The sequence below is a fragment of the Thauera linaloolentis 47Lol = DSM 12138 genome, assembly GCF_000310205.1.
In the GTDB taxonomy this organism is placed as follows: Bacteria; Pseudomonadota; Gammaproteobacteria; order Burkholderiales; family Rhodocyclaceae; genus Thauera; species Thauera linaloolentis.
On record NZ_AMXE01000008.1, the window covers coordinates 1 to 55782 of the forward strand.

The 55782-nt window shown below is 67.7% G+C and carries 56 protein-coding genes, 7 tRNA genes and 1 riboswitch (1 of these 64 only partly in view); of the genes, 23 read left to right on the forward strand and 40 right to left on the reverse strand.

Translation table 11 applies throughout. The annotated features are described in order from the left end of the window. The 7 genes from C666_RS03990 to C666_RS04020 form a co-directional block, all read left to right on the forward strand. The coding region (locus tag C666_RS03990) for a transglutaminase family protein (protein WP_004334105.1) at nt 1–1615 on the forward strand (1615 nt) is incomplete at its 5' end. A gap of 7 nt (nt 1616–1622) precedes the next feature. Continuing rightward, the gene (locus C666_RS03995) at nt 1623–4295 is read left to right on the forward strand and encodes a circularly permuted type 2 ATP-grasp protein (RefSeq protein ID WP_004334107.1); all 2673 of its coding nucleotides are present in this window, start codon (nt 1623–1625) and stop codon (nt 4293–4295) included. 34 nt (nt 4296–4329) lie between these two features. Further along, nucleotides 4330–5268 (forward strand): transglutaminase family protein, encoded by a 939-nt coding sequence (locus C666_RS04000; protein WP_028791893.1) that lies wholly within the window; start codon nt 4330–4332, stop codon nt 5266–5268. A 147-nt stretch (nt 5269–5415) separates the two neighbouring features. Next, nucleotides 5416–6846: a circularly permuted type 2 ATP-grasp protein gene (locus tag C666_RS04005; RefSeq protein WP_028791894.1), complete on the forward strand. Its 1431-nt coding sequence runs from the start codon at nt 5416–5418 to the stop codon at nt 6844–6846. A 55-nt stretch (nt 6847–6901) separates the two neighbouring features. Further along, entirely contained in the window at nt 6902–7849 is a 948-nt protein-coding gene (locus C666_RS04010; protein WP_004334114.1) for an alpha-E domain-containing protein, read from the forward strand. 73 nt (nt 7850–7922) lie between these two features. Then, nucleotides 7923–8735 (forward strand): proteasome-type protease, encoded by an 813-nt coding sequence (locus C666_RS04015; RefSeq protein ID WP_004334116.1) that lies wholly within the window; start codon nt 7923–7925, stop codon nt 8733–8735. A 120-nt stretch (nt 8736–8855) separates the two neighbouring features. Further along, nucleotides 8856–9437 (forward strand): phasin family protein, encoded by a 582-nt coding sequence (locus C666_RS04020; protein ID WP_004334119.1) that lies wholly within the window; start codon nt 8856–8858, stop codon nt 9435–9437. A gap of 140 nt (nt 9438–9577) precedes the next feature. Here C666_RS04020 and C666_RS04025 read toward each other — a convergent pair. The 11 genes from C666_RS04025 to C666_RS04075 all read right to left on the reverse strand — a co-directional run bounded on the left by C666_RS04025 (nt 9578) and on the right by C666_RS04075 (nt 13128). Continuing rightward, a tRNA-Asp gene (locus tag C666_RS04025) sits at nt 9578–9654 on the reverse strand. Between the two features lie 66 nt (nt 9655–9720). Next, nucleotides 9721–9796, reverse strand: a tRNA-Glu gene (locus C666_RS04030). Between the two features lie 30 nt (nt 9797–9826). Continuing rightward, a tRNA-Ala gene (locus C666_RS04035) sits at nt 9827–9902 on the reverse strand. Nucleotides 9903–9995: 93 nt separating this feature from the next. Continuing rightward, nucleotides 9996–10072 (reverse strand) — tRNA-Asp (locus C666_RS04040). Between the two features lie 35 nt (nt 10073–10107). Continuing rightward, nucleotides 10108–10183, reverse strand: a tRNA-Gly gene (locus tag C666_RS04045). Nucleotides 10184–10200: 17 nt separating this feature from the next. Next, nucleotides 10201–10275 (reverse strand) — tRNA-Thr (locus tag C666_RS04050). A gap of 76 nt (nt 10276–10351) precedes the next feature. Beyond that, a tRNA-Lys gene (locus C666_RS04055) sits at nt 10352–10427 on the reverse strand. A gap of 96 nt (nt 10428–10523) precedes the next feature. After that, nucleotides 10524–11081, reverse strand: a complete 558-nt coding sequence (ruvC, locus tag C666_RS04060; RefSeq protein ID WP_004334121.1) for a crossover junction endodeoxyribonuclease RuvC — start codon at nt 11079–11081, stop codon at nt 10524–10526. Then, a complete protein-coding gene (locus C666_RS04065) occupies nt 11078–11395 on the reverse strand; it encodes a heavy metal-binding domain-containing protein (RefSeq protein WP_004334122.1) in 318 nt (105 codons plus the stop codon). The genes ruvC and C666_RS04065 overlap by 4 nt, the downstream gene beginning before the upstream one ends. A gap of 32 nt (nt 11396–11427) precedes the next feature. Next, nucleotides 11428–12321, reverse strand: coding sequence for a DMT family transporter (locus C666_RS04070; RefSeq protein WP_004334124.1), 894 nt, complete (start codon nt 12319–12321; stop codon nt 11428–11430). Between the two features lie 81 nt (nt 12322–12402). Then, nucleotides 12403–13128, reverse strand: a complete 726-nt coding sequence (locus C666_RS04075; protein WP_004334126.1) for a YebC/PmpR family DNA-binding transcriptional regulator — start codon at nt 13126–13128, stop codon at nt 12403–12405. 195 nt (nt 13129–13323) lie between these two features. On the opposite strand from C666_RS04075, the gene C666_RS04080 reads away from it, so the two are divergent. Together C666_RS04080 and C666_RS04085 are read left to right on the forward strand one after the other, a co-directional pair. Then, nucleotides 13324–14826, forward strand: coding sequence for a helicase HerA-like C-terminal domain-containing protein (locus C666_RS04080; RefSeq protein ID WP_004334127.1), 1503 nt, complete (start codon nt 13324–13326; stop codon nt 14824–14826). 12 nt (nt 14827–14838) lie between these two features. Further along, on the forward strand, nt 14839–15738 hold the full coding sequence (locus tag C666_RS04085; RefSeq protein WP_004334129.1) for a DMT family transporter: 900 nt from the start codon (nt 14839–14841) through the stop codon (nt 15736–15738). Nucleotides 15739–15756: 18 nt separating this feature from the next. On the opposite strand, the gene metF is transcribed toward C666_RS04085, so the two are convergent. The 5 genes from metF to ahcY form a co-directional block, all read right to left on the reverse strand. Next, nucleotides 15757–16593: a methylenetetrahydrofolate reductase [NAD(P)H] gene (metF, locus tag C666_RS04090; protein WP_004334131.1), complete on the reverse strand. Its 837-nt coding sequence runs from the start codon at nt 16591–16593 to the stop codon at nt 15757–15759. After that, the gene (locus tag C666_RS04095; protein WP_028791895.1) at nt 16590–17450 is read right to left on the reverse strand and encodes a TlyA family RNA methyltransferase; all 861 of its coding nucleotides are present in this window, start codon (nt 17448–17450) and stop codon (nt 16590–16592) included. Before C666_RS04095 ends, metF begins: the two co-directional genes overlap by 4 nt. 9 nt (nt 17451–17459) lie before the next feature. Further along, nucleotides 17460–17876, reverse strand: coding sequence for a PIN domain-containing protein (locus tag C666_RS20325; RefSeq protein ID WP_004334135.1), 417 nt, complete (start codon nt 17874–17876; stop codon nt 17460–17462). Next, nucleotides 17873–18229, reverse strand: coding sequence for a FitA-like ribbon-helix-helix domain-containing protein (locus C666_RS20330; protein WP_004334137.1), 357 nt, complete (start codon nt 18227–18229; stop codon nt 17873–17875). Before C666_RS20330 ends, C666_RS20325 begins: the two co-directional genes overlap by 4 nt. A gap of 109 nt (nt 18230–18338) precedes the next feature. Beyond that, on the reverse strand, nt 18339–19748 hold the full coding sequence (ahcY, locus tag C666_RS04110; protein WP_004334139.1) for an adenosylhomocysteinase: 1410 nt from the start codon (nt 19746–19748) through the stop codon (nt 18339–18341). A 99-nt stretch (nt 19749–19847) separates the two neighbouring features. Then, a riboswitch (S-adenosyl-L-homocysteine riboswitch) is annotated at nt 19848–19948 on the reverse strand. Between the two features lie 237 nt (nt 19949–20185). Between ahcY and C666_RS04115 the strand changes: the two genes are divergently transcribed. Then, on the forward strand, nt 20186–21820 hold the full coding sequence (locus C666_RS04115; RefSeq protein WP_004334141.1) for a methyl-accepting chemotaxis protein: 1635 nt from the start codon (nt 20186–20188) through the stop codon (nt 21818–21820). Between the two features lie 91 nt (nt 21821–21911). Here the strand turns inward: C666_RS04115 and metK are convergent, their stop codons facing one another. Then, nucleotides 21912–23075 carry a methionine adenosyltransferase gene (metK, locus tag C666_RS04120; protein WP_004334143.1) on the reverse strand — a complete coding sequence of 388 codons (1164 nt, stop codon included), beginning with the start codon at nt 23073–23075 and terminating at the stop codon, nt 21912–21914. Between the two features lie 310 nt (nt 23076–23385). On the opposite strand from metK, the gene C666_RS04125 reads away from it, so the two are divergent. The 6 genes from C666_RS04125 (at nt 23386) to C666_RS04150 (ending at nt 28414) form a co-directional block, all read left to right on the forward strand. Further along, on the forward strand, nt 23386–24237 hold the full coding sequence (locus C666_RS04125; RefSeq protein WP_004334145.1) for a lysophospholipid acyltransferase family protein: 852 nt from the start codon (nt 23386–23388) through the stop codon (nt 24235–24237). Then, nucleotides 24234–25106, forward strand: a complete 873-nt coding sequence (locus C666_RS04130; protein WP_004334148.1) for a lysophospholipid acyltransferase family protein — start codon at nt 24234–24236, stop codon at nt 25104–25106. Before C666_RS04125 ends, C666_RS04130 begins: the two co-directional genes overlap by 4 nt. 83 nt (nt 25107–25189) lie before the next feature. After that, nucleotides 25190–26023: a diaminopimelate epimerase gene (gene dapF / locus C666_RS04135; RefSeq protein WP_004334150.1), complete on the forward strand. Its 834-nt coding sequence runs from the start codon at nt 25190–25192 to the stop codon at nt 26021–26023. An 89-nt stretch (nt 26024–26112) separates the two neighbouring features. Beyond that, nucleotides 26113–26751 (forward strand): DUF484 family protein, encoded by a 639-nt coding sequence (locus tag C666_RS04140; protein WP_004334151.1) that lies wholly within the window; start codon nt 26113–26115, stop codon nt 26749–26751. A gap of 1 nt (nt 26752) precedes the next feature. Further along, complete coding sequence (gene xerC / locus C666_RS04145) at nt 26753–27694, forward strand: tyrosine recombinase XerC (protein ID WP_051019869.1); 942 nt, start codon at nt 26753–26755, stop codon at nt 27692–27694. A 171-nt stretch (nt 27695–27865) separates the two neighbouring features. Further along, the gene (locus C666_RS04150; RefSeq protein ID WP_028791896.1) at nt 27866–28414 is read left to right on the forward strand and encodes a helix-turn-helix domain-containing protein; all 549 of its coding nucleotides are present in this window, start codon (nt 27866–27868) and stop codon (nt 28412–28414) included. A 14-nt stretch (nt 28415–28428) separates the two neighbouring features. Here C666_RS04150 and C666_RS04155 read toward each other — a convergent pair whose 3' ends face one another. The 4 genes from C666_RS04155 to C666_RS04170 form a co-directional block, all read right to left on the reverse strand. Beyond that, a complete protein-coding gene (locus C666_RS04155; protein ID WP_004334158.1) occupies nt 28429–28803 on the reverse strand; it encodes a hypothetical protein in 375 nt (124 codons plus the stop codon). Between the two features lie 12 nt (nt 28804–28815). Then, a complete protein-coding gene (gene ruvB, locus C666_RS04160; RefSeq protein ID WP_004334159.1) occupies nt 28816–29871 on the reverse strand; it encodes a Holliday junction branch migration DNA helicase RuvB in 1056 nt (351 codons plus the stop codon). A gap of 9 nt (nt 29872–29880) precedes the next feature. Further along, a complete protein-coding gene (gene ruvA, locus C666_RS04165; protein WP_004334161.1) occupies nt 29881–30480 on the reverse strand; it encodes a Holliday junction branch migration protein RuvA in 600 nt (199 codons plus the stop codon). Between the two features lie 175 nt (nt 30481–30655). Continuing rightward, the gene (locus tag C666_RS04170; protein ID WP_004334162.1) at nt 30656–32197 is read right to left on the reverse strand and encodes a GGDEF domain-containing protein; all 1542 of its coding nucleotides are present in this window, start codon (nt 32195–32197) and stop codon (nt 30656–30658) included. A gap of 279 nt (nt 32198–32476) precedes the next feature. On the opposite strand from C666_RS04170, the gene C666_RS04175 reads away from it, so the two are divergent. The 5 genes from C666_RS04175 (at nt 32477) to C666_RS04195 (ending at nt 37143) form a co-directional block, all read left to right on the forward strand. After that, a complete protein-coding gene (locus C666_RS04175; RefSeq protein WP_004334164.1) occupies nt 32477–33637 on the forward strand; it encodes an ABC transporter substrate-binding protein in 1161 nt (386 codons plus the stop codon). A gap of 85 nt (nt 33638–33722) precedes the next feature. Next, a complete protein-coding gene (locus C666_RS04180; protein ID WP_004334166.1) occupies nt 33723–34643 on the forward strand; it encodes a branched-chain amino acid ABC transporter permease in 921 nt (306 codons plus the stop codon). An 84-nt stretch (nt 34644–34727) separates the two neighbouring features. After that, on the forward strand, nt 34728–35684 hold the full coding sequence (locus tag C666_RS04185; protein WP_004334168.1) for a branched-chain amino acid ABC transporter permease: 957 nt from the start codon (nt 34728–34730) through the stop codon (nt 35682–35684). Beyond that, on the forward strand, nt 35681–36430 hold the full coding sequence (locus C666_RS04190) for an ABC transporter ATP-binding protein (RefSeq protein ID WP_004334170.1): 750 nt from the start codon (nt 35681–35683) through the stop codon (nt 36428–36430). Before C666_RS04185 ends, C666_RS04190 begins: the two co-directional genes overlap by 4 nt. Then, nucleotides 36427–37143, forward strand: coding sequence for an ABC transporter ATP-binding protein (locus tag C666_RS04195; protein ID WP_004334171.1), 717 nt, complete (start codon nt 36427–36429; stop codon nt 37141–37143). The genes C666_RS04190 and C666_RS04195 overlap by 4 nt, the downstream gene beginning before the upstream one ends. Nucleotides 37144–37323: 180 nt before the next feature. Here C666_RS04195 and C666_RS04200 read toward each other — a convergent pair whose 3' ends face one another. The 12 genes from C666_RS04200 to C666_RS04255 form a co-directional block, all read right to left on the reverse strand. Further along, entirely contained in the window at nt 37324–38280 is a 957-nt protein-coding gene (locus C666_RS04200; protein ID WP_004334173.1) for a prenyltransferase, read from the reverse strand. Between the two features lie 79 nt (nt 38281–38359). Continuing rightward, nucleotides 38360–39814 carry a ribonuclease G gene (rng, locus tag C666_RS04205; RefSeq protein WP_004334175.1) on the reverse strand — a complete coding sequence of 485 codons (1455 nt, stop codon included), beginning with the start codon at nt 39812–39814 and terminating at the stop codon, nt 38360–38362. Nucleotides 39815–39943: 129 nt separating this feature from the next. Next, nucleotides 39944–40555 (reverse strand): Maf family protein, encoded by a 612-nt coding sequence (locus C666_RS04210; RefSeq protein ID WP_004334177.1) that lies wholly within the window; start codon nt 40553–40555, stop codon nt 39944–39946. Between the two features lie 20 nt (nt 40556–40575). Next, a complete protein-coding gene (gene rlmH, locus C666_RS04215) occupies nt 40576–41046 on the reverse strand; it encodes a 23S rRNA (pseudouridine(1915)-N(3))-methyltransferase RlmH (RefSeq protein ID WP_004334179.1) in 471 nt (156 codons plus the stop codon). 1 nt (nt 41047) lies between these two features. Continuing rightward, a complete protein-coding gene (rsfS, locus tag C666_RS04220; RefSeq protein WP_004334181.1) occupies nt 41048–41410 on the reverse strand; it encodes a ribosome silencing factor in 363 nt (120 codons plus the stop codon). A gap of 92 nt (nt 41411–41502) precedes the next feature. Next, complete coding sequence (gene nadD, locus C666_RS04225; RefSeq protein WP_004334184.1) at nt 41503–42189, reverse strand: nicotinate-nucleotide adenylyltransferase; 687 nt, start codon at nt 42187–42189, stop codon at nt 41503–41505. Then, nucleotides 42179–42994, reverse strand: coding sequence for a BPSS1780 family membrane protein (locus tag C666_RS04230; RefSeq protein ID WP_004334186.1), 816 nt, complete (start codon nt 42992–42994; stop codon nt 42179–42181). The genes nadD and C666_RS04230 overlap by 11 nt, the downstream gene beginning before the upstream one ends. 12 nt (nt 42995–43006) lie before the next feature. Then, complete coding sequence (locus C666_RS04235) at nt 43007–43786, reverse strand: BPSS1780 family membrane protein (RefSeq protein ID WP_004334188.1); 780 nt, start codon at nt 43784–43786, stop codon at nt 43007–43009. After that, entirely contained in the window at nt 43783–44739 is a 957-nt protein-coding gene (locus C666_RS04240) for a homoserine kinase (RefSeq protein WP_004334190.1), read from the reverse strand. Before C666_RS04240 ends, C666_RS04235 begins: the two co-directional genes overlap by 4 nt. A gap of 32 nt (nt 44740–44771) precedes the next feature. After that, nucleotides 44772–45353 (reverse strand): DNA-deoxyinosine glycosylase, encoded by a 582-nt coding sequence (locus C666_RS04245; protein ID WP_004334191.1) that lies wholly within the window; start codon nt 45351–45353, stop codon nt 44772–44774. After that, entirely contained in the window at nt 45350–45670 is a 321-nt protein-coding gene (locus tag C666_RS04250; protein WP_004334193.1) for a DUF2782 domain-containing protein, read from the reverse strand. Before C666_RS04250 ends, C666_RS04245 begins: the two co-directional genes overlap by 4 nt. Nucleotides 45671–45739: 69 nt before the next feature. After that, on the reverse strand, nt 45740–46465 hold the full coding sequence (locus C666_RS04255) for an LOG family protein (protein ID WP_004334194.1): 726 nt from the start codon (nt 46463–46465) through the stop codon (nt 45740–45742). A gap of 50 nt (nt 46466–46515) precedes the next feature. Between C666_RS04255 and polA the strand changes: the two genes are divergently transcribed. Both polA and rfaE2 read left to right on the forward strand, forming a co-directional pair. Then, nucleotides 46516–49266, forward strand: coding sequence for a DNA polymerase I (gene polA, locus C666_RS04260; protein WP_004334196.1), 2751 nt, complete (start codon nt 46516–46518; stop codon nt 49264–49266). A gap of 242 nt (nt 49267–49508) precedes the next feature. Beyond that, entirely contained in the window at nt 49509–50564 is a 1056-nt protein-coding gene (gene rfaE2, locus C666_RS21275; protein WP_004334197.1) for a D-glycero-beta-D-manno-heptose 1-phosphate adenylyltransferase, read from the forward strand. Between the two features lie 53 nt (nt 50565–50617). Here rfaE2 and C666_RS04270 read toward each other — a convergent pair whose 3' ends face one another. The 7 genes from C666_RS04270 to C666_RS04300 form a co-directional block, all read right to left on the reverse strand. After that, nucleotides 50618–51181 (reverse strand): Uma2 family endonuclease, encoded by a 564-nt coding sequence (locus tag C666_RS04270; protein WP_004334200.1) that lies wholly within the window; start codon nt 51179–51181, stop codon nt 50618–50620. Nucleotides 51182–51271: 90 nt separating this feature from the next. Next, the gene (rfbC, locus tag C666_RS04275) at nt 51272–51823 is read right to left on the reverse strand and encodes a dTDP-4-dehydrorhamnose 3,5-epimerase (protein WP_004334202.1); all 552 of its coding nucleotides are present in this window, start codon (nt 51821–51823) and stop codon (nt 51272–51274) included. After that, nucleotides 51820–52701 (reverse strand): glucose-1-phosphate thymidylyltransferase RfbA, encoded by an 882-nt coding sequence (rfbA, locus tag C666_RS04280; RefSeq protein WP_004334204.1) that lies wholly within the window; start codon nt 52699–52701, stop codon nt 51820–51822. Before rfbA ends, rfbC begins: the two co-directional genes overlap by 4 nt. A 52-nt stretch (nt 52702–52753) precedes the next feature. Then, nucleotides 52754–53101 (reverse strand): H-NS histone family protein, encoded by a 348-nt coding sequence (locus C666_RS04285; RefSeq protein ID WP_004334206.1) that lies wholly within the window; start codon nt 53099–53101, stop codon nt 52754–52756. Nucleotides 53102–53108: 7 nt separating this feature from the next. Beyond that, nucleotides 53109–53927, reverse strand: a complete 819-nt coding sequence (locus C666_RS04290) for a LabA-like NYN domain-containing protein (protein WP_004334207.1) — start codon at nt 53925–53927, stop codon at nt 53109–53111. A 24-nt stretch (nt 53928–53951) separates the two neighbouring features. Continuing rightward, nucleotides 53952–55133 carry an O-antigen ligase family protein gene (locus C666_RS04295; RefSeq protein ID WP_004334209.1) on the reverse strand — a complete coding sequence of 394 codons (1182 nt, stop codon included), beginning with the start codon at nt 55131–55133 and terminating at the stop codon, nt 53952–53954. A gap of 20 nt (nt 55134–55153) precedes the next feature. Then, on the reverse strand, nt 55154–55782 hold the end of the coding sequence (locus tag C666_RS04300) for an undecaprenyl-phosphate glucose phosphotransferase (RefSeq protein WP_004334211.1). The gene runs 757 nt beyond the window's last position; 629 of the gene's 1386 nt are visible here — the last part of the coding sequence; its start codon lies beyond the right edge, outside the window; it ends in the stop codon at nt 55154–55156.

Consider the following 55782-nt stretch of genomic DNA (forward strand, 5'->3'; position numbering starts at 1 on the left):
CGCTGCGCTGCCATTGCCCGGCGCGGACAGCGCGGCGCTGGCCAGCCGCGACGAGCGCAGCGGCCCCGCGCGCGTGCCGGGGCGCTTAGAGTCGGCCGGTTGGATCACCCGCAGCGCGATGTGCGCCGAGCCGCGCGGCGGTCTGCTGCACCTCTTCATGCCGCCCACCGCGGCGCTGGAGGATTATCTCGAGATCGTCGCCGCGGTCGAGGCCACGGCCGAGGAGTTCGCGCTGCCGGTCGTGCTCGAAGGCTACGAGCCGCCGTCCGACCCGCGCCTGTCGCACTTCCGCATCACCCCCGACCCCGGCGTGGTCGAGGTCAACATCCACCCGGCCGGCTCCTGGGACGAACTGGTCGAGCGCACCACGACGCTCTACGACGAGGCCCGCCAGTCGCGCCTGTCGACCGAGAAGTTCATGCTCGACGGCCGCCACACCGGCACCGGCGGCGGCAACCACTTCGTCCTCGGCGGCGCCACGCCGGGGGATTCGCCCTTCCTGCGCCGGCCCGACCTGCTGCGCAGCCTGGTGAGCTACTGGCACAACCATCCCAGCCTGTCCTACCTGTTCTCCGGCCTGTTCATCGGCCCCACTTCGCAGGCGCCGCGCGTCGACGAGGCGCGCCACGACTCGGTGCATGAGCTGGAAGTCGCCTTCCAGCAGTTCCCTGACCCCGGCGTGCAGGTGCCGCCCTGGCTGATCGACCGCCTGCTGCGCAACCTGCTGATCGACGCCACCGGCAACACCCATCGCGCCGAGTTCTGCATCGACAAGCTCTACAGCCCGGACGGCCCCACCGGCCGCCTCGGCCTGCTGGAACTGCGTGCGTTCGAGATGCCGCCGCATGCGCGCATGAGCCTGGCGCAGCAACTGCTGCTGCGCGCGCTGATCGCCCGCTTCTGGCGGCGGCCCTACGCGCCGGATCGCCTGCGGCGCTGGGGTACCGAGCTGCACGACCGCTTCCTGCTGCCGCACTGGGTGGCGGAGGACTTCCGCGACGTCATCGACGAACTGCGCGAATCCGGCTACCCGGTCGAATTCGGCTGGTTCGCGCCGCATTTCGAGTTCCGCTTCCCGAAGTACGGCGAGTTCGCCGCGCGCGGCGTGCAGGTCGAACTGCGCATGGCGCTCGAACCGTGGAACGTGATGGGCGAGGAGGGTGGCGCCGGCGGCACGGTGCGCTACGTCGATTCCTCGGTGGAGCGCCTGCAGGTCAAGGTCAGCGGCCTCAACGACGACCGCCACGTGCTGAGCTGCAACGGCCGCGCCGTGCCCCTGCAGCCGACCGGCGTGGCGGGCGAGTTCGTCGCCGGCGTGCGCTACCGCGCATGGCAGCCGCCGTCCTGCCTGCACCCGACGATCGGCGTGCATGCGCCGCTCGCCTTCGATCTCGTCGATGGCTGGATGCAGCGCTCGATGGGCGGCTGCGTGTATCACGTCGCCCATCCGGGCGGGCGCAACTACGAAGCCTACCCGGTCAATCCGTACGAGGCCGAAGGGCGGCGCCTGGCGCGCTTCGCCGCCACCGGCCATACGCCGGGCCGCATCGCGCCCGTGCCGGCCGAGCGCAATGCCGACTTCCCCTTCACCCTCGACCTGCGCCGCCAGGGCTGAATCGGCCATGCAGGTCCAGCCGCAACATCCGCCCGAGCTGCTCGCCCGCTATGCCGCGCGGCCGGACCGCTACGACGAACTGTGCCAGCGCATCGGCAGCGTCGTGGTGGTGCGGCCGCACTGGCGAGATTTCTTCCAGCGCCTGGCCGCCATGCCGCCGGCCGAGACGGCGGCGCGGCGGGCGACCTTGCGCCGCCAGGTGCACGAGAACGGCATCACCTACAACGTGTATGCCGATCCGCGCGGCTTCGAGCGGCCGTGGGACCTCGACCTGCTGCCCTATATCCTGCCGGCGGCGGAATGGGCGCAGATCGAGGTCGCCGTCATCCAGCGCGCGACGCTGTTCAACCTCATCCTTGCCGACCTCTACGGCGAGCAGGCCCTGCTGCAGCGCGGCCTGATCCCGCCCGCGCTGATTTACGGTCACAGCGGCTTCCTGCGGCCGCTGGTGGGCGTGAAGCAGCCGCGCGACCTGTTCCTGCACCTGTATGCGGTGGATCTGGCGCGCTCTCCCGACGGTCGCTGGTGGGTGGTGGCCGACCGTACGCAGGCGCCGTCCGGCGCCGGCTACGCGCTGGAGAACCGCGGCGTGGTCGCGCGCGCACTGCCCGAGCTGTACCGCGCGGCCGGTGCGCAGCCGCTGGTGCCTTTCTTCGAGGGCTTCCGCGACAGCCTCGCCGCGCTGGCGCCGTCCGGCGCGGCGGACGATGGCGAAGGGAACGGCGAAGGCGCGGCGCCGCTGATCGTGGTGCTGACCCCCGGGCCGTACAACGAGACCTACTTCGAGCACGCCTTCCTCGCCCGCGAGTTGGGCTTCCCGCTGGTCGAGGGGCAGGACCTGACCGTGCGCGACGAGAGGGTTTTCCTGCGCACGCTCGACGGCCTGCGCCGGGTGCACGTCATCCTGCGCCGGGTGGACGACATCTGGTGCGACCCGCTGGAGCTGCGCGACGATTCGGCGCTGGGCGTGGCCGGGCTGGTGGCGGCGGTGCGCGCGGGCGGGGTCACGGTTGCGAACGCGCTCGGCAGCGGCATCCTCGAAACCGGGGCGCTGCTGGGCTACCTGCCGCGCCTGGCCGAGCACCTGCTGGGGCAGAAGCTGAAGATGCCGTCGGTGGCGACCTGGTGGTGCGGCGAGAAGGCAGCCTGTGCCTATGCGCTGGCGCACCTGCGCGAACTGGTGGTCAAGCCCGCCTACCCGGCCATGCGCGGCGGCCCCGTGTTCTGCCGCGACCTGCCGGCGGCCGAGCTCGCTGCGCTGGCCGCGCGCATCGCCGAACGGCCTTTCGAGTTCGTCGCGCAGGAAATGGTCAACATCTCGCAGGCGCCGGTGCTGGCCGACGACGCCGATGCGCGGCGCGGGCTGGTGGCGCGCAACATCGGCCTGCGCGTGTTCGTCGCCGCGTCGCCCGACGGGTTCCGCGTGATGCCGGGCGGCCTCGTCCGCGTCGCGCCCGAGAGCGACATGCGCGTGGTGTCGATGCAGCAGGGCGGCGGCAGCAAGGATGCATGGGTGCTGAGCGACACCGCGTCCGTGGCGCGCCGGCCGGTGCCGGCGGTGCCGGGCCAGATCGCGCCGCGCGAGCGCAGCATGCCGGTGCCCGGCCTGGCGAGCCGGGTGGCCGAGAACTTCTTCTGGCTCGGCCGCTACAGCGAGCGCGCCGACAGCGCGGCGCGCCTGGGGCGGGAGACCCTGCGCCGGCTCGGCGGCCTGGCGGAACTGGAGCATCCGGCGGCCGAGGCGCCGGACGATGCGGACGGGCCGTGGGCGACGCCGACGCTGGCGGCGCTGGCCAGCCTGTGCCAGCGCTGTGGCCTGCGCCTGTCCCCGCCGGAGGACGAGGCGGACGAGGCCGTGCCGGACGCATCGCCGCCGCCCGCCGGACGTCCGCCGGGCACCGAGTGCGGCATCGAACTGCTGGCCGGCGCCTTGTTCGACGCGCGCCACAGCGGCAGCGTGGTGGCCAACCTGCGCGGGGTGCTGCGCCTGGCGTCGCAACTGCGCGACCGCCTGTCGCCCGACAGCTGGCGCATCTACAACCGGCTGGCGGAGTTCGCCGCGCCCGTGCCCGCCGCGCCTGGCCTGGGCGAGGCGATGCAGCGGCTGGATGAGTCGCTGCTGTCGCTGGTGACCTTGTCGGGCTTCGTCATCGAGAGCATGCCGCGCGATGCTGGCTGGCGCTTCCTGTCGATCGGCCGGCGCATCGAACGCCTGCAGTTCCTGACCTCGGCGCTGTCCGCCCTGCTGCCGGTGCCCGAGCCGGGCGCGCTGGAGGCGCTGCTGGCGGTCACCGACGGCGAGGTCCGCTACCGCAGCCGCAACACGCGCGGGCTCGCGCCGCGGCCGGTCGCCGAACTGGTGATGTTCGATTCCGACAATCCGCGCGCATTGCGCTACCAGATCGAGTCGCTGGTCGGGCACGTCGCCCGCCTGCCGGATGGCAGGGCGCTGGGCGAACCCTTGCAGGCTCTGCTGGCCGAACTGGATGCCGAGCGCCACTGCGCCTGCCTCGACGACCTGTCGCTCGACCCTGCGCAGCCGGCCGCGCGCGAGGCGCGCGAAGCCGTCGGGTCCTTGCTGGGGCGCATCTGGGGGGCGGGCAACGCCCTGGCCGACGCGGTCTCGCACCGCTACTTCACCCACCTGGATGCGCGCAGCCATGCAACCGCCTCGCGCTGACGATTCCTGCGTGCCGGGCGATGGCGCCGCGCCGATGCAGTTCTACGAGATCACCCACGACACCACCTACCGCTATGCCAGCCCGGTCCTGCTGTCGCAGCAGATCGCCCACCTGAGCCCGCGCGCGATGCCGCGCCAGCGCCTGTGCGGGCATCGCCTCACGATCGCGCCGCAGCCGTCCACGCGCAGCGAGCGGCTGGATTTCTTCGGCAACCCGACGACCCGCTTCGGCCTCTACATGCCGCACGAGCTGCTTTGCGTGCAGGCAGTGAGCCATGTCGGCGTGCACGCCCGGGACTGGCCCGAAGCCGCGCGCAGCCTGCCGTGGGAAGCCGCGCGCGACCATCTGCGCGATGCGCTGTCGGGCCACGCGCCGCTGCAGGCCGACGCGCGGGACGCCGGGCAGTACCGCTTCGCCTCGCCCTTCGTCGCGCTCGGCGCCGAAACGGCGATCTATGCCGCGTATGCGGCGCGCTGCTTCAGGCCGTGGCGCCCCTTGCTGGAGGCGGTGCAGGCCTTGTCGGCGCTGATCCACGCCGAGTTCCGCTTCGACCCGGCGGCGACCAGCGTCGCCACGCCGGTGGCCGAGGTCTTCGCCGAGCGCCACGGGGTGTGCCAGGACTTCTCCCACATGATGATCGCCTGCCTGCGAGCGCTGGGCCTGGCGGCGCGCTATGTGTCCGGCTACCTGCTCACCGAGCCGCCGCCCGGGCAGCCGCGGCTGGTTGGTGCCGATGCGTCCCATGCCTGGGTCGCGGTGTGGTGCCCGGGCATGGGCTGGGTCGAGTTCGACCCCACCAACGACGTGCAGCCGGGCCTGGGCCACATCACACTGGCCTGGGGGCGCGATTACGGCGACGTGTGCCCGCTGCGCGGGGTGATCCTGGGCGGAGCCAGCCATGCCGTGGACGTCGCGGTGACGGTAATGCCGGTGGAGGAGGGGAGATGCGGCGACTTGCACGCACCACGATGATGCATCGGATGCCAAGCTGGTGCGCACCAGCGCGGTGCACACGCGGCGATCATGCGCACGCGCCGCATTCCGTGTGGTCCGGTAAGTTGGCACGCTTTCTGCTGAGATGGCTTGGAAGGGAGTCCAACCATGATCGCAGACAGCAAAATGACCGCCGCGAAACCCTATGACGAAATGCACGCCGCCGACGGCTCGGTCCGGGCGCACTATCTCGGCTACGCCGAATGGCTGGCGGGAATACCGCGCGAGCGCATCGAACGCAAGCGCAGCGAGGCCGACGTCGCCTTTCACCGCGTCGGCATCACCTTCAACGTGTATGGCGCCGAGGGGGGCAAGGAGCGCCTGATTCCATTCGATCTGCTGCCGCGCATCATCCCGGGCGACGAATGGACGGCGCTGGAGGCCGGCCTGCGCCAGCGCGTGAAGGCGCTCAACGCCTTTCTCGCCGACATCTACCACGGCCAGGAGATCCTGCGCGCGGGCCGCATCCCCGCCGACCAGGTGCTGAACAACGCCCAGTTCCGCACCGAGATGAAGGGCGTGGACGTGCCCGGCGGGCTGTACGCGATGATCGCCGGCATCGACCTGGTGCGGGCGGCGGGCGCGGACGGCAAGGGCGAGTACTACGTGCTGGAGGACAACCTGCGCGTGCCCTCGGGGGTCAGCTACCTGATCGAGAACCGCAAGATGATGATGCGGCTGTTCCCCGACCTGTTCTCGCGCTACCGCGTGCAGCCGGTGGAGCACTACCCCGACCTGCTGCTGGAAACCCTGCGCGCCGTGGCGCCGGCCGGCGTGCTCGACCCCACCGCCGTGCTGCTGACGCCGGGTGCCTACAACAGCGCGTATTTCGAGCACAGCTTCCTCGCCCAGCAGATGGGCGTCGAGCTGGTCGAAGGGCAGGATCTGTTCGTCGACGACGACACGGTCTGGATGCGCACCACGCAGGGGCCGCGGCGGGTCGATGTCATTTATCGCCGGCTCGACGACGATTTCCTCGATCCGCAGGTGTTCCGCCCCGATTCCATGCTCGGCGTGCCCGGACTGATGTCGGCCTACCGCGCGGGCCGGGTGACGCTGGCCAACGCCGTCGGCACCGGCGTCGCCGACGACAAGTCGATCTACCCCTACGTGCCGGAGATGGTGCGCTTCTACCTGGGCGAGGCGCCCATCCTCAACAACGTGCCCACCTACATGCTGCGCGAGAAGGACGACCTGGCCTACGTGCTCGACCACCTGCCCGAGCTGGTGGTGAAGGAAGTTCATGGCGCAGGCGGCTACGGCATGCTCGTCGGGCCGGCCGCGACCCGCGCCGAGATCGAGCATTTCCGCCAGCTCATCGTCGCTGCGCCGGAAAAGTACATCGCCCAGCCGACGCTGTCGCTGTCGACCTGTCCGACTTTCGTCGAGGCCGGCATCGCGCCGCGCCACATCGACCTGCGCCCCTTCGTGCTGTCGGGCGGCAAGGAAATCCGCATGGTGCCCGGCGGCCTCACCCGGGTGGCGATGCAGGCCGGCTCGCTGGTGGTGAACTCATCGCAGGGCGGGGGCACCAAGGACACCTGGGTCGTCGGCTGAGCCCGGGCCGAATCCTGTATCCGCATCCGTATCCGATCACGCTGGGAGAACGACCATGCTGAGCCGCACCGCCGACCACCTCTACTGGATGGCGCGCTACACCGAGCGCGCGGAAAACACCGTGCGCATGCTCGACGTTTCGTACCGCATGTCGCTGCTGCCGCGCAACAACGGCAACGGCGACGATGGCTGGGGCGCGATCCTCGCGATCAGCGAACTGACCGAGGCATTCGCCCGCAGCGGCCGGCCGCTGAGCGCGCGCGACGTCATCGATTTCGTCGTGCTCGACCGCGGCAACCCGTCGAGCGTGTGGAACTGCCTGCGCGCGGCGCGCGAGAACGCGCACGCGGTGCGCGGCACGCTGACCGCGGAGATGTGGGAAACCACCAACGCCACCTGGCTCGAGATCCGCGACATGACGCCCGAGAAGCTGCAGGCGACCGACCTGGGCGAATTCTTCGAATGGGTCAAGTTCCGCTCCCACCTGCTGCGTGGCGTCACCTTCGGCACCATGCTGCACGACGACGCCTTCCAGTTCGTGCGCCTGGGGACCTTCCTGGAGCGCGCCGACAACACCGCGCGCCTGCTCGACGTGAAGTACCACAGCTTGTTGCCGCAGCACGAAAGCCCGACCGGCACCACCGACTACTACCAGTGGGGCGCGCTGCTGCGCTCGGTGTCGGCGTTCGAGACCTACCGCCATGTGTATCGCGACGTCATCACCCCCTACAAGGTGGCCGAGCTGCTGATCCTCAACGACGCCATGCCGCGCTCGTTGCACGCCTGCGTCGACGAGGTCAACGACATCCTCGGCCAGATCGCCAACCTGCACTCGGCCGAGGCCGCGCGCCAGGCCGGCGAACTGCACGCCGCACTGCACTACGGCCGCATGGACGACATCTTCGAGACCGGCCTGCACCCTTGGCTCGAACGCTTCCTGGAGCGCATCAACCGCTTGGGGGACCGCATCGGCGACAACTTTCTCGTTCCGGTTGCCGCCTGAACGATTCGTGGCGCCGCCCCCGGCCGGGGTGTCGGAGCGCGGCGCCGAGCAATGACCCGACAGGACCGCCTGCATGACCTATTGCGTTGCGATGTGCCTCGACGAGGGGCTTGTCTGTCTGTCCGACTCCCGCACCAACGCGGGCGTCGACCACATCAACACCTTCCGCAAGATGACCGTCTTCGAGCGCGCCGGCGACCGCGTGCTGGTACTGATGGGCGCTGGCAACCTCGCCATCACCCAGGCGGTCATCAACATCCTGCGCGAGCATGCCGCGGTGCAGGACCGCCAGAGTCTGTGGAACGCGCCGACGATGTTCGAGTGCGCGCGCCTGGTGGGCGACACCATCCGCCGCGTGCACCAGCGCGACGCCGAGGCGCTGCAGCAGTTCGGCGTCGACTTCAACGCGTCCTTCATCCTGTGCGGGCAGATCGCCGACGAGCCGCCGCGGCTGTTCAACATCTATGCCGCCGGCAACTTCATCGAGGCTTCGTGCGACACGCCCTATTTCCAGATCGGAGAATCCAAGTACGGCAAGCCCATCCTCGACCGCGTCGTCCATTGCCGAACCTCGCTCGACGAGGCCGCCAAATGCGCGCTGATCTCGATGGACTCCACGATCCGCTCGAACCTGTCGGTTGGCTTGCCGCTCGACCTGCTGATCTACAAGCGCGACAGCCTGAAGGTGGGGCGCCACGTCAGCATCGATGGCGACAACCCCTATTTCGACATGATCCACAACCAGTGGGGTGCCAGCCTGCGGCGCGTTTTCGCCGAGCTGCCCGATCCTGACTGGACGACCTGGTCGAACGAGGCCGCGCCGCGCCCGTGCCTGCAGGGCGTGGGTGAGCCGGGGGTGTGCGAGCGCGCCGGCAGCGGCGCCTAGCAAGGCATCTTCAATCCTTGCGGGCGGGTGTAACAAAATGCTTGCCTAAATTTATGTTGCAGTGCAACATAAATGCACACCACAGAACTTCTCCGGTGTCACCAGACCAAGGAGCACACCATGACCGCGTCACCCGAAAAAATCCTCGCCACGTTCAAGACCACTGCCGAGGCGCGCGTCAACGACGTGTCTGCCGCCAGTGACAGCCTGTTGTCGACCGTCGAGCACCTCACCGCGTTGAACCTGAACACCACGCGTTCGATTCTCGACGACACGATCGCGTTGAGCCAGGCCGCGCTTGCCGTGCGCGATCCCAGGGCCCTGGCCGCGCTGCAGCTCGGCACCATCACCCCGGCGCTGCAGAAGGGTTTTGCCTATGCCAAGGCATTCACCAGCGTCGCCAGCCAGAGCCAGGCCGAACTGCTGAAGCTGGCCGAGGCGGGCATGTCGCAATGGCTGCAGAGCGTCATCGTGGCGCTCGAGGGCCTCAACCGCAATGTGCCGGTGGGCTCCGACCTCGCCGTCCGGGCGCTGAAGACCGCGGTGGTCAATGCATCGTCGGCCTACGAAGGTGCGACCCAACTGGTCAAGCAGGTGTCCGAAGCCGCACAGGCCAACGTGGATCAGGCCGCCGCAGCCACGGTCGATGCGGTCAGCAAGGGCACGACAGCCACGGCCACGCTGCTGAAGAGCGCCGCCTGACCGATTTCCGCATTTGATTGACCGCTTTGCCGGATGGGAGGAGCCGGCCGGCAGTGCCGGCTTTCTCGCCGGCAGTGCAAAGCGGCAATGCAAAAACGGAACGCCAACCCCGAAGGATTGGCGTTCCGTTTTTTGATGCTTGGCGGAGTGGACGGGACTCGAACCCGCGACCCCCGGCGTGACAGGCCGGTATTCTAACCGACTGAACTACCACTCCGCACTGAACTGCACCGGCAATCTGCCGGCCTGCTTTCCAGCCCGAAAGGGCTGAAACGCCTTGAATTGGCGTCCCCACGGGGATTCGAACCCCGGTTATCGCCGTGAAAGGGCGGTGTCCTAGGCCTCTAGACGATGGGGACTGCGGTACTGCAACCACTTTTACTTCGACTTGGTGGAGGTAAGCGGGATCGAACCGCTGACCTCTTGCATGCCATGCAAGCGCTCTCCCAGCTGAGCTATACCCCCACAACGAGCCGTGCATTGTAGCAAACCACTAACGCTTTTTACAAGATCTTCGGCCTTTGAAAATCTTGCTCAAGCATGGCTCGAACTTGAAGCTGGCGGAGTGGACGGGGCTCGAACCCGCGACCCCCGGCGTGACAGGCCGGTATTCTAACCAACTGAACTACCACTCCGAACTTGCGCGCCTAGTGGAGCGCAAGGATGAAACTGGAGCGGGAAACGAGTCTCGAACTCGCGACCTCAACCTTGGCAAGGTTGCGCTCTACCAACTGAGCTATTCCCGCGTAAACCCTGGACTGCCTGGTGCCCATGGGCAGGATTGAACTGCCGGCCTCTCCCTTACCAAGGGAGTGCTCTACCACTGAGCTACATGGGCAGATCCTGCCTGCTCCCGATCGATCAACTTTCGGGAGCGAAAAGGCCGACCCTTTCGAATCGGCCTTTCATCTATCTGGTGGGGGCACTAGGACTCGAACCTAGGACCAATTGATTAAGAGTCAACTGCTCTACCAACTGAGCTATACCCCCGGTGCCTTGCGGCGGATCGGCGTTTCCGTCGATCAAGAGCCGCGAATTATAGAGAGGCTTGCCATCCGGCGCAATATCCGCGCGGATATTTTTTGATCAGGCCAGGATGCGGCCCGCGCGCCGCCGCGTACCGGCGCCCGCCAGCCCGCCGAGCCCCTGCGCGCCGTGCGCATGGCAGATGGCGCAGGCGAGTGCGTCGGCGGCGTCCGGGCCGGGGCTGGCATCGAGCGCCAGCAGGCGCTGCACCATGTGCTGCACCTGTTCCTTGGCCGCCTTGCCGTAGCCGACCACCGACTGCTTGACCTGCAGCGCGGTGTACTCGGCCACCGGCAGTTCGCAGGAGACGGCGCCGCAGATCACCGCGCCGCGCGCCTGGCCCAGCAGCAGCGTCGATTGCGGGTTGACGTTGACGAAGACCTTCTCGACCGCGACCACGTCGGGCCGGTAGGTGGCGATGACTTCGCGCACGCCGTCGAGCAGGGTCTTGAGGCGGCCGGGCAGTTCGCCGTCCTGGGTCTTGATGCAGCCGCTGGCGACGTAGCGCAACTGGCTGCCGAGCTGGTCCACCAGGCCGAAACCGGTGATGCGCAGCCCCGGGTCCAGCCCCAGGATGCGGGTGGCGACGCTGCGCGAGGCGGAGGGTGCGGCGCTCAAGTCTGCACGGCGGTGCCGCTGACGCACACCATCAGCATGCCGTTGTCCGCGCCGAGCACTTCGTAGTCCACGTCGATACCGATGATCGCGTTGGCGCCGAGCTTCTTCGCTTCGGCCTGCATCTCGTCCATCGCGATGCGGCGGGCGTCGGACAGCGTGCGTTCGTAGGCGCCGGCACGGCCGCCGACGACGTTGCGGATCGACGCGAACATGTCCTTGAAGATGTTCGCGCCGATGATGGCTTCGCCGTTGACGACCCCCAGATACTGGCGCACCGGGCGGTTCTCGAGCGTGGAAGTGGTGGTCATCAGCATGGTCCGTTCTCCGCTGTGGGGGAAGCCGCATTCTAGCCCTTGCGCGCCAGCCATACGCCAGCCACGGCCACGCCCATGCCGGCGAGCGCGATGCCGGTCAGCGTCTCGCCGAACATCGCCCAGGCGATCAGCGCGGTGGTCGGCGGCGTGAGGTAAAACAGGCTGGCGACGTTGACCGCGCTGCCGCTGCGGATGAGCAGATTGAGCAGGCTGATCGCGCCCAGCGACAGCACCAGCACCAGCCACAGCAGGGCGAAGATGAATTCGCCGCTCCAGTCGATGGCCATCGTTTCGGTCTGGCTGGCGATCAGTGCGGTGACGGCCAGCGTGGGCAGGAATTGCACCACCGAGCCGGTGCGCAGGTCGAAGCGCGGGCAAAAGCGCTTCTGGTACAGGGTGCCGGCGGTGATGCCGACCAGCGCCGCCAGCGCCGGCGCCAGCATGTGCAGCAGGGCGCCGGACGCGACGCCGTCCATCGTTGCCTTGCTGCCGACGACCAGGCCGACGCCGGCAAAGCCCATCGCCAGCCCCAGCCATTGCCGCGGCGAGACGCGTTCGCCCAGCAGCAGGCCGGCGCAGGCCGCAGTCAGCAGCGGCTGCATGCCCACCACCAGCGCCGACACACCGGCGGGCAGGCCGCGATCGATGGACATGAACACGCCGCCCAGGTACAGCGCGTGCACCAGCAGGCCGGTGACGCCGATGTGGAAGGCCTCACGCGGGCTGGCGGGCCAGGGCGCGCGCATCGCCAGCGCCAGTGCCGTCATCAGCGTGATCACGAGCACGTAGCGGGCGAGCAGGAAGGTCAGGGGCTCGGCATAGGGCAGGCCGAACTTGGCGCCGATGAAGCCGGTGCTCCACAACAGCACGAACAGCAGCGGGGTCAGGCGCTGGGCCCAGGAAGCAGGAGAGGCGGGATGCGGCATGATCGGGTGGCGGGGCCGGCGGAAAAAAGAAAGCGGCGCCGGGCGCCGCTCTCGGATTCTTGCGGATCGATCGGCGACAGCTTACTCGCCGATTTCCGCCGAAGTGTAGACCTCCTGCACGTCGTCCAGGCTTTCCAGCGCGTCGAGCAGCTTCTGCATGCGCACGGCTTCGTCGCCGGCCAGTTCGATGGCGTTTTCCGGCTTCATCGTCACTTCGCCGAATTCGGCGGTGAAGCCGGCCTTTTCCAGCGCTTCCTTCACCGTGGTGAATTCCCACGGGCCGGTGACGACCTCGATCGAGCCGTCCTCGTTGGTGACGACGTCCTCGGCGCCGGCTTCGAGCGCGGCTTCCATCAGCGCATCCTCGTCGGTGCCGGGGGCGAACAGCAACTGGCCGCAGTGCTTGAACTGGAAGGCCACGCAGCCGTCGGTGCCCATGTTGCCGCCGTACTTGGAGAAGGCGTGGCGCACGTCGGCGACGGTGCGGGTCTTGTTGTCGGTCAGGCAGTCGACGATGATCGCCGAGCCGCCGATGCCGTAGCCCTCGTAGCGCGTTTCCTCGTAGGTGACGCCTTCGAGTTCGCCGGTGCCCTTCTTGATCGCGTTGTCGATCTTGTCCTTGGGCATGTTGACGCCCTTGGCCTTGTCCACCGCCAGGCGCAGGCGCGGGTTGAAGCCGGGGTCGCCCCCGCCCATCTTGGCGGCGACGGTGATTTCCTTTGCCAGCTTGGAGAATGCGGCGCCGCGCTTTTCGTCCTGGCGCCCCTTGCGGTGCTGAATATTGGCCCACTTCGAATGACCAGCCATATGACCCTCGATACTGCCGTAAGCGATTGAAAGTTGCGCAGTATACAACCCGGGGGCGGCAGGCCGCACGCGGCATCGTGCCGTTCGTCCCGCGGTGCGTGCGGCCACGTCGCGGGGGGCAGCGTGCGCCTGATAAACTCGGGGGCGATGCGGGCAGCCCCCGCGACGACCACGTGACCATTCCGGAGTGATGCGATGACCGAAGCGCTGCTGATTGCCAAGACCGCCGACAAGGAGGTTCTCCTGCTGCCGCGCCTGGCCAACCGCCACGGGCTCATCACCGGCGCCACCGGCACCGGCAAGACGGTGACCTTGCAGAAGCTGGCGGAGTCCTTCGCCGCCATCGGCGTGCCGGTCTTCATGGCCGACGTCAAGGGCGACCTCTCCGGCATCGGCGCGGCGGGGACGAAATCCGACAAGCTGATGCAGCGCCTGGCCGCGATCGGCATCACCGAATATGCGCCGCGCGCCAATACCGCGGTGTTCTGGGACGTGTTCGGCGAACAGGGCCACCCGGTGCGCGCCACCATCTCCGACATGGGGCCGCTGCTGATTTCCCGCCTGCTCAATCTCAACGACACCCAGACCGGCGTGCTGACGCTGGTGTTCAAGGTCGCCGACGACAACGGCCTGCTGCTGCTCGACCTGAAAGACCTGCGCGCGATGGTGCAGTACGTGGGCGAGAACGCGAAGACCTTCACCACCGAATACGGCAACATCTCCACCGCCTCCATCGGCGCCATCCAGCGCAACCTGCTGGCGCTGGAAGAGCAGGGCGGCGATGTGTTCTTCGGCGAGCCGATGCTCGACATCGCCGACCTGATGCAGACCGATGCCGACGGCCGCGGCGTCATCAACGTGCTCGCCGCCGACCGCCTGTACCACTCGCCCAAGCTGTATTCCACCTTCCTGCTGTGGATGCTGTCCGAACTGTTCGAGCAGTTGCCGGAAGTGGGCGACCTCGACAAGCCGAAGATGGTGTTCTTCTTCGACGAAGCCCACCTGCTGTTCAACGACGCGCCCAAGGCGCTGATCGAGAAGATCGAGCAGGTCGTGCGCCTGATCCGCTCCAAGGGCGTAGGGGTGTATTTCGTCACCCAGAACCCGCTCGACGTGCCCGAGACCGTGCTCGGCCAGCTCGGCAACCGCGTGCAGCACGCGCTGCGCGCCTTCACCCCGCGCGACCAGAAGGCGGTCAAGACCGCCGCCGACACCATGCGCCCCAACCCGGCCTTCGACGCCGCGGCGGCGATCACCGAGCTGGGCGTGGGCGAGGCGCTGGCGTCCTTCCTCGACGACAAGGGGCGGCCGCAGGTGACCGAACGCTGCTTCGTCATCGCGCCGGATTCGCGCCTCGGGCCGCTGAGCACGGCGGAGCGCCAGGCGGCGGTCACCGGTTCGGTCATCTACGGCCATTACGAGAAGGCGGTCGACCGCGAATCGGCCTACGAAATCCTGCGCGCCCAGGCCGACAGCAAGGCCGCCGCCTCGGCGCAGGCGAAACCGGGCGCAGCCGGCGGTGGTGATAGTGGCAGTGCGCTCAACGACATTCTGTTCGGCTCCACCGGCCCGCGCGGCGGCCAGCGCGACGGCCTGGTGCAGATCGCGGCGAAGACGGTGACGCGCACCATCGGCAGCAACCTGGGCCGCCAGATCGTGCGCGGCCTGCTCGGCTCCTTGCTCGGCGGCAAACGCTGAGGAGCGCCATCGGTGATCTTGCGCGGTAGTAGCGCCGGGCTCGGCTTCGCGGTGCTGGGCGCGGTGGGTTTTTCGTTCAAGGCGATCCTGGTCAAGCTCGCCTACCGCCATGGCGTCGATGCCGAAACCCTGCTGGCACTGCGCATGGCGTTTTCGCTGCCCTTCTTCCTGGTCATGGGCGTGCTCGCCAGCCGCAGCGCGGCTTCGCCGCTGAGCGGCGGCGACTGGGGCTGGATGGCGGGGCTGGGCTTCTTCGGCTACTACCTCGCCAGTTATCTCGACTTTCTCGGCCTGGACTACATCAGCGCGGCGCTCGAACGGCTGATCCTGTTCAGCTACCCGACCATCGTCATCGTGCTGTCGGCGCTCTTCCTCGGCAAGCGCATCACTGCGCGTACCGTGTGGGCCCTGGCGCTGTGCTATCTGGGCATCGGTTTCGCCGTCGGGCACGACCTGCGGATATCGGGCGAGTTCGGCGACGTTGTGCTCGGCAGCGTGCTCGTGTTCGCCAGCGCGGTGAGCTATGCGCTGTACCTGATGGGCAACGGCCAGGTGGTCGGCCGCCTGGGTTCGGCGCGCGTCACTGCCTTTGCCAGCACTTTCGCCTGTGTGTTCAGCCTGGTGCAGTTCTTCGCGCTGCGGCCGGCGGAGGCGCTGTTCGCGCAGCCCTGGCAGGTGTACGGCCTGTCGCTGGCGATGGCGGTGTTCAGCACCGTGGCGCCGGTGTGGCTGGTGTCGGAGGCGATCCGCCGCCTGGGGGCGGGGCCGGTGTCGCTGACCGGCACGCTGGGGCCGGCGATCACGATCCTGCTCGGCTGGCTGATGCTGGACGAGGCAATCGGCCTCGCCCAGCTGGCCGGTACGGTGATGGTGGTGGCGGGCGTGTTGGTGATGGCGCGCCAGCGCGGCTGAGGCGTGCTGCGGCCGGGGTCAGCGCGCGAGTCCCAGCCGTTTGCAGATCTCGGTGGTCGGGCCGGCCATGTTCATGCTGTAGAAATGCAGGCCGGGCGCGCCCGCGGCGATCAGCTTCTCGCACAGGTGGGTGACGACGTCGAGGCCGAAGGCACGGATCGAGTCGGTATCGTCGCCGTAGCTCTCGAAGGTCTTGCGCATCCAGCGCGGGAGCTCGGCGCCGCAGGCGTCCGAGAAGCGCGCCAGCTTGCTGAAGCTGCCGATCGGCATGATGCCGGGCACGATGGGGATGTCGATGCCCATCCCGCGTACCGTGTCGACGAAATACAAGTAGGCGTCGAGGTTGTAGAAGTACTGCGTGATCGCCGAATTGGCGCCGGCTTCGGCCTTGCGCTTGAAGGCGAGCAGATCGTCCTGCGGGCTGCGCGCCTGCGGGTGCCATTCCGGGTAGGCGGCGACTTCGATCTGGAAGCGGTCGCCGGTTTCCGCGCGGATGAACGCCACCAGTTCGTTGGCATAGCGGAATTCGCCAGGGTCGACCACGCCCGAGGGCAGGTCGCCGCGCAGCGCGACGACGCGGCGGATGCCGGCGCCGATGTATTCCTGCAGGATTTCGCGGATGTTGTCGCGGGTGGAGCCGACGCAGGACAGGTGGGGCGCGGCCTCGAAGCCGGCGGCGGCGATTTCCTTCACCGTGGCGAAGGTGCGCTCGCGCGTCGAACCGCCGGCGCCATAGGTGACGGAGAAGAAGGCCGGCTTCAGCGCCGCCAGCTTGTCGCGCGTGGCGCGCAGCTTCTCTGCGCCCTCGGCCGTGGTGGGTGGGAAAAATTCGATCGAGATTTCGGTGCTGTTCATGGCGTGTCGGGGTGGATGCCGCCGCCCGGTGTGCGGATGGCGTGGAAGAAGAATTCGCGGTTGCCGTCGCCGCCGGTGATCGGCGAGTCGAACCAGTCGAGAAGGGTGAGCCCGGCCGCGTGCGCGGCGGCGCGTAGTTTTGTCTCGACCTCGGCGTACAAGGCGGTATCGCGCACGATGCCGCCCTTGCCGAGGCCTTGCGGGCCGACCTCGAACTGCGGCTTGACCAGCGCCAGCACGTGGCCGTCCGCGGACAGCAAGGCGGGCCACTGCGGCAGCAGCAGCGTCAGTGAGATGAAGCTGGCGTCACACACCAGCAGGTCGAAGCCGCGTGGCGGAAAATGCTCGCCCAGATCGGCAGCGCCGAGCTGGCGGGCATTTATGCCTTCGAGCGTGACGCAGCGCGGCTCCTTGCACAGGCGCGGATGCAACTGGCCGTGGCCGACCTCCACCCCCACCATGCGGTGCGCGCCGGCCTGCAGCAGGCAGTCGGTGAAGCCGCCGGTGGACTGGCCGATGTCGAGGCAGACCGCGCCGCGCACGTCGAGCCCGCTATGTGCGAGCGCACCTTCGAGCTTGAGCGCGCCGCGCGACACGAAGCGGTCGCTGTCGTCCGGCGCCACCTGCAGCCGCGCGGAAGCGGGCAGTTCCTGCGCGGGTTTGGCCACCGGTCGGCCGTCCCAGCTCACCCGCCCGGCTTCGATCAGCGCCCGCGCCGCGGTGCGCGATGGGGCCAGCCCTTGCGTCACCAGCAACTGGTCGGCGCGTGGTTGGCCGTGGCGCGTGGCTGGTGCCCTGGTGGCTCCGGCTGCCTCGCGTGACTGCCCTTGGCGGGCATGGAAGGAGTTCATGGACAAGGTGTTGGCTCAACCGAGAAAAGGGTTGAACACCATCACGCCGTCGTAGTTCTGACCATGCTTGAGGTCTTCACTGATGACGGTGTGGGCGCCCAGGCGGCCGGCGGCGCACAGGATGGCCGCATCCCAATGGCTGAGGTGCCAGCGCTCGCGCAAGGCCAGTGCCTCCAGCACCAGTTCCCGGTCCATGGGCTGCACCGGGCGGTGGCCCGCGAACTGCTCCACCAGGCGGCGCGGCGCATCCGCCGGAAGGCCGTGGCGGGGCTGCCGGGCGTTGGCGTAGAACTCCATCAGCACCTGGGTGGATAGGCCCCAGTCGGTGCTTGCCACCCAATCCCGCGCCAGCGCCCGCCGGCCGGCGTGGTCGGCGGCGAGCGAGGTCGCGTAGATCAGGATGTTGGTATCCAGGAAGTAGTTCGGATTCATCGGCGGTAGGCGGCGTGCCGTTCCTGCACGAGGTGATCGATTTCGCGCGTCAGGCCTCGATCGTTGGCCTGCTCGCGGCTCAGCAGAGGCGCATCGCCCCAATGCGTGCCAGCGACGATGCGATCGAGTTCGGCGAGCAAGTCGTCCGATTCTTCCGCGCGCGCAGGCGCTATCTGCAGGTTTGCACTCGGTTCCGGCGACATTGCTCCGAGCGGGCTGTCCTGAGTCGCCAGCAAGGTTTCCAGCGTGTGCATCAGCTCGCCCTGGATGGAGCGATGGTTGCGCGCGGCCAGCGCCCGCAAGCGTGCGGCAAGCTCGTCGGGCACTTGCTTGATCGTCAAGGTCACGGGCATGAGTTGGCCTCCAATGGTTCCAATATGGTTCCATTTATAGCCCCATTATGGCTGGCGAGGGTGCCGGTATCAAGCTGCCCCGCGGGCATTGCCGCAGGGCAGTCCTGGATCAATAGCGGTAGTGCTCGGGCTTGTACGGCCCTTCCACCGGTACGCCGATGTAGTCGGCCTGGGCCTGGCTCAGCACGGTCAGCTTGGCGCCGATCTTCTTCAGGTGCAGGCGGGCGACCATTTCGTCGAGCTGCTTGGGCAGCACGTAGACGCCGACCGGGTATTCGCCGGTCTTGGTGAACAGCTCGATCTGCGCCAGCGTCTGGTTGGCGAAGGAGTTGCTCATGACGAAGCTGGGGTGGCCGGTGGCGCAGCCCAGGTTCACCAGGCGGCCTTCGGCCAGCAGGATGATGCGCTTGCCGTCCGGGAAGATGATGTGGTCGACCTGCGGCTTGATGTTCTCCCACTCGTACTGGCGCAGGCTGGCGACTTCGATCTCGGAGTCGAAGTGGCCGATGTTGCACACGATGGCGTTGTTCTTCATCGCCGCCATGTGGTCGTGGGCGATCACGCCGACGTTGCCGGTGGTGGTGACGAAGATGTCGCCGAGCGCGGCGGCTTCATCCATGGTGACCACGCGGAAGCCTTCCATCGCCGCCTGCAGCGCGCAGATCGGGTCGATCTCGGTGACCCACACGGTGGCGCCGAGGCCGCGCAGGGACTGCGCGCAGCCCTTGCCCACGTCGCCGTAGCCCAGCACCACGCCGATCTTGCCGGCGATCATCACGTCGGTGGCGCGCTTGATGCCGTCGACCAGCGATTCGCGGCAACCATAGAGGTTGTCGAACTTGGACTTGGTGACCGAGTCGTTGACGTTGATGGCCGGGAACTTGAGTTCGCCCCGGGCGTGCATCTGGTACAGGCGGTGCACGCCGGTGGTGGTTTCCTCGGTGACGCCCTTGATCTGTGCCAGGCGGGTGGAATACCAGGCCGGGTCGGTCTTCAGCTTGGCCTTGATGGAGGCGAACAGCACCTCGGCCTCTTCGCTGTCCGGTTTGTCGAGCACCGACAGATCTTTTTCCGCACGTGCGCCCAGGTGCAGCAGCAGCGTGGCGTCGCCGCCGTCGTCGAGGATCATGTTGCTGTAGCCGCCGTCGCTCCACTCGAAGATGCGGTGGGTGTAGTTCCAGTAGTCCTCCAGCGACTCGCCCTTGACGGCGAACACCGGCACGCCGGAAGCGGCGATGGCGGCGGCGGCGTGGTCCTGGGTGGAGAAAATGTTGCACGAGGCCCAGCGCACCTCGGCGCCGAGCGCGGTCAGCGTCTCGATCAGCACCGCGGTCTGGATGGTCATGTGCAGCGAGCCGGTGATACGCGCGCCCTTGAGCGGCTGCCTGGCCGCGTACTCCTCGCGGATGGCCATCAGGCCGGGCATTTCGGTTTCGGCGATGCGGATTTCCTTGCGGCCCCAGTCGGCGAGCGACAGGTCGGCGACCACGCAATCCTTGGTGTCAGCCACAGCGTTCATGTGATGCTCCGTGCTATGGCCGGGGGGAAGGGGGAAGAACAGTCGGCTCACCCGGCATCCCGAACCCGGCAAGGTTGAGGAAAGAAACGCAAGAGGCGTTTCGGGCGAGCGCCGTTCGAACCGCGGCGGCTTGCCCGCGGGTTTCCGAGCCTGGGGGCCTGGGCTGAATTGCCCGGCGCCTCGCAGCGCTCCTCGGAAGAACTGCAATTATAGCTGGGGATTCGTGGGTTTGCGGCTAGATGTGCGGCAGAGAAGGCAGCTGGGGGCGGGCATTGCATGAAAGGCGCGGAGAGATGTATCGGGCGTGACGCCGTGCCTACAGGTTTTCATCGGATTGCCGATATCTTCGATAAGAATGTGCTTATTTATTTTCCTTATCCATCCTGGGGCGCTGCCGTGGTGGCGGGCCGCCCCGGACCAAGTGCAAGAGAGCGAACATGGCGCTGAAAACACTGTCCGTCCGGTCGCAGCTGGTGTTGCTCGCGGTGGCAACCTGCAGCTTGCTCGTGCTCGCCCTGGGCGGGGCGCTGTGGCAGATGCAGGCGGGAGGCGAGCGCCTGTCCGGCTTCATCGATACCGAACTTGCCGTCGAGCGGGACGTCATGCGCGCCTATGCGAACGGCCTCCAGATGGGGCAGGCGCTGCGCAATATCCTGCTCGACCCGGCCAACCCGAAGGCCTATGAGAATTTCGACGGGGCGAAGAAACTGTTCGACGAGGCGCTCGCCCAGGTCGTGGGGCGGGCACGAGTGCTCGAAGGCGGCGCCGAGGCCGCGGACAGGATGCAGGAGATCGTCCGGCGCTGGGGGCCACTGCAGGCGCGGGTGATCGAGAACGTGCGGGCGGGCGATTCGGCGGCTGCACGGGGGGTGTTGGTGCAGGGTGAAACGCCGGCCTGGCGAGAGATCCGCGCCGAACTGCTGAAGCAGATCGCCCATCTCGAGCAAGTGACGAGCAGCATGCGCACGGAATCGGCGCAGGCGCTGGAGCGTGGCCGCCTGATGGTGGCGGTGCTGGGCGGGATCGCGCTGTTGGTGTGCGTGCTGACATCGGTGTCCGTGACCCGTAGCCTGCTCGGGCGTTTGGGCGGCGAGCCGGCCTATGCGGCGGCGGTCGCGCGTCGTATTGCCGATGGCGACCTGCAGCAGCCGGTCGTGGTCGAGGGGGGCGATGCGCGCAGCCTGCTCGTCGCGATGCGGGACATGCAGGCGGGGCTGGAGGCGATCATACGCGGCATCCGCGCCGATGCCGGCCGGCTCGTGAGCGCGGCGGAGGCGCTGCGCAGCAATGAGGAAAAGGTTGCCGCGGCATCGCTGGCGCAGACCGACGCGGCACAGGCGATTGCCGCGTCGGTCGAGCAACTGAGCACCAGCATTTCCGTGGTGGCCGAGCATGCCGGGGATGCCGATCGCCTCAGCGGCGACTCGGAGGGGCAGGTCAGGGCCAGCGTCGCGGTCATCAATCAGGCGGTGGCGACGATCGGCCAGGTCGCGCAGCGCATGAGCGCCTCCGCTGCGGTCGTGGCGGACCTGGGCGTCAGCGCGGACAGCATCTCCAGCATCGCGCAGGTCATCGAGGGGGTTGCGGAGCAGACCAACCTGCTGGCGCTGAATGCCGCGATCGAGGCGGCGCGGGCCGGCGAGCAGGGGCGGGGCTTTGCCGTGGTTGCCGACGAAGTGCGCAAGCTCGCCGAGCGCACCCGCCAGTCGACGCACGAGATCAACGCGATGATCGAGCGTGTGCAGGTCAATGCGCGCCAGGCGGTGGAAACGATGGAGGACGGCCGCAGGTTGGCCGGGCAGGGCGCTGAAAGCGCCGAGCAGGCGCGCGTCGCGGTCGCCGCGCTGGAGGGAGGCGCCACGCAGGTGCGCGAAGTCGTCGGCTCGATCGACACGGCCTTGGCCGAGCAGCGCCAGGCCAGTACCGAGATTGCCCGCAGCGTCGAGCACATCGCGCGCATGAGCGAGGAAAGCCATGGCGCGACGCGGGATTCGCTGCAGTGCGCTGGGGAACTGACGCAGCTTGCCGACGCGCTCGAGCAGGCGGTACGCCGCTTCCGCGTATCGGCCTGAAGACCGCGCTGGAGGCTCGGCCGGCGCAGAAAAAAGCGCCCCCGGCCGTTATGGCGGGGGGCGCGTGTCGTGCCCGGGGTGGGCCGCTGGATCAGAGCCCGGCGTCGGCCCTCAGCGCCGCGGCCTTGTCGGTCCGCTCCCAGCTGAATTCCGGTTCGTCGCGGCCGAAGTGGCCGTAGGCGGCGGTCTTGGAGTAGATCGGACGCAGCAGGTCGAGCGTCTGGATGATGGCTTTCGGACGCAGGTCGAAGTGTTTTCCGACCAGTGCCACGATCTTCTCGTCGGCGACCTTGCCGGTGCCGAAGGTGTTGACCATCAGCGACACCGGGCGGGCCACGCCGATGGCGTAGGCGACCTGAACTTCGCAGCGGTCGGCGAGGCCTGCGGCGACGATGTTCTTCGCCACGTAGCGGCCGGCGTAGGCCGCCGAGCGGTCGACCTTGGAGGGGTCCTTGCCCGAGAAAGCGCCGCCGCCGTGGTGAGCCGCGCCGCCGTAGGTGTCGACGATGATCTTGCGCCCCGTCAGGCCGCAGTCGCCGTGCGGGCCGCCGACCACGAAGCGGCCGGTGGGGTTGACCAGGTAGCGCACCTTGCCCTGGATCAGTTCCTTGGGCAGTACCGGCTTGACGATGTGCTCGACCACTGCTTCGTGGATCTGGGACTGCGTGACGTCCGGGTCATGCTGGGTGGAGACGACCACGGTGTCGATCGCGACCGGCTTGCCATCGACGTACTTCACCGTGATCTGGCTCTTGGCGTCCGGCCGCAGCCACGGCAGCCGCCCGTCCTTGCGCACTTCGGCCTGGCGCTGCATGATGCGGTGCGCATAGTGAATCGGCAGCGGCATCAGGCTGGGAGTCTCGCTCGTGGCGTAACCGAACATGATGCCCTGGTCGCCGGCGCCCTGGTCGAGCGGGTCGTCGTTGGCGTTGTTGACGCCCTGGGCGATGTCGGGCGACTGGCGGTTGATCGCCGCCAGCACGGCGCAGCTCTTGTAGTCGAAGCCGATGTCGGAGTTGTCGTAGCCGATGCGGCGGATGACGTCCTGCGCGATCTCGCGGTAGTTGGGGTGGGCGGTGGTGGTGATTTCGCCCGAGATCACCACCAGGCCGGTCGAGACAAGGGTTTCGCAGGCGACGCGCGCCTTCGGGTCTTCGGCCAGGATGGCGTCGAGCACGCTGTCGGATACCTGGTCCGCGACCTTGTCCGGATGGCCTTCGGAAACGGACTCGGACGTAAACAGAAATTCAGCCATGTTGTTTGCTCCAGAAACAAAAAATCCCCGATCAGCCAATGACTTGCGTCTGCGGCCAGCTCCGGGGATCTTGTCGGGCAGCCGACGCTTTAGCAGTATTTCTGCGCGCTTCGGCAGATGCGCGCACCCGCCCTGCAAGTTGTCGATTTAACTCGGCGGAGTGGCTGGATTATAGACCGGGATCGCCGGGTGTGTAAGCATTCGAGGCTGGGCGCAACGTGATCGATTGCGCAAGCCTTGGCGCGGGGCGGCTTCGCCGCTGCGTTTTCTTCCTCTGTTTCTGCACACCTGTCCTGGGTCCGATTCCGACGTGCTGGTCGATCTTTCGTTTCGTCTCCTGTCTCGCCTGCCGTTGTCCTGGTTGCACCGCCTGGGCGGCTGGGCCGGCTGGCTGGTCTATCACGCCTCGCCCTCGTATGCGCGGCGCCTGCGCGCCAACCTGTTCAATGCGCTCGGCCGCGAGGATGACGCGGTGCTGCGTGCCGCGATCGCCGAAGCCGGCCGCCAGGCACTGGAGCTGCCGTGGATCTGGCTGCGTCCGGCCGATGAAGTGGTGGCCAGCGCGGTACGCACCGAGGGCTGGGAACTGGTCGAGCAGGCGCGCGCGGAAGGTGCCGGCATCCTGTTCATCACGCCGCACCTGGGCTGTTTCGAGATCACCGCGCAGTGCATCGCGGCAAGGATACCGATCACCGTGCTCTACCGCCCGCCGCGCAAATCCGCGCTGCAGCCGCTGATGGAGGCGGGCAGGGCGCGCGGCCAGATGCGCACCGCGCCGGCCGACCTGTCGGGCGTGCGCAAGCTGGTGAAGACGCTGCGCGGCCACGAGGCGGTGGGCATGCTGCCCGACCAGGTGCCGGGCGAGGGCGAAGGCGTGTGGACACCCTTTTTCGGCAAGCCCGCGTGGACGATGACGCTGGCGGCGCGGCTGGCCGCGGTAAAGGGCGTGCGCGTGATCTACACCTGGGCCGAGCGCCTGCCGCGCGGCGAGGGCTACCTGTTCCGCCTGCAGGCGCCGACCGAGGCGCTGAGCGGCGAGCTGGAGACGGATGTGGCGATCATCAACCGCGAGGTGGAGCGCATCATCCTGCAATGCCCGCAGCAATACCTGTGGGGCTACAACCGCTACAAGCAGCCGCGGGGCGGGGAGGCGGGCCAATGAGCCGTCTTGCCATCGGTTTGTTCTGGCTGTTGCACTGGCTGCCGCTGACGGTGCTGTCGCGCATCGGCGAGGCGTTCGGCCTGCTGCTCTACGTGTTCGTGGTGCCGCGGCGCAAGGTGGTGCTGATCAACCTGCGGCTGTGCTTTCCCGAACTGTCCGAAGCCGAACGCCGCGCACTGGCGCGGCGCCACTTTGCCGCCAATGGGCGCAGCGTGCTCGAACGCGGCCTGGCGTGGTGGGCCGGCCCCGCGCGCCTGCGCCGGCTGGTGCGCATCGAAGGGCTCGACCGCCTGCAGGCGCTGAAGGCGGCGGGCACGCCGGTGATCCTGCTCACGCCGCATTTCGTCGGCCTCGACATGGCTGGCACGCGCTTGTCGATGGAAGGCGATTTCGTCAGCGTCTACGCGCCGCAGAAGAACAAGGTCTTCGACCGCTGGCTGCACCATGGCCGCAGCCGCTTCAACGATCAGTTGCTGCTCGCGCGCACCGACGGCGTGCGCGCCACCGTGAAGGCGATGAAGTCCGGCCGCCCGCTGTACTACCTGCCCGACCTCGACTATGGCCGCAAGGAATCCATCTTCGTGCCCTTCTTCGGCGTGCAGACCGCCACCATCACCGGCCTGCCGCGGCTGGCGCGGCTGGCGGGCGCGGCCGTGATGCCCAGCGTGGTGCGCATGCTGCCTGGCGGCGGGGGCTACGTGCTGGAACTCGGCGAGCCCTGGGCGGGTTATCCATCGGACGACGTCGAGGCCGATACCCGGCGCATGAATGCCTGGCTCGAAGGCGTGGTGCGCACCATGCCCGAGCAGTATTACTGGGTGCATCGCCGCTTCAAGACCCGCCCCGAGGGCGAGCCGCGTATCTATTGATGTCCCGCTGTGGACGCTGGTCGGAGGGTGAAGGACAATCGCGGCTCGCGGACGGCGTGCGTCCGTCCTGCCATGGAATTGCGATGAAACTGCGCTTCACCAAGATGCACGGCCTCGGCAACGACTTCGTCGTCATCGACGCGACCCGTGCGCCGGTCGAACTCACGCCCGCGCGCGTCGAGGCGATCGCCGACCGCCATTTCGGCGTTGGCTGCGACCAGTTGCTGGTGGTCGAGCCGGCGACGCAGGCGGGGGTCGATTTCCGCTATCGCATCTTCAATGCCGATGGCGGCGAAGTGGAGCAGTGCGGCAATGGCGCACGCTGCTTCGTCCGCTTCGTGCACGACAAAGGCCTGAGCGAAAAGCGCGAGCTCCGCGTCGAGACGTGCTCGGGCATCATCGCCCCGCGCCTGCGCGACGATGGCCTGGTGACCGTAGACATGGGCGTGCCCGAACTGGCGCCGGCCAGGATCCCCTTCGTCTCCGATTCCGATGCCGTCGTGCAACCCCTGCAGGTGGGCGGGGACACGCTGGCGATCACCGCGGTGTCGATGGGCAACCCGCATGCGGTGCAGGTCGTGGCCGACGTCGATGCCGCGCCGGTGGCCGGGCAGGGGGCGCTGATCGAGCGCCATGCGCGCTTTCCGGCGCGGGTCAATGCCGGCTTCATGCAAGTGGTGGATTCGCACCATGTGCGTCTGCGCGTGTTCGAACGCGGCGCGGGCGAGACACTGGCCTGCGGCACGGGCGCCTGCGCCGCGGTGGTCGCCGGCATCCTGCGCGGGCTGGTGGAGTCGCCGGTACGGGTCGACACCCGTGGCGGCGAACTCGAGATCGCCTGGGCCGGGCCGGGGGCGCCGGTGCTGATGACCGGACCCGCAGTGACCGTTTTCGAGGGCGAGGTGGAGCTTGATTGACGGCGCGGCCGACGGCCCGCCGGCATCCTGGTTGCCGCCCGCCGAACCGTTGATGCCGGGCGGCCTTGGCGCCCGGCCGGAGTGATGACATGAATGCCGACGACGTCGCCCGCTATCTGCGCGACAACCCCGATTTCCTCGTGCAGCACGGCGAGTTATTCACCCGGCTCACCGTGCCGCACCCGCAGCACGGCGGCCAGGCCATCTCGCTCGCCGAGCGCCAGCTCCATGCGCTGCGCGACAAGATCCGCCAGCTCGAGTTGAAGCTTGCCGAGCTGATCCGCTTCGGCGAAGAGAACGACGACATCAGCACCAAGGTGCATCGCCTCGCCGCCGCGCTGATCGAGGCCGGCGGCGCGGATGCCGTCCGTCGTGTGCTGGTCGGCAGTCTGCAGGAAGACTTCTCGGTGCCGCACGTCGCGCTCGAAACCTGGGGGCTGCCGGGCGATGCCTCGCATCTCGGCGAGGCGCTCCGCCGCCAGCTCGATGCGCTGCGCAATCCTTATTGCGGCGCGCCCGAGAACATCGAACTGCTGGCCTGCTTCGGCGAGGTGGCGCCGCACGTGCGCTCCGTCGCGCTGATTCCGCTGCGGCGCCAGGGCGCTGCTTTCGGCGTGCTGGCGCTGGGCAGTGCCGAGGCCGAACGCTTCTATGCCGATATGGGGACGCTCTACCTCGGGCGCATCGGCGAACTGGCGGCGGCGGCGCTGTCCACCTCCCGCGCTTGAGATGAATGCGGCTCGGGGCGTGAAGCCGGCGGCTGTGCCCGACCCCGAGGCGGCAGCGGTCCCCTTGCCGCCCGAGGCCGAAGCCTGGCTGGGCTGGCTCGCCAGCCAGCGCCGCGCCGCAGGGCTGACCCTGCAGGCTTACCGCCGCGACCTCCAGGCCCTGCTGCGCCTCGCCGACGGCCGAGGGCTCGCGACGCTGGCGCCGCACGACATCCGCCGCTTTGTCGGGCGCCTGCACGGGGAAGGCTTGTCCGGGCGCTCGATCGCGCGCCACCTCAGCGCCTGGCGGGGGTTCTACCGCTGGCTGGTGCGCCACCAGGGCCTGGCGGCCAATCCGGTGGATGGCATCCGGGCGCCGAAGTCGGCCGTCACGCTGCCACGCGCGCTGTCGCCCGACCAGGCGCAGGCCCTGCTCGAGGGCGAGGCCGAAGGGCTGCTCGAAATGCGCGATCTGGCGATGTTCGAGCTGTTTTATTCGTCGGGCCTGCGCCTTGCCGAGCTGGCCGCGCTCGATGTCGGTGGCGGCCTCGATCTGGCCGAGGCGATGGTGACGGTGACCGGCAAGCGCCAGCGCCAGCGCAGCGTACCGGTGGGCGGCAAGGCGCTGGATGCCCTGCGTGCATGGCTGGCGGCGCGGGAGCAGATGGCGCCGGCGGATGAACGCGCCGTTTTCGTGTCGCGCACGGGCACGCGCCTGTCGCCGGCCGGAATCCGCAGCCGGCTCGCGCTCCGCGCCAGGCAGATCGGCCTTGGCGTCCATGTCCACCCGCACATGCTGCGGCACAGCTTTGCCAGCCATCTGCTGCAATCGAGCGGCGATCTGCGCGCCGTTCAGGAATTGCTCGGGCATGCCAGCATCCGCAGTACGCAGGTCTATACACACCTCGATTTCCAGCACCTTTCGCAGGTCTACGACAAGACCCACCCGCGCGCGCGCAAGTGAATGTCAATTGCCGCGATTTTGCCCACATTGGGCATTTTTGCGTATGTTGCCGGTAAAGCGCTGAGTTATGCTCCGCGTGTTGTATGACGTTCATGGATATTCAATTCATGAATATTCACTATAAGAATAGTGCACGGCCAACCCGGAGAGGATGGCCGGCTCCGGGAAGTCATGTCAAATAAAGCCAGCCCCAAGGCGGTATCCAGCAGGGAGGGTGCAGTCGAGGGTGGGAAGCGGACTTCGGCGTCTTCCCATTGCGCAACGCGCGCGGTCGCGCTGCTGCTCGTCCGTCACCAGATCCGCAATTTGCGCCGCTGGTTCGAAGAGTTCGATCGCGACATCCTGTTGCCGATCCTGCTTGGCGAAATCGCGCTGCACAACATCGGTGTATTCGAGAACGGCAATACGCCGGCCGCCGTCGCGGACATGCCGTCCGGCCGGACGCCTATCTCGGCCGACATGTCGATGCCCGAAACCTGTAGCCTTCGTCCATGCAACGCCTATTCCATCGCGGCAGCCACCGATCTGCCGCGCGAAACCGTAAGGCGCAAGATCGCCCGCCTGGTCGAGCTGGGGTGGGTGACACGCCGTGACAACGGCCATCTGTTCGTCACCGAGGCCGCGATCGAGCATTTCGGCTCGGTGCTGAGTTCGCGCGAGCTGACCGAATTGATCGACGCCGCCGACCGCGCCCGCAAGCTGATGCCCGAATACGGCTGAATCCGGGCACGTGCTCAGGGGGCTGGAGAGGCCTGGGGGAGCGCGGCGGCCGATGGTGGCGCGCGATATTCCGGATTCGCACCCGGCTCGGCCTGCCACAGGGCGCCGCCGAGCAGCGCCAGCGCCAGCAGCAGGATGGCGGAATAGCGGCGCTGGCCGGCCGTGTCGGGCAGCCTGCGCTCCGCGCTGTAATACATCGCCCGCAGGTACTGCCCGCCCGCCGCGGCGAGTGCCAGCAGGCCGGCGCCCAGCAGGCGTGAGGATGCCGCGTCGAACTGCAGGCCGATGGCGGGATCGCGGCCGGGCATGAAGAAGGCCGGCGCCTGTGTCAGCAGAAACAGCCCGCCGAGCACGCACAGCATGAACATCACCGTCTGCAGCGAGCGCATCCGGGGCCGTGCTCAGGTGCCGAAGAGGCCGCCGCCCGCGCGCGGCGGCGCCAGTCCGAAGTGCTGCCAGATCGAGTGTGTCGCCATGCGCCCGCGCGGCGTGCGCTGCAGATACCCCTGCTGGATCAGGTAGGGCTCGATGACGTCCTCGATGGTGTCGGTGGATTCGCCGATCGCCGCCGCGATGTTGTCGAGGCCGACCGGGCCGCCGCCGAACTTCTCCAGCATCGCCGACAGCAGCTTGCGGTCCATCAGGTCGAGGCCGAGGGTGTCGACGTCGAGCATGCGCAGCGCGGCGTCGGCCACAGCGGCGGTGATCCGGCCGCCTGCCTTCACCTCGGCATAGTCGCGCACGCGGCGCAGCAGGCGGTTGGCGATGCGCGGCGTGCCGCGCGCGCGGCGGGCGATTTCCAGTGCGCCCTGGTCGTCGATCTCGACGTTGAGCAGGCGCGCCGAACGGCTGACGATGAAGCCGAGTTCTTCCGGCGTGTAGAACTCCAGCCGCGACACGATGCCGAAGCGGTCGCGCAGCGGGTTGGTGAGCATGCCGGCGCGGGTGGTGGCGCCGACCAGGGTGAAGGGCGGCAGGTCGAGCTTGACCGAGCGCGCCGCCGGGCCCTCGCCGATCATGATGTCGATCTGGAAGTCTTCCAGCGCCGGGTAGAGGATTTCCTCGACCACGGGCGACAGGCGATGGATTTCGTCGATGAACAGCACGTCGTGCGGTTCGAGGTTGGTCAGCAGCGCGGCCAGGTCGCCGGCGCGTTCCAGCACCGGGCCGGACGTCTGGCGCAGGTTGACGCCCATCTCGGCGGCGACGATGTGGGCCAGCGTGGTCTTGCCCAGGCCGGGCGGGCCGAACAGCAGTACGTGGTCCAGCGCCTCGCTGCGGCGGCGCGCGGCCTGGATGAAGATTTCGAGCTGCTCGCGGATCTTGGCCTGGCCGACGTATTCGGCCAGGCGCTTGGGGCGCAGCGCGCGTTCGATCGCGTCTTCCTGGCGGTCGGCGGGTTGGGCGGAGATCAGGCGCTCGGGGCTTCCGGCGCGCAGCTTGTCTGTCTCGATCATGGCGGCAGTTTAGCCCCTGGACAGCAGTTTCAGTGCCTGGCGGATGCCCTCGGACACGCTGGCGCCTTCGTCCAGGCCCTTCATCGCGCCCAGCGCCTCGCGCTCGTTGTAGCCCAGCGCCAGCAGCGCGTTGAGGATGTCGCTGCGGGTGTCGGGCACCGCGCCGGGCGCGGCGGCGAGGCGGGTGCCGGCCATGCTCGGCAGCGCCTTGCCGAGCTTGTCGCGCAGTTCCAGCAGCAGGCGCTCGGCGGTCTTCTTGCCGATGCCGGGAATCTTCACCAGCCGGCCGGCCTCCTGCAGCGCGACTGCCTGCGCGAGGTCGTTGACCGACAGCCCCGACAGCACCGCCAGTGCCATGCGCGCGCCGACGCCCGATACCTTCAGCAACTGGCGGAAGGCGGCGCGTTCCTCGTCGGTGGCGAAGCCGAACAGGAAGTGGCCGTCCTCGCGCACCACGTGGTGCGTGTAGAGGCTGAGCTGGGCGCCGGTGGCCGGCAGGCCGTAGAAGGTGCTCATCGGCACGTCGACCTCGTAGCCGACGCCATGCACGTCGACGAGGATCTGGGGCGGGTTCTTTTCGAGCAGGGTGCCGGTGAGGCGTCCGATCATGATCGTGGTTCCAGACTGGGCGGAAGGAAGCAGGTGAGGACGCGCAAGTCTAGCAGCGGCGCCCGCGGATTCCCGGTTTCATGGGTGGAAATCCATACAGTCCGGCGTGAGGGGTGTGAAAACCGTGGTTGGTCCCCTCTCCCGCCATTTGAAAAGCGCTTGAACCGGACGCTTCCTACCCAGCCTGTTGTGCCCGCCGCGCCTGCTTGTCGGCATACATCAGGCGATCGGCATCCTTGAGCGCGGTTTGCGGCGACGTGACGGATGGATCGAGGGTGACGATGCCAAAGCTCGCACCTAGATAGTCGAAGCTGCATTCGTCAAAGGCATAGGTGCCGGTCAGCAGCGGCGCCAGTCGGTCGCGCATCGCATCGACCGCCGCATCCGGGTCATCGGCCTGGGGCTCGGCCACCAGCCCGATCACGACGAATTCGTCGCCGCCCAGGCGGCCCAGCATGTCGCCCGCCCGCAGGCCGGCCGACATGCGACGGCCCGCCTCGATCAGGAATTCGTCGCCGACCTCATGGCCGTAGGTGTCGTTGATCGCCTTGAATCCATCCAGGTCGATGAACGCCACCAGCACCCACTGCCGAGTCCGCTTCGCCAGAGCGAACAGCCGGCTCAGTTCCGTCAGCACCGCGCGTCGATTCGGCAGACCGGTCAATGCGTCATGGTTGGCCGCATGCCGTTCATCCTGGCGGCGCCGCATCATCTGCCCGGCCGCGTGGCCGGAGAGCAGGATCACGACCAGACCGACCGCTGCCGCCAGCAGCGCCATGCCAAGGTGCTGCTTGCGCATCGGCTGCAGATGGTCGAGCGCAGCCAGCGTGAGCAACTGGTATTGCGTATTGGACAGCGGCTGGCGTTGCAGCAAATGGGGCTGGCCGTCGATGAGCCAAGGACCGGCCCCATCCGGATCCGCCAGCACGCGGATATCCATGGGTTCGCCCGGACCCTCGTCTCCGTCCGAAGGCCATACGGCGCCTGGCGGCAAAAGTGCCGCCACGTTGCGCAGCATGAAGGGTGGGGACGAGGAGGTGGTCACGCGCCCCTGGCGGTTCACGATCAGCGTGATGTGCCGGCCCGTCAGGTAGCGCGCCATTTCCGGCGCGTCGAACTTCACCGTGACGGAACCCTGGGGCACGCCGTCGGCGTCTTCGATGCGGCTGGCGACGAAGTAGGAGGGCGTTCTGTTCAGACGGGCGATACCGAACGAATGGCCGTTGCCGCTTCGCAATGCGTCGATGAGGTAGGGCCTGCCCGAGTAGATCATGCCCACGATGCTGTCGGGCTCGGCCCAGTTGCTGGCCGTCACGGTGTCGTCCGACAGATTGTTCATGTAGATGCGGGCGTAGCTCAGATCGCCGGACAGCGCGTTCATGAAATCGCCTACCGTGCGTACCAGTGGATCGCGGGTGAACCGTGCGGCGCGCTGCTGGCGCGTCAGCCCGGCAGCGTCGGGCGGGTCGGTGCGATACCGGGTGGCGAGCTGGATCACCTGGCCCTGGCGCGCCACCATGTTGGCGACGCTGAGCATCTCGGTGAACAGCCGGTCCACGACACGCGCGGTGGTTTCGGCCTCGTATTCGGCGTGGGCCGCCAGATCGCTCAGCTCCGCGGCGACGATCCGCTGCGATGTCCACCACCCCAGGCCAGCCACCAGGCCCAGCCAGACCACGACCGCGCCCAGTGTCACCGTAGGCGCGATCGGCGGCATCTGCCATCTCTTGAGCGTTCGATCATGATCGTGTTTCCGGGCGGAGTGCGTGGGATGCGCAAGTCTAGCAGCGCGCCTGCCGAAGCCCGCCTTCATGGGTGAAGACTCATGCAGCCTGGTGTGTAATGTCTGGCATCCTCGCGGGGTTTTCTTCTGCCGGCCACTGCGCTCGGGCTAGAATCTGGCCCGTTCGCGCGATTGCGCCCCGCTTGCACCGGCTTTTTCCGCGCAGGCTTGGCGCCGTGCCCGCCCTGTCGAAAAAATCGAGGAGACTCCCGCATGCCGCAGATGAAGTTTCTGGCCGCCGCCCTGGCGCTGTGTGCCGCCGCCGCCGGCCACGCCGCCGACATCAAGGTCGGCATCGCGCTGGACATTTCCGGCCCGTTCTCGGCGCTGGGCGCAGAGGCGCGCGACGGTTTCGAACTGGCGATCGAGAAGCTGGGCGGCAAACTCGGCGGCCAGCCGGCGGAGTTCCTGCGCACCGACTTCGGCGGCAGCCCCGAGCAGGCGAACCAGCTTGTCGCCCGCTACCTGCAGCGCGACAAGATCGACTTCTTCACCGGCCCGATCGGCTCGAACGCCGCGCTTGCGGTCGGCCCCGCCCTGTTCGCCGCCAAGGTGCCCTATCTGTCGAGCAATCCCGGTCCCAGCGCGTATGCCGGCGACAAGTGCAATCCGTACTTCTTCGCCCAGTACCAGAACGACACCTACGACGAGGCCGCCGGCAAGGTCGCCAACGAAAAGGGCTACGAGAACGTGGTGCTGATCGCGCCCAACTACCCGGCGGGCAAGGACCACCTCAACGGCTTCAAGCGCCTGTACGAGGGCGCGGTCAAGGATGAGATCTACACCCGCCTCGGCCAGATCGACTATGCCGCCGAGATCGCGCAGATCCGCGCCGCCAAGCCGGATGCGGTGTTCTTCTTCCTGCCCGGCGCGATGGGCATCAACTTCGTCAAGCAGTTCGTCGGCGGCGGCCTGAAGGACGTGCCGCTGATCGCGCCGGGCTTCTCGGCCGACGAGGACGTGATCCAGGCCGTGGGCGAGCCGATGATCGGCCTGCTCAACACCGCGCACTGGACGCACGACCTGCCGGGCGAGGCCAATGCCGCGTTCGTCGCCGCCTTCCGCAAGAAATACGACGGCCGCTATCCCTCGGTGTATGCGGCGATGGCCTACGACACGCTGATGGCGATGGATGCCGCGGTGCGCGACGCCGGCGGCAAGGCCGATGACCGCGAGGCGCTGCTGAAGGCGCTGAAGAAGCCGAGCTTCAAGTCGGTGCGCGGCGACTTCGCCTATGGCGCCAACAACTACCCGGTGCAGAACTACTACCTGCGCGAAGTCGGCAAGGACGCCGACGGCCGGCTGACCAACAAGCTGGTCGGCACCACGCTGGAGAAGCACCAGGACGCCTACGTCGGCGCCTGCAAAATGTAAATTTCGCCTTCCCGCCTTCGGACCTGCGCGCAGGGGGCCTGCGGCACCGCCCCGGCGTGCCGCGGCACGTACTTCCTCATCACCGATGGATGCCATCTTCGTTTTCGAGCAGTTGCTCAATGGCTTGGGCTACGGCCTGATGCTGTTCCTGATCGCCGCCGGTCTGACGCTGGTGTTCGGCATCATGGACACGATGAACCTCGCCCACGGTTCGCTGTACATGGTCGGCGCCTATGTCGCTGCGCGCGTGCACGAGGCCAGCGGCATGTTCGCGCTCGCGGTGCTGGCCGCGGTGTGCGTCACCGTGGCGGTCGCGGCGCTGCTCGAAGTGCTGGTCGTGCGCCGCCTGTACCGGCGCGATCATCTCGTCCAGGTGCTGGCGACCTTCGGCATCATTCTGATCGCCGACGACGCGGTGAAGGCGATCTGGGGTGTCGCGCCGCTGATGGCGACGACGCCCGCCGCGCTCGCCGGGCCGGTGCAGCTTGTCGACGGCCTGCCCTATCCGTCGTATCGCCTGCTGCTGATCGGCGCCGGCCTGCTGGTCGCGCTCGGGCTCTACCTGCTGGTCAACAGGACGCGCATCGGCATGCTGGTGCGCGCCGGCGCTTCGAACCGCCAGATGGCGGAATTCATGGGCGTGCGCGTCGGCGGCGTGTTCGCCTTCGTGTTCGCGCTCGGTGCCGCGCTGGCGGCCCTGGCCGGTGCGCTGATGGCGCCGATCAGTTCGGTGCAGATCGGCATGGGCGAGGCGATCCTGATCCCGGCGCTGGTGGTGATCGTCATCGGCGGCATCGGCTCGATCCGCGGCGCCTTCGTCGCCGCGCTGCTGGTGGGTCTGGTCGACACCGCCGGGCGCGCCTTCCTGCCGCCGGCGCTGCGCGCGGTGCTGCCGCCGTCGGTGGCGGCGGATCTCGGTCCGGCGCTGGCCGGCATCGCCATGTACGTGCTGATGGCGGCCGTGCTGACGCTGAAACCCGCGGGCCTGTTCCCCGCCCGCGCCTGAGACGAGCCCGTGAGCCATCCTGTTTCCGATCCGCCGCGCCTCTCCGTCTCTGCGGCCGGCGGGCGTCCACGGCAGCCCCTTGCCGTGCGCTTCCCGGGCTTCGCGCGCCGCCTGCCCTGGCTGGTACTGGCTTCGCTGGCCTTGTTTCCGCTGCTGGCGCCGGCGCTGGGGCTGGAGTACTACGTCGGCTTCGTGCGCCGTTTGCTGATCGTCGCCATCGCCGCCAGCAGCCTCAACTTCATTCTCGGCTATGGCGGCATGGCCGCGCTCGGCCATGCCGGCTTCATCGGCGTCGGCGCCTACGCCGTCGTCGCACTGGTCGAGGCGGGCTTTTCTTCGGCCTGGCTGGCCTGGGGCGCGGCGCTGGCCGTCGCCGGCGTGTTTGCCGCGCTCATCGGCGCGGTGTCGCTGCGCACGCGCGGGGTGTATTTCATCATGATCACATTGGCTTTCGCGCAGATGCTGTATTACCTGGCGGTGTCGCTGCGCACCTATGGCGGCGATGACGGCTATGGGCTGTACACCCCGCTGCGACTGGGCGCCTGGCTGGACGGCGCGCATCCGGACGTCTTCTACTGGGTCGTGCTGGCGATCGCGGCGCTGGTGTTCGCCGGCTTCAGCCGCGTCGCCCATTCGCGCTACGGCCATGCGCTGCGCGGCATCCGCGACAACGAGACGCGCATGGTCGCGCTCGGCTATCCGGTGTATCGGCTCAAGCTCGCCGGCTTCGTCGCGGCCGGCGCGGTCGCCGGCCTGGCGGGCGGGCTGCTGGCCAGCCACAACGCCTTCGTCAGTCCGTCGATGATGCACTGGACGCAATCCGCGCTGCTGCTGGTGATGGTGATGCTCGGCGGTCTGGGCCGGCGTTGGGGGGCGCCGCTGGGCGTGGCGCTGTGGCTGACGCTGGAAGAGGTGCTGAAGATGCACACCGACTACTGGCACTGGCCGCTCGGCATGTTGCTGCTGCTCGTGGTCTTCCATGCGCCGCAGGGCCTGGCCGCCTTGTTCGAGCGCCGGGGCGGACAGGAGGGTGTCCGATGAGCCTGTTCATGGCCGTGGGCCTGGTCAAGCGCTTCGGCGGCCTGCTTGCCACCGACCATGTGGACCTGGCGGTGGAGCAGGGTGAAATCCATGCCCTGATCGGCCCCAACGGCGCCGGCAAATCGACGCTGGTCAATCTGATCTCCGGCCTGCTGCCGGCCGATGCCGGCCGCATCGTGCTCGACGGCGTCGATCTGACGGGGTTGGCACCGCACCAGCGCGTGCGCCACGGTCTGGCGCGCTGCTTCCAGATCACCAGCGTGTTCCGCAACGATCCGGTGCGCGACAATCTGCTGCTCGCGGTGCAGGCGCAGGCCGGTTCCAGCTTCCACTGCCTGCGGCGGCGCGAGGCCGAGACGGCGCTGATGGATGCGGCGCTGGCGCTGGCGGACAAGACCGGGCTGGCCGAGGTGCTCGACCGCCCCGCCGGCGTGCTGCCGCACGGCATGCAGAAGCGGCTCGACCTCGCGCTGGCGCTGGCGGCGCGTCCCAGGCTGCTGCTGCTCGACGAACCGATGGCCGGCATGGGGCCGGAGGATTCGCTGCAGATGATCGAGCTGATCGGCCGGCTGCGCAGCGAAACCGCGATCCTGTTGATCGAGCACGACATGGACGCGGTGTTCCGGCTCGCCGACCGCATCTCTGTGCTGGTCTATGGGCGGGTGCTGACCTCGGGGGATGCCGCGCACGTCAAAGGGCATGCCGAAGTGCAGTCGGTCTATCTGGGCACCGAGGCACACGCATGAATGCCGTGCCGCTGCTGCGCTGCCGCGGCCTGGAGGCCGGCTACGGCGCCAGCCGGGTGCTGTTCGGGCTCGACTTCGACATCCGGCCGGGCGAGGTGGTGGCGCTGCTCGGCCGCAACGGCATGGGCAAGAGCACCACGATCAAGACCCTGGTCGGCGGCCTGAGGCCGCAGTACGGCGAAATCCTGTTCGATGGCCGGCCCATCCATGCCGCGCGCGCCGACCACATCGCCCGCCTCGGTGTGGCGATCGTGCCCGAGGGCCGGCAGTGTTTTCCGAACCTGACGGTGCGGGAACACCTGGTCGCCTTCGCCGCCCGGCGCAACGGCGCGGCCGAACCGTGGACGCTGGCACGACTGTATGGCTTGTTTCCCCGTCTGGCCGAGCGCGCCGGCCACATGGGCAACCAGCTTTCGGGTGGCGAGCAGCAGATGCTGGCAATCGCGCGGGCGCTGTCGACCAACCCGCGGCTGTTGATCCTCGACGAGGCCACCGAAGGGCTGGCGCCGGTGATCCGCGACGAGATCTGGCGCTGCCTGGCCTTGTTGAAGGCCCAGGGCCAGACCACGCTGGTGGTCGACAAGTACGTGGAAAAGCTGCTGCCGCTGGCCGACCGCGCCCTGATCCTGGAGCGCGGACGCATCGCATGGCAAGGCAGTTCCGCCGCGCTGGATGCGCGGCGGGAGCTGTGGAGCCGCTACCTGGGGGTGTGAGCGGCGCCCCACTCCGTTGGCACCCGGCAACCCCATGGGGGCTTCTCCGGGGCTTCTTGCGGCACCCCGTAGGAGCGAGCGGCTTCAGCCGCGAATGGTGCGTTCGGCGCGCAGACCGTTTCGCGCGCCTGCGGGGACGGATTTCCGGTCCGGGTTGAAGGCGAGGCCATCGGTCGCGGTTCAACTGAATGCCAGCGCGCCAGCCAGGATCAGTCCGTGCAGGTTGGCGGCAAGGATGGTGCGCTTGATGGCCGGGCCGAGTTCGGTGGGGGCGGCGGCGTGCTCCAGCAGCTCGCGCCCGGCCGAGAAGGACAGCACCAGCGTCATTGCCGCGGCGGCGGTCTTTTGCGGCAGCGTGCCGTTGCCGCTCATGCCCACCAGCCAGCCGTAGGCGACGATGGCGATCAGCAGATAGCCCCACTTGGCCACCTGCGGGCCGAGCTTCACCACCAGCGTGTTCTTGCCCGCCGCGGCGTCACCGGCGTGGTCGGGAAACTGGTTGATGAACAGCAGGTTGGCGACGAGCAGCGCATACGACAGGCCGGCGATGGCGGGCAATGCAGCGAAGCTGCCGCGCTGCACGTAGTCGCTGCCGACCACCACCAGCAGCCAGCCGGCGGCGATCGCCAGTTCGCCCAGGCCGCGGCTCATCAGCTTGAGCGGCGGCGCGGAGTAGGCCCAGCCGGCGAACAGCCCGCCGGCGCCGATCAGCAGCAGGCCCGGCCCCGCCTGCCAGGCCAGCCACAGCCCGGCCGGGATCACCGCCGCCAGCAGGGCATGGCCGAAACGTCCTGCCTGGGCGGCGGTCAGCACGCCGTTCTGGATGAAGCGGCTACCGCCGGTGAAGGGGTGCAGGCGCTCGGTGTTGGCCGCGTCCGCGCCGCTCAGCGCGTCGTGGTAGTCGTTGACGACGTTGACGCCGGCATGGGCGACGAGGGCGAACAGGACGGTGATGACGGCCGTTGCCGCATCGATGCCGGCGCCGCTGCGCCAGGCGCTGGCCAGCCCGATCAGGCAGGCCACCAGCGTCACCGACAGGAAGGCGGGCCGGGTCGCGGCGAAGTAGCGCGCGAAGGCGCCGGCGAAGCGGCCGGGATGCGGCTCGGCCGGGTGTGGGCGGGGCGTCGGCCGGCTCACCGGGCTGCCCTCCGGCCGCTGGCGCGAGCACCTGCGCGGAGGAGGAGGGTGCCGCCTTCGGGCGGCCGGGCGACGGTGCTCACAGCAGCACGATGTCGTACTGTTCCTGCGTGTAGCTGGATTCGGCGTGCAGCGAGATCTTCTTGCCGATGAAGTCCGACAGCATTGCCAGCGACTGGCTTTCCTCGTCCAGGAACAGGTCGATCACGTCCGGCGCGGCGAGCACGCGGAACTCCCTGGCATTGAACTGGCGCGCCTCGCGCAGCAGTTCGCGCAGGATCTCGTAGGCCACGGTACGCGCGGTCTTGACCTCGCCGCGGCCGCCGCAGGTGGGGCAGGACTCGCACAGCAGGTGGGCGAGGGATTCGCGCGTGCGTTTGCGCGTCATTTCCACCAGGCCGAGCGCGGTGAAGCCGTTGATGCTCATCTTGGTGTGGTCGCGCGACAGCGCCTTGCGGAACTCGTCGAGCACCATTTCGCGGTGCTCGGTGTTCTCCATGTCGATGAAATCGATGATGATGATGCCGCCCAGGTTGCGCAGCCGCAGCTGGCGGGCGATGGCCTGGGTGGCTTCGAGATTGGTCTTGAAGATGGTGTCGTCGAAGTTGCGCGCGCCGACGAAGCCGCCGGTGTTCACATCCACCGTGGTCATCGCCTCGGTCTGGTCGATGATCAGGTAGCCGCCCGACTTCAGGTCCACGCGGCGGGCGAGCGCCTTCTGGATTTCTTCCTCGACGTTGTAGAGCTCGAACAGCGGGCGTTCGCCGGCATAGTGTTCGAGCAGCGGCAGCACCTTGGGCGTGTATTCCTCGGCGAAGGCGGTGAGCTTCTGGAAGTTCTCCCGCGAGTCGACGCGGATGCGCGTGGTTTCCTCGTTGGCGAGGTCGCGCAGCGCGCGCTGGCCCAGGCCGAGGTCTTCGTGCAGCAACTGGGGCGGGAACAGACCGGCGGTGCTGTTGCCGATCTCGCCCCACAGCTTGCGCAGGTAGGCGATGTCGGCGCCGAGCTCGGCGTCGGAGGCTGATTCGGCCATCGTGCGCACGATGAAGCCGCCGGGCTCGTCGGCGGGCACCAACGCGCTCAGCCGGTCGCGCAGGGCGATGCGCTCGGCTTCGTCCTCGATGCGCTGCGAAATGCCGATGTGCTTTTCCTGCGGCAGGTAGACCAGCAGGCGGCCAGCCAGGCTGATCTGCGTCGACAGCCGCGCGCCCTTGGTGCCGATCGGATCCTTCAGCACCTGCACCATCAGGCTCTGGCCTTCGGCCAGGATGCGTTCGATGGGGCGTGCGGGCTCGCCGTTCTGGCGGTCGCTCCAGATGTCGGCGACGTGGAGGAAGGCGGTGCGCTCCAGGCCGATGTCGATGAAGGCCGACTGCATGCCGGGCAGCACGCGCACGACCTTGCCCAGATACACGTTGCCGACGATGCCGCGGCTGGCGGTGCGTTCGACGTGGAGCTCCTGCACCACGCCCTGCTCGATGATCGCGACCCGCGTTTCCTGCGGAGTGAAGTTGATGAGGAATTCGATGCTCATGAAAGCCTGCGTCAATGGGAAATGCGCAAGGACGGCCCGCCTTTCCTGCCGGGGCTGCCCTTGCGTATTGCTCATCCATCAGGGCTCGATCATCGGCAAGCCCGTATTTCCTACGGTGAATTGCGCGGGTTACAGAGGATAGCCGAAGGCCCCGAGCAGTTGCGCGGTTTCGAACAGCGGCAGGCCCATGATCCCCGAGTGGCTGCCGTGGATCTCCTCGATGAAGATCGCGGCCTTGCCCTGGATGCCGTAGGCGCCGGCCTTGTCCATCGGTTCGCCGGTGGCGACGTAATGGCGGATTTCGAGGTCGGAGAGCACGCGGAACTTCACCGTGTTCACCGACAGCTTGCTGCGCGTGCGTTCGCCGTCGCTGACCGCCAGCGCGGTCAGCACGCGGTGGCTGCGGCCGGACAGGCGGCGCAGGATGGTGTGGGCATCGGCCGTATCGACCGGCTTGCCGATGATCTCGCCATCCAGCTCCAGCGTCGTGTCGGCCGCCAGCACCGGGTGGCGCAGCATCTTGCGCCACTGGATGCGGCGCATGCCGGCCTGGGCCTTGGTCAGCGCGAGGCGTTCGACGTAGCGTTCGACGCCTTCGCCGGAGAGCGGGGTTTCATCGACGTCGGCGTCGTCGCCGCGCTCGCCGCTGCGGAAGGTCAGGACGTCGAACTGCACGCCGATCTGGCGCAGCAGTTCGCGCCGGCGCGGGCTCTTGGAGGCAAGGTAGATGCGGGAAGTCATCGGCGGCAGAAAAGGCAGGCTTATTCGCGGTGGTAGGGGTGGTTGCGCAGCACGGTCCATGCGCGGTACAGCGCCTCGGCCAGCAGCGGGCGCACCAGGGCGTGCGGCAGGGTCAGGCTGGAGAGCCGGATCGACTCGTGGGCCGTGGCCTTGAAGGCCGGCGCCAGCCCGTCCGGGCCGCCGACGACCAGCGCCACGTCCTGGCCTTCGCCCTGCCAGGCTTCAAGCTTGCGCGACAGCGCCAGGGTGCTCAGGTCGGCGCCGCGCTCGTCGAGGATGACGCGGCGGCAGCGTGGCGGCAGCGCGGCTTCGATGCGTGCGGCCTCGGCCGTCATCATCGCTTCCACCGTTTTGCCGCTGGCGCGCGGCTCGGCTTTGACCTCGACCAGTTGCAGCGGCAGTTCGCGCGGCATGCGCCGGGCGAATTCGTCGAAGCCGGCCTCGACCCAGGACGGCATGCGGTGGCCCACGGCGACGACGAAGAGTCTCAACTCACTTGCCTGCTGTGGCGTGCGCCGGCTTGCGCGAGGCGGGCGCGGTGTTCCACAGCTCCTCCAGGCGGTAGTGGGCGCGGATGGCGGGCTGCATGATGTGGACCACGATGCTGCCGAGGTCGACCAGTACCCATTCGCCGCCGTCCTCGCCTTCGATGCTGAGGACGTCGGCGCCGGCTTCGCGTGCCTTGTCATGCACGTTGCGGGCGAGGGCGCGGGTCTGGCGGCTGGATTCCGCGCTGGCGACGACGATGCGGTCGAACAGCGGCGTATTGCGTGAGGTGTCGATGACTTCGATGTCGCGCGCCTTGATGTCTTCGAGGGCGGAAACGACGAGCTGCTGCAGGGCGGGAGTATCCATCAAAGGGCGGTCTGTCCAGGTGGGTGGCGGCGCGGCGGCGGCCGGAAAGGGGAAAACGAAAGGGGAAAACAAAAGGGCTTCATGTCCGCACGTCAGCGGTAAAGCCCATGCGCCCCAATATAGTCGAGAACCGAATCGGGCAGCAAATAGCGCGCGCTGTGGCCGTGGCCGATGAGGTCGCGGATCAGCGACGCCGAAATGGCCAGCGGCGTCATGTCGAAAGGAATGACGCGGCCCGCGGGGGCGGCGCGCAGGTCCGCGGGGTCGGACGTATGGCGGTCCTGGCACAGCGCGGCGAGTTCCGGCGACAGCGTGGCGGGCCAGCGGCGGGCGTGGGGCGCATAGCCGGGGCGGTTGGCGATGGCGATGTGGGTGAGCGCGAACAGTTCCTGCCAGCGGTGCCACCCCGGCAGGCCCTCGAAGGCATCTGCGCCGAGGATCAGCACCAGCGGGCGTCGCGGGCCGAGTTCCGCGCGCAGGCGTTCGAGTGTCGGCACGGTATAGCTCTTCTGCCGGGCGCGCACTTCGCCGTCGTCGATTTCGAGCCCCGGGTTGCCGGCCGTGGCGAGGTGGGCCATGGCCAGGCGGTCGTCGGCGGTGCTGCCGGGTTCGCCACGATGCGGCGGCCGGCCCGCGGGGATGAGGCGCACGCATTCCAGCGCCAGGGTTTCGCGTGCTTCTTCCGCCAGGCGCAGATGGCCGAGGTGGATCGGGTCGAAGGTGCCGCCGAGCAGGCCGATGGGGCGGAGCGGAGCGGCGTCCGCGCGTTCAGCGGCCATTGCCGAGGTCCGCCGGCGGGTTGGCGGGCGGATGCCCTGCCCGTGCGCTACCGTCCCCGGGCAGTCCGAAGACGTCGCGTGTATTTGCGTAGAAGCTGGCGAACAGCACCGGTACCAGCACCAGCGGCAGCGGGAAGGAGGTGAGCGTGGCCAGCATGGGCGAGACCATGCCCAGCACGCCGATGATCAGGCCGGGCAGGAAGGCGCCGAACAGCAGCACGCCGATCGAATAGGCGAGGAAGGGGCGCCAGTTGCGCAGGCAGGCGTAGAAGCTGAAGAACATCGCCTTTGCCGCGGGAAGCTTCCACCACGCGGCCAGCATCGGCGCGAACCAGTAGGCCATCATCAGCGGCGTGGACAGCAGCATGGCCACCAGCAGCGTGAAGCCGAGGTTGGAATCGGCCATGACGGCTTCGTCGATTTCGCCGCCGCGCATGATTTCCGCCAGCGTGCCGTCGTCCACCATCGACACCAGCAGCAGCACGACGATGGAGCCGGCCAGGTAGAGGCCGCCGATGGCGAGCAGCGCGGGCAGGTTGGTGCGAAAGCCGGAGAACAGTACGTCCGGCCCCGTCTTGCGTCCGGCCTCGACCGCGCGGCAGGCGTTGAGCACGCCGACCGACAGCGCCGGCATGATCAAGGAGGCGGCGATCTGGCCGATGAACGGAAACAGGCTGACGAGCAGCAGCGTGAGCAGGTAGCCGAAGGCGGCGAAGGTGATCAGCGCGGGGCTCCTGCGCCACAGTTGCAGGCCTTCGCGCAGCCAGTTCCAGCCGCGTGACGAGGGAAGCGTTCTTGCTTGCATGAGGGTGGATCTTCAGTTCGGGTTGGCGCCGTCGGCTGGTTCAGGCAGCACGGGCAGCAGGGGGGCGAAGGTTTCCTTCCAGGCCGCGTACAGCGCGCCGGCGATCACCGGCAACAGTGCCAGCATGCCCAGTCCGGCGGGAATCAGCGCCACCCATGCGAGCACGTAGAGCAGCGCGGCGAGCACGATGAAGGCGAGCAGGTTGTGGAAGCAGGCGCGGGCCGACAGCATCATCGCGTCGAGCGGCGCGACGTCGTGCAGCATCACCAGCGCGGGGGCGAACCACAGCGCCATCATCAGCAGCGCCCACAGCACGGTGAATACCAGCACGCCGAACATCATGCCGCCCGCGGCCATGCCCGCGCCCGGGACGCTGCCGACGACCATGCCGGCCAGCACCGCGCTGCTGCCGATCGCGGCGGCGATCAGGGCCGCCAGCAGGGCGCCCAGCAAGTGGAAGGTGCCCACCAGCAGCAGGTTGCCGGCATGGCGGCGGATGCCGTCGAAGAGGTGGCCGACGTGCAGCGCTTCGCCGCGGTCGAGCACCTGGGCGCCGGACAGCATGCCCGCGATCAGCAGCGGCAGCGCGATTGGCGCCGCGGCCCAGCCGAGGATGGGCAGCATGCCCAGCGCGGCGAGGATGATGAAGAAGATGAAGGCCTGCAGCGCCCAGATGACGGGGGCCTTCATGAACAGCCGCCAGCCGTCGGCGAGCCATTGCAGGGCATGGCCGGGGGCGACGTCGCCGGGGGCGGGCGGAGGGGGATGGCGGGGGCGGCGGGATATGTTCATCGTGGCAGGGGCGGCACGCCCGCGGCCCGCAGGCGCAGGATGTCGCGGTATTCGTCCGGGTCTTTCACCAGCACCATCTCGCCGCTGCGGGGGCGGTGAAAATCGGCCGCGCGCGATAGCCAGAAGCGCAGCGCGGCGGCGCGCAGCATGGCCGGCCAGGCGGCGTGTTCGTCGGCGCCGAAGGGACGCTCGGCATGATAGGCGTCGAGCAGGGCGCGGGTGCGCGCCGGGTCGAGCTGGCCGTCGGCTTGCGTACACCAGTCGTTGACGGTGACGGCGACGTCGAACAGCAGGGCGTCGAAGCCGGCGAAGTAGAAATCGATGACGCCGCCGATGTGCGGCGTGCCGTCCTCGTCCCGGTCCCACAGCACGTTGTCGCGGAAGAGGTCGGCGTGGATCGCGCCCGCGGGCAGGGCGGTGGCGTCCACCGTGGCCTGGAAGGCGAGTTCGGCGTCGAGCAGGGCCTGCTCGCCTGCCGGCAGGAAGGGGCGCACGGCCTGCGCGGTGGCGTCGCGCCAGCCCGCGCCGCGCGGGTTTTCCTGGCGGCGGCCGTAGGACTGGCCGGCCAGGTGCAGGCCGGCGAGCATGGCGCCGACTTTCTCGCAGTGCGTGATGCCGGGCTGCATCTCGGACCCCCCCGACAGGCGCACGACCAGCGCGGCGGGGCGGTCCTGCAGCGTGCCGAGGTATTCGTTGTCGCGGTTAGCGATCGGGCCGGGCACCGGCAGGCCGTGGCGCGACAGGTGCGCCATCAGGTGCAGGTAGTAGGGCAGCTCGGCGCGCGGCATGTCTTCGAACAGCGTCAGCACGTAGCGGCCGAGCGTGGTGGTGACGAAGAAGTTGCTGTTCTGCACGCCGGCCGAAATGCCCTTCAGCTCCACCAGCCGGCCGATGGCGTAGCCTTTCAGCCAGTCGGCGAGGACGGGTTCGGGAACGGGGGTGAAGACGGACATGCGGGGGCTCCAGAGCTTGCTGCGCGGGCGCTTCAGGCTGCCTGCGCGGCAGCGGAGGGAAGGGTGAGGGGCGTGGAGGCGCCGCTGGCCGAAGCGGCGGCCTGGCGCACTGCCTGCCAGGCGGCAAGCTTGGCCTCGGGGCCAAGCGCGGCATGCGCCGGGCTGGTCGAGGGCAGGCGGGTGAACTGCAGCCCGGACGGCAGCGCGACACGGTTCAGCACGTGGCGGCGGAAAGACGTTTCGGCGGTGGTGCCGTTGAAGAACACATGGCCGATCGCCGGGCTTTCGCGGAACAGGCGGGCGAAGTCGTTTGCCTCGATGCTGGCGGGGGTGATGGCGCTGTCGAGGCTGCCGCTGCGTTCGCAGGCGGCGATGACGTCCCACAGCGCGACGCCGGCCGCATTCAGCCGCGCCAGGCGTTCGGCGTAGGGCAGGGCGGGGCCGGCGCCGAACAGCGCGCCCATGATCGGCCAGAAGGCGTTGCGCGGATGGGCGTAATACTGCGCGGCGGCGAGCGAGGCCGCGCCCGGCATGCTGCCGAGCACCAGCACCCGCGCGTCGGTGCGGGCCGCCGGCGCGAAGCTGAACAGGCGGGGCGCCGCGGCCGTGCTCACCAGGACTTGATCACCCACATCGGCACCGCCAGGCTGGGGAGGGCGTCCTCGCGCACCATCTGGCCGTTGCCTTCCTTGTCGATCAGGTAATAGGGCACGCCATGCAGCGGCGTCACCTTGACCATGTAGAGCTGGCCGCGGATGCGGTACTCGGTGACGGTGTCCTCGCCGCGCTGGATGATGGTGACCTCGGGTTCTTCGACCACGCCTTCGCCCGGCATGGGCGGCGGCTCGGGGATCGGTTCGAGGGCGGGGGGCTGCTGGGCGTAGGCCGGCATGGCGGCGGCGAGCAGCAGGGCGATCAGGGTGCGGCGCATGGTGTTCTCCTGGAGATGCGGTGATTCTATCCGTTTGGGCGGCAGGCTGCTGCCGTGGGCGGGGCCGCCTTACAGGTTCAGCATCATGTCGTGTTCCGCGGGCAGGGGCTGGAAGCCGCGCCGCTCGTAGTGCTTGAAGATCGCCTCGACGACGTCCTCGGGCCTGTCGATGACCTGCACCAGGTCGAGATCCTCGGGGTTGATCATGCCGTCGGCGACGAGGCGGTCGCGGAACCAGTCGAGCAGGCCCTGCCAGAAGGGGCCGTGCACCAGGATGATGGGGATCTTCTGGCTCTTCTTGGTCTGGATCAGGGTCATCGCCTCGAGCAGTTCGTCGAGCGTGCCGAAGCCGCCGGGCATGACCACATAGGCGGCGGCGAACTTCACGAACATGAACTTGCGCGCGAAGAAGTGGCGGAAAGTCTGCGAGATATCCTGGTAGGGGTTGGCGCTCTGTTCCAGCGGCAACTGGATGTTCAGCCCCACCGACGGGCTCTTGCCGAAGAAGGCGCCCTTGTTGGCTGCCTCCATGATGCCCGGCCCGCCGCCGGAAATGACGGTGAAGCCCGAATCGGACAGCAGGCGCGCGATCTGTTCGGTGAGCATGTAATACGTGTGGTCCGGCGGCGTGCGCGCGCTGCCGAAGATCGACACTGCGGGGCGGATCGCGGCCAGGCGGTCGGTTGCCTCCACGAACTCTGCCATAATTCCGAAGATACGCCAGGATTCGCGCGCGTTGTAGCGCGGCGCGGAAGCGTCTGGCTCGCTGCGGGGGAGTTTGTCTTTCGCGGTCATGTTGTTGTTCTCGTGTTGTTGTCCGGCCCCGTTCCCGAGGATTGTCCAGAATGCCGACCCTGCTGCTCGTCGATGGCTCCAGCTATCTCTATCGCGCCTTCCATGCGCTGCCCGATCTGCGCAATTCGCAGGGCGAGCCGACGGGGGCGATACGAGGGGTGCTGTCGATGCTACGTCGGCTGGAAAGCGACTACAAGGCGGAATTTCGCGCCTGCGTGTTCGACGCCAAGGGCAAGACCTTCCGCGACGACTGGTATCCCGAATACAAGGCGCAGCGCCCGCCGATGCCCGACGACCTGCGCGCGCAGATCGCGCCGCTGCACGAGGCGGTGCAGGCCGAAGGCTGGCCGCTGCTGTCGGTCGAGGGCGTCGAGGCCGACGACGTCATCGGCACGCTGACCCGCCAGGCGCTGGAGCGCGGCTGGGAAGTGGTCATCTCGACCGGCGACAAGGACTTGACCCAGCTCGTGCGCCCCGGCGTGCAATGGGTCAACACCATGAGCGAGGAAGTGCTGGACCCGGCCGGCGTCGAAGCCAAGTTCGGCGTGCCGCCCGAGCGCATCGTCGACTACCTGGCGCTGGTCGGCGATACCGTGGACAACGTGCCGGGCGTGGAAAAATGCGGCCCCAAGACCGCGCTGAAGTGGCTGGCCGAATATGGCGACCTGGATACGCTGATCGCCAACGCCGACAAGGTCGGCGGCAAGGTCGGCGAGAACCTGCGCAGGCATCTGGACTTCCTGCCGCTGGGGCGCAGGCTGGTGACGGTGGCGACCGACGTCGAATTGCCGGTGGCGGTGGACGAACTGCCCGCGCGCGGCGACGACAAGGCGGCGCTGCGCGCGCTGTACGAGCGCTTCGAGTTCCGCTCGTGGCTGAAGGACCTCGACGCCGGAGCCGCCAGTGTCGCCGAATCGAAAGCCGCCACCGACGCGCGCCGCTTCGCCCCGGATGAGGACGGAAAGGGCACGGAGCCGGCCGACCCCGGCGCCCATCGCGGCAACTACGCCGCGATCCTCGACTGGCCGGCGTTCGACGCCTGGCTGGACCGGATCACCGCGTCCGGGCTGACCGCCTTCGACACCGAGACCACCAGCCTCGACCCGATGGCGGCGCAACTGGTCGGGATGTCCTTCGCCGTCGAGACGGGCGAGGCCGCCTACCTGCCGCTGGCGCACCGCGGCGCCGAAGCGCCCGGGCAACTGCCGCTGGCCGAGGTGCTGGACAAGCTGCGGCCCTGGCTGGAGTCCGACGCCCACGCCAAGCTCGGCCAGAACCTGAAGTACGACGCCCATGTGCTCGCCAACCACGGCATCGCGCTGCGCGGCATCGCCCACGACACCCTGCTCGAATCCTACGTGCTGGAAAGCGACCGGCCGCACGACATGGATTCGCTCGCCAAGCGCCATCTCGGCCTGACGACGATTCCCTACACCGAGGTCTGCGGCAAGGGCGCCAAGCAGATCGGCTTCGATGAAGTGGCGGTCGAGCGTGCCACCGAATACGCCGCCGAGGACGCCGACGTCACGCTGCGCCTGCACCGCCACCTGTGGCCGCGGCTCGAAGCCGAGCCCGCGCTCGCCGCGCTGTACCGCGACATCGAACTGCCGGTGCTGTCCGTGCTGCAGCAGATGGAACGCAACGGCGTGCTGATCGATCCCTTCCTGCTCAGCCAGCACTCCGAGGAACTCGGCCGCCGCCTGCACGCACTCGAACTGCAGGCGCACGAACTGGCCGGCCAGCCCTTCAACCTCGGCTCGCCCAAGCAACTCGGCGAAATCCTGTTCGGCAAGCTCGGCCTGCCGGTGGTCAAGAAGACCGCCACCGGCCAGCCTTCCACCGACGAGGAAGTGCTGGAAAAGCTCGCCGACGACTACCCGCTGCCCAAGCTGCTGCTGGAGCACCGCAGCCTGGCCAAGCTCAAGAGCACCTACGCCGACAAGCTGCCGCGCATGGTCAACCCGCGTACCGGCCGGGTGCATACCAGCTTCTCGCAGGCCACCGCCGTCACCGGGCGGTTGTCGAGTTCCGAGCCCAACCTGCAGAACATCCCGATCCGCACGCCCGAAGGGCGCCGTATCCGCGCCGCCTTCATCGCCCCGCGCGGACACCTGATCGTGTCCGCCGACTATTCGCAGGTCGAACTGCGCATCATGGCCCACCTGTCGGGCGACGCCCGCCTGCTGGAGGCTTTCGCCCGCGGCGAGGACGTGCACCGCGCCACCGCCGGCGAAGTCTTCGGCGTGCCGCCGGCGGAGGTCAGCAGCGAGCAGCGCCGCTACGCCAAGGTCATCAACTTCGGCCTCATCTACGGCATGAGCGCGCACGGTCTGGCGAAGAACCTCGGCATCGAGCGCGCCGCCGCCCAGGGCTGGATCGACCGCTATTTTGCGCGCTATCCCGGCGTCGCCGACTACATGGAGCGGACCCGCGTCGAGGCGCGCGACAAGGGCTACGTCGAGACCGTGTTCGGCCGCCGCCTCTACCTGCCCGACATCCGCGCCGCCCAGGTCGGCCGCCGCCAGGCCGCCGAGCGCGCGGCGATCAACGCGCCCATGCAGGGCACGGCCGCCGACCTGATCAAGAAGGCGATGATCGCCACCCGCGACTGGCTGGCCGAGACCGGGCTGCAATCGAAGCTGGTGTTGCAGGTGCACGACGAACTGGTGCTTGAAGCGCCCGAGGCCGAACTGGAAACCATCCGCGCCGAACTGCCCCGGCTGATGGGCGGCGTTGCGCAGTTGAGGGTGCCGCTGCTGGTGGAAGTGGGCGCGGGCGACAACTGGGACGAGGCACACTGAGCGCACTGCCCGCTTTTTTCGCCGTACTAGCTGTTTTCCCGCAGGCGCGGCTTCAGCCGCGAACAGAGCTGCGATGCGGCTTCCAGGGCTGCTGCCGCGGCCAAAGCCGTTCCTGCGGGGACACGGGGCTTGAGTGAATCAATCGCCCTGATAGCCGGCCGCGGCAAAGCCGCGTGCTAGCATCGCTGGGATCCAGAATGCTTGCCCCGGCCTTGCGCCGGGGCCAAACCGCGAGATTACCCATGAGCTTCTTCAGCCAATACATCGACAAGCACCTGGCCGCCATCGAGGCGCTGCGCGCCATCGAACCGGCGGTCGAAGCCGGCGCACGGCGCATCAGCGCGGCGCTCAACCGCGGCAACAAGATTCTGTTCTGCGGCAATGGCGGCAGCGCGGCCGATGCGCAGCACATCGCCGCCGAGCTGGTCGGCCGCTTCGTCGCCGAGCGCCGGGCCTTGCCCGGCATCGCACTCACCACCGATACCTCGATCCTGACCGCGGTGGGCAACGACTACGGCTTCGACGACGTGTTCGCGCGCCAGGTCGATGCGCTGGGCCAGCCCGGCGACGTGCTGGTCGGCATCTCCACCAGTGGCAACAGCCCCAACGTCATCGCCGCCGTCGAGGCGGCACGCCGGCGCGGAGTGGAAGTCATCGGCCTGCTCGGGCGCGATGGTGGCAAGCTGCGCGACCTGGCGGACCTGGCGGTCGTCATCGGCGTGGCCGAGACGGCGCACATCCAGGAATGCCACATCATGATCGGCCACATGTGGTGTGCCCACGTCGACGCCCACCTCGCCGCGCCGGATACGGCGAAGGCGCCGGCGGACGGCGTGCTGACGGAGGCGCAGGCCATCGAAACCGTCCGCGCCGCACGCCAGGCCGGCGAGCGCGTGGTGATGACCAACGGCTGTTTCGACATCCTGCACCCCGGCCACATCGAATATCTGGAACAGGCCCGCGCGCTGGGCCAGCGCCTGATCGTCGCCGTCAACGACGACGATTCGGTGCGCCGCCTCAAAGGCGACGGCCGGCCGGTCAACCCGCTGGCGCACCGCCTGCGCATGCTGGCCGCGCTCGGCTGCGTCGATTGGGTGGTGCCGTTCGCCGAAGACACGCCCGAGCGCCTCATCTGCGCTGTGCTGCCCGGCTTGTTGGTCAAGGGCGGCGACTACACGCCGGACCAGATCGCCGGCGGCGACTGCGTGCGCCGCGCGGGCGGCGAGGTCAGGGTGCTGGGCTTCGTCGCAGGGCATTCCACCACCGGCCTGATCGAGCGCATCCGCGACGGCGGCTGATTCCGGAATTTACGAGGGCCGATTCCGAAGTTTACGGAGCTTGAGATCCGCGCTCACAGCGCCTCTGCATCCATGTAGATTTCGTCCAATGTGATTTCCGCATTCAGGCAATCCAGCCGGATGCTGCCTTCGGTGAAGGTCTCGTAGCGTACCGGATCACCGAAGCGGTACACCTCCACGCTGCGCTTTTCGGGGTCGACCAGCAGGTATTCGCGCAGTGATGGCGCGGCCTGGTAGGCGAACAGCTTCTCGCGGTGGTCGATGCGTTCGGTGCTGGGCGACAGTACTTCGACGATCAAGCAGGGGCAGCGGCGGTAGTAGGGGTCGCGATCCTGCGGATCGCAGGCCAGCAGCAGGTCGGGGTAGTAGAAATAGGTCTGGCCCGAATGCTCGATGCGCACTTTCATGTCGGCCATGAAAAGCTGGCAGCCTTTGCGGCGCGCGTGGGGCAGCAATGCGGCATGGAAAGCGCCGGCGACCAGACCGTGCGTCGCACTTGCCCCACCCATCGCGACGACTTCGCCGTCCAGGTATTCGTGCTTGATGTCGCTGCGGGTTTCGCCGTCGAGATAGTCTTCGATGCTGATTCTGGTGCGGCATGCGGGAGCGCTGCTCATGCTGGCCTCCGTCGGGGGCTGGGTTCCGGGCAATGATAAGCCAGGCATGGGCGCCTGCGTTTGCTCCGGAAGCTTCTGGCCCCAAGACCCTCAATCGAAAACTTCGCACTCCGCCAGCACCGTCCCGGCCTGATCCTTGGCCGACAGCAGGGGGCGGCTGCCGGCCAGCGGCCATTCCACGCCGACCGTGGGGTCGTCCCAGGCCAGGCAGCGTTCGTGCTCGGGGGCATAGTAGTCGGTGGTTTTGTACAGGACCTCGGCGGTCTCGCTCAGCACCAGGAAGCCGTGCGCGAAGCCTTCGGGAATCCACAGCTGGTGCTTGTTTTCGGCCGACAGCACGGCGCCTGTCCAGCAGCCGAAATGCGGCGAACTGCGGCGCAGGTCGACGGCGATGTCGAAGATTTCGCCCTCGATCACGCGGATGAGTTTTCCCTGCGGCTGCTGGATCTGGTAGTGCAGGCCGCGTAGCACGCCGCGTCGAGAGCGTGAGTGATTGTCCTGCACGAAAGTCGTCCGGCAAGCCGTCACCGCCTCGAAATCCCGCTGGTTGTAGCTTTCGAGGAAGAAGCCGCGTGCGTCGCCGAACACCTTGGGTTCGAGCAGCCAGACGTCGGGGAGGGGCATGCGTTTGGCAGTGATCATGCAGGAATTTCCTTCAGCAGCCGCAGCAGATAGCGGCCGTAGTCGTTTTGCGCGAGTGGCGCCGCCAGACGTTCGAGCCGTGCCGCGTCGATCCAGTGCATGCGGTAAGCGATTTCTTCCGGGCAGGCCACCTTGAGGCCCTGGCGGCGCTCCAGGGTGGCGATGAACTGGCTCGCGTCCAGCAGCGAGTCGTGGGTGCCGGTGTCCAGCCAGGCATAGCCGCGGCCCATGGTTTCCACCGTCAGGATGCCGTCGTCCAGATACAGCCGGTTGAGGTCGGTGATCTCCAGTTCTCCGCGTGCGGAAGGGCGCAGCGAGGCGGCCCGTGCGCTTGCGCTGCCGTCATAGAAGTACAGCCCCGTCACCGCGTAGCTGGATTTGGGCTGCGCGGGTTTTTCCTCGATCGAGCGAACCTTGCCGTCCGCGGAGAATTCGACGACACCATAGCGTTCCGGATCATGCACGTGGTAGGCGAATACCGTTGCGCCTTCCGTGCTGGCGGCAGCCTTCTGGAGCAGGCGATGGAGCTCGTGACCGTAGAACAGGTTGTCGCCCAGTACCAGCGCGCTCGGCGCGCCGGCCAGGAAGGCGTCCGCGATGATCAGCGCCTGCGCCAACCCCTCCGGCTTGGGCTGGACCGCATATTGCAGCGTGATGCCCCACTGCGAGCCATCCCCCAGCAGTTGCTGAAAGCGCGGTGTGTCCTGCGGAGTGGAAATGAGCAGGATGTCGCGTATGCCGCCCAGCATCAATGTGCTGAGCGGGTAGTAGACCATCGGCTTGTCGAACACCGGCAGCAATTGCTTGCTGATGGCGAGCGTGGCCGGATGCAGGCGCGTGCCAGAGCCGCCGGCGAGAATAATGCCTTTGCGGTGCATGGTCGGGTGTTCTACCTGTTCATGAGGCCGGCCGCCTGGAAAGCAGGCGGGATCAGCTCTCCGGGATAAGGAAGTCGTCACGGCCATGTCCCGCTTCCAGTGCGGCCTTCATCCACTTTGGCATTACGCCGCGCCCGCTCCAGGTGCTGCCCGACAGTGGGTCCCGGTACTTTGGTTTGACTGCAGCGCGCTTCGACGGCGATGCGGGTTGGATGTCTCGTACCTGCGCGGCAGCAGCAAACCCCAGGTCAGACGCAGTCAGGTCGTAGTCGTGCATTTTCTGCTTGATTTCCGCGATCACGTCGGCGAGTTCGGCAGTCCGGATCTCTTCGGCCTGCTTCTGCAGCGCCTCGATCTGCGCCATGATTTCCACGTATGTCGGCATCGTTTCCTCCTTCATCAAATGTTCATGCCACGACGGTGACATTGGCCGCCTTCAGTTTACCTGTTGTTTCGCCTTCTTCCAGATCGAACTCCAGCACCAGATCCCGGCTCGGCAGGGCGTCGGTACTCAGTCCCGTTGGCAGTTGGGACGCATGGAGAAAGCAGGTTTGCCACGGTGATTCCGTGTCGCGCGAATCCGTCAGCCACAAGCGTCCGGCCACCTTGCGCATGAAGCGGACGAAACCGTAGCCGTTCTCGAACTGGTAGCACACCCCGCGAGCAAAGCCGCCCGCCACGCCCCACTCGTTGTAGTCGCGGCCGTTTCGGGCACGTTCGGATGGCATGAGCTGCGGAACCAGGTAGCCGGACACGAAAGTATCCGTTGCCGCACGCAGTGCCCGCGATACGTTGCGAAAAGCCAGCCCTTCCACCCGGCAGCCCAGGCCCTGTGCAGCCTCCACCACGCGCACGAAGTCGCCATCGCCGCTTGCCAGCAGCACGGTGTCCAGGCGCGGCGCTTGCTGCAGGATGTCGATGGCGATGTCCATGTCGCAATCGGCCTTGGAGTAGCGGCCGCCTTCGCCATCGTCATACCAGCGGACGTGCTTGCGGAATACTTTGAAACCGTTGTCGCGCAGGGCGTCGTAGAAGCGCTGCTGGCCGGCACGATAGGCGGAATCGGTTTCGGCGCGGGCGGTATCGAAGGGCAGGTAGGCATTGAGCCGCACCAGCTCCCCGCCGTCACGCGCGGCAAAGCGGCGCAACATGTCCACCCGCATGCCGTAGCCGCCGTTCATGCCGATGTTGGCGAAATCGATGAAGATGCCGATGCGATTAGTCAAGAAATATCCTTTAGGAGCAAATTCTTATGAACTCATCTTGTTCGTGCGTATGCGTGCAGTCGCCGCAACGGCAAAAGCTAGCGGGATCCAAGTAATGAACCAGCTTTCGTTCGGCCGCGAAAAAAAGTTTCCGCCTTCGGTCAGGCCGGCAGCGAGTCCGAAGACGAGCAGGCAGGATGCAACGACAACTTCCGTGTTGTTGCGATTGACGACACAGGCATGCAGCACCGAAGTGTGCATCGCGAGCCAGAGTATGAGCCCGATCAGACCTAGCTCCAAAGCAACGGCAAGCGGAATATTGTGTGGGTCACGCCAGATTCGCTTCATATTCTCTACGGGAAACGCTATGTCTCCCTCAAATCCGTAGCCAATCAGTGGATGCCCCATGATCTTGTCCAGCGCTGCGGACCAGATGTCTGGTCGCCATGACACTCCTCTGGACGTAAAGATTGTTGGCTGAACGATATAGGCCACCAGCGCCAGCGTAGCCATCAAGGCAAGAATCCCTAAGGTGCGCCGGTTGGGACGGAGTAGGCAAAGCCAGCACAACATGGCGGCAATGCCGACCAGCGGTGTGCGCGATCCGGTCAGAACGATGCCCCACAGTAGCAGAGGACAGCACAACAAGCAGATCCAGGTGAAGCGGTTCAGCCTGTTGGAAAGCAGAACTGATGCCATGCCAAAGACAAACATCAAACCGAGGATGTGAGACGTAAGCAGTGGATGCACAAGAACGCCTGGGCCGATGTATCGGTTATCCCAGGGTTTGCGCGGGGTTTGGATGAACTCGACTGCACTCCAGACTACGAAGGCCGTGATGACAAACATCGAGATGAGCAGCAGGTTTCGTATAGGAATAGGCGCCCGCACGGAGCCAAGGTAAGCCAGCCCCGCAATTGCCAGAAATATATACAGCGGCCGCTTGATCAGGGATGACGTTACGCCTTCGCCTTCTGCCCAGCTCAGGCTGGCAAGTACCCAGGCTGCCAGAAGCAGGAACAGCAGAACGGGAGGTTGGCGCAAGATTGGTAGCATTTCCGTTCGCGCCACGATCAAGCCGAGCAGTGCAGGGAACGCGAACAGCAAATAAAAAGATTTCGAATAAAGGCTGCGATCAGTCAGCCAGAAGAGGCTGGTAAGCAAGGTAAACAGACCCAGGCTGAGCCAGATGCTCAGGATGTCCTTGAGTTGGCTGCGGTCTAGCACCGATAGAGTTCCACGCAAGTTCAGTAGGCATTAGGGTTAAGGAACCCTTTGAAGATGGTCAGGAAGATAATTTTCAGATCCAGACCGAGCGACCAGTTGTCGATGTACCACAAGTCATGTTCTACCCGGGCCTGCATCTTCTCGAGCGTATCGGTTTCTCCCCGCAAACCATTTACCTGCGCCCAACCGGTAATTCCGGGCTTGACCTGGTGGCGCTGCATGTAAGACTCCACCAAGTCCTTGTAGTATTCATTGTGCGCCAGTGCATGCGGACGAGGGCCAACAATGGACATGCGCCCCTGTAACACATTGAAAAACTGCGGCAGTTCGTCCAGGCTGGTGCGTCGCAAGAAAGCACCAAGCGGTGTGATGCGAGCATCGCCCTTGGTGGCCTGCGTTACCTGCCCGGATGATTCCTGATGCACCACCATTGAGCGGAATTTGTAGACCTTGAAGTGCTTGCCATTGATGCCCATTCGGTATTGCTTGAACAGTACCGGCCCTGGTGAAGTAAGCCGGATGGCCAACGCAATGACCGCGCATACCGGCAGGATCAGCAAGAAGATTAGGCCGCCGATGATAAGGTCTTCGGCGCGCTTCACGATTCGCGCGGCGCCATCCATTGGTGTGACGCTGAGATCTATCGAGT

What these genes read in the sequence shown, in the direction of transcription:
- C666_RS04000 (WP_028791893.1), top strand. Translation starts at nt 4,330, where the DNA reads ATGCAGTTCTACGAGATCACCCACGACACCACCTACCGCTATGCCAGC.
- ahcY (WP_004334139.1), bottom strand. Translation starts at nt 19,748, where the DNA reads ATGAACGCTGTGGCTGACACCAAGGATTGCGTGGTCGCCGACCTGTCG.
- C666_RS04180 (WP_004334166.1), top strand. Translation starts at nt 33,723, where the DNA reads ATGGATGCCATCTTCGTTTTCGAGCAGTTGCTCAATGGCTTGGGCTAC.
- rng (WP_004334175.1), bottom strand. Translation starts at nt 39,814, where the DNA reads ATGAGCATCGAATTCCTCATCAACTTCACTCCGCAGGAAACGCGGGTC.
- C666_RS04240 (WP_004334190.1), bottom strand. Translation starts at nt 44,739, where the DNA reads ATGTCCGTCTTCACCCCCGTTCCCGAACCCGTCCTCGCCGACTGGCTG.
- C666_RS04270 (WP_004334200.1), bottom strand. Translation starts at nt 51,181, where the DNA reads ATGAGCAGCGCTCCCGCATGCCGCACCAGAATCAGCATCGAAGACTAT.
- C666_RS20330 (WP_004334137.1), bottom strand. Translation starts at nt 18,229, where the DNA reads ATGCCCGTGACCTTGACGATCAAGCAAGTGCCCGACGAGCTTGCCGCA.
- C666_RS04170 (WP_004334162.1), bottom strand. Translation starts at nt 32,197, where the DNA reads ATGCCGCCGATCGCGCCTACGGTGACACTGGGCGCGGTCGTGGTCTGG.
- C666_RS04010 (WP_004334114.1), top strand. Translation starts at nt 6,902, where the DNA reads ATGCTGAGCCGCACCGCCGACCACCTCTACTGGATGGCGCGCTACACC.
- metF (WP_004334131.1), bottom strand. Translation starts at nt 16,593, where the DNA reads ATGAACAGCACCGAAATCTCGATCGAATTTTTCCCACCCACCACGGCC.
- C666_RS04005 (WP_028791894.1), top strand. Translation starts at nt 5,416, where the DNA reads ATGACCGCCGCGAAACCCTATGACGAAATGCACGCCGCCGACGGCTCG.
- C666_RS20325 (WP_004334135.1), bottom strand. Translation starts at nt 17,876, where the DNA reads ATGAATCCGAACTACTTCCTGGATACCAACATCCTGATCTACGCGACC.
- C666_RS04140 (WP_004334151.1), top strand. Translation starts at nt 26,113, where the DNA reads ATGAATGCCGACGACGTCGCCCGCTATCTGCGCGACAACCCCGATTTC.
- C666_RS04015 (WP_004334116.1), top strand. Translation starts at nt 7,923, where the DNA reads ATGACCTATTGCGTTGCGATGTGCCTCGACGAGGGGCTTGTCTGTCTG.
- C666_RS04250 (WP_004334193.1), bottom strand. Translation starts at nt 45,670, where the DNA reads ATGCGCCGCACCCTGATCGCCCTGCTGCTCGCCGCCGCCATGCCGGCC.
- polA (WP_004334196.1), top strand. Translation starts at nt 46,516, where the DNA reads ATGCCGACCCTGCTGCTCGTCGATGGCTCCAGCTATCTCTATCGCGCC.
- C666_RS04075 (WP_004334126.1), bottom strand. Translation starts at nt 13,128, where the DNA reads ATGGCTGGTCATTCGAAGTGGGCCAATATTCAGCACCGCAAGGGGCGC.
- C666_RS03995 (WP_004334107.1), top strand. Translation starts at nt 1,623, where the DNA reads ATGCAGGTCCAGCCGCAACATCCGCCCGAGCTGCTCGCCCGCTATGCC.
- C666_RS04080 (WP_004334127.1), top strand. Translation starts at nt 13,324, where the DNA reads ATGACCGAAGCGCTGCTGATTGCCAAGACCGCCGACAAGGAGGTTCTC.
- C666_RS04070 (WP_004334124.1), bottom strand. Translation starts at nt 12,321, where the DNA reads ATGCCGCATCCCGCCTCTCCTGCTTCCTGGGCCCAGCGCCTGACCCCG.
- rfbA (WP_004334204.1), bottom strand. Translation starts at nt 52,701, where the DNA reads ATGCACCGCAAAGGCATTATTCTCGCCGGCGGCTCTGGCACGCGCCTG.
- C666_RS04150 (WP_028791896.1), top strand. Translation starts at nt 27,866, where the DNA reads ATGTCAAATAAAGCCAGCCCCAAGGCGGTATCCAGCAGGGAGGGTGCA.
- dapF (WP_004334150.1), top strand. Translation starts at nt 25,190, where the DNA reads ATGAAACTGCGCTTCACCAAGATGCACGGCCTCGGCAACGACTTCGTC.
- rsfS (WP_004334181.1), bottom strand. Translation starts at nt 41,410, where the DNA reads ATGGATACTCCCGCCCTGCAGCAGCTCGTCGTTTCCGCCCTCGAAGAC.
- C666_RS04230 (WP_004334186.1), bottom strand. Translation starts at nt 42,994, where the DNA reads ATGCAAGCAAGAACGCTTCCCTCGTCACGCGGCTGGAACTGGCTGCGC.
- C666_RS04175 (WP_004334164.1), top strand. Translation starts at nt 32,477, where the DNA reads ATGCCGCAGATGAAGTTTCTGGCCGCCGCCCTGGCGCTGTGTGCCGCC.
- rfbC (WP_004334202.1), bottom strand. Translation starts at nt 51,823, where the DNA reads ATGATCACTGCCAAACGCATGCCCCTCCCCGACGTCTGGCTGCTCGAA.
- xerC (WP_051019869.1), top strand. Translation starts at nt 26,753, where the DNA reads ATGAATGCGGCTCGGGGCGTGAAGCCGGCGGCTGTGCCCGACCCCGAG.
- C666_RS04255 (WP_004334194.1), bottom strand. Translation starts at nt 46,465, where the DNA reads ATGACCGCGAAAGACAAACTCCCCCGCAGCGAGCCAGACGCTTCCGCG.
- rfaE2 (WP_004334197.1), top strand. Translation starts at nt 49,509, where the DNA reads ATGAGCTTCTTCAGCCAATACATCGACAAGCACCTGGCCGCCATCGAG.
- C666_RS04210 (WP_004334177.1), bottom strand. Translation starts at nt 40,555, where the DNA reads ATGACTTCCCGCATCTACCTTGCCTCCAAGAGCCCGCGCCGGCGCGAA.
- C666_RS04020 (WP_004334119.1), top strand. Translation starts at nt 8,856, where the DNA reads ATGACCGCGTCACCCGAAAAAATCCTCGCCACGTTCAAGACCACTGCC.
- C666_RS04195 (WP_004334171.1), top strand. Translation starts at nt 36,427, where the DNA reads ATGAATGCCGTGCCGCTGCTGCGCTGCCGCGGCCTGGAGGCCGGCTAC.
- C666_RS04235 (WP_004334188.1), bottom strand. Translation starts at nt 43,786, where the DNA reads ATGAACATATCCCGCCGCCCCCGCCATCCCCCTCCGCCCGCCCCCGGC.
- nadD (WP_004334184.1), bottom strand. Translation starts at nt 42,189, where the DNA reads ATGGCCGCTGAACGCGCGGACGCCGCTCCGCTCCGCCCCATCGGCCTG.
- ruvB (WP_004334159.1), bottom strand. Translation starts at nt 29,871, where the DNA reads ATGATCGAGACAGACAAGCTGCGCGCCGGAAGCCCCGAGCGCCTGATC.
- ruvA (WP_004334161.1), bottom strand. Translation starts at nt 30,480, where the DNA reads ATGATCGGACGCCTCACCGGCACCCTGCTCGAAAAGAACCCGCCCCAG.
- C666_RS04155 (WP_004334158.1), bottom strand. Translation starts at nt 28,803, where the DNA reads ATGCGCTCGCTGCAGACGGTGATGTTCATGCTGTGCGTGCTCGGCGGG.
- C666_RS04115 (WP_004334141.1), top strand. Translation starts at nt 20,186, where the DNA reads ATGGCGCTGAAAACACTGTCCGTCCGGTCGCAGCTGGTGTTGCTCGCG.
- C666_RS04190 (WP_004334170.1), top strand. Translation starts at nt 35,681, where the DNA reads ATGAGCCTGTTCATGGCCGTGGGCCTGGTCAAGCGCTTCGGCGGCCTG.
- C666_RS04130 (WP_004334148.1), top strand. Translation starts at nt 24,234, where the DNA reads ATGAGCCGTCTTGCCATCGGTTTGTTCTGGCTGTTGCACTGGCTGCCG.
- C666_RS04285 (WP_004334206.1), bottom strand. Translation starts at nt 53,101, where the DNA reads ATGAAGGAGGAAACGATGCCGACATACGTGGAAATCATGGCGCAGATC.
- C666_RS04065 (WP_004334122.1), bottom strand. Translation starts at nt 11,395, where the DNA reads ATGCTGATGACCACCACTTCCACGCTCGAGAACCGCCCGGTGCGCCAG.
- metK (WP_004334143.1), bottom strand. Translation starts at nt 23,075, where the DNA reads ATGGCTGAATTTCTGTTTACGTCCGAGTCCGTTTCCGAAGGCCATCCG.